Here is a 57,671-nt window from a genome sequence, read left to right on the forward strand (position 1 = left end):
GCAACTAAGGCTGTAAAGCGCAGTTGTAAGTATGATCGCTATATCTATAAGTCAGTGTGCCCTAATCACGATACTGCAATGCTGATAGAGTCCAAAACAAGTGGCTCTATTGAACTGCTTTACAGTCCAATTTGGCGAGTTCTAGATTGCATTGTAAGTGGCAATGAGCTTAATTCCAGTATCGAAGAATTACATCTTGTGGTTCAGCAAGAGTTGTTAAAAAGTAAACGCGACTCCACCAACCGTTACGTTAGAAAATCAATCTCTACGACAAGCCTTGAGAATCTTATGAAAGCTGGTGATTTTCATGGTATATGTGGGTTGCTTATCTTACTTTTTGGAACTGACAGAACGCTTTTAAAGCCATCTCGATTGTCAGTTGAAAAACGTCTTTTTGAAATGCTAGTTAACATTGCAGCTGCTGAATATCCAACTGAGCTAATTTGGAATATCTACCAGTGCTACTTCCCCTATCTACCTCGTAGAGCCACTCGTAAGGAGCTAACTTACGATGAATTTAAGTTCAAAGTTGCTCAAAAGAATAAGCTCTTAACTTTAGCAACAAACAAAGGTCATATCATGTTTGTTGAGGAGCGTTATCGATTCTTAAACCTAATGTTTTCCGGTGACTGCCAGCTCATCAAACGTGAACTCAAATCACCTGGAAACGTACTGGTAAATAAAGGTGAAAAGGTAAGAAATCTGTTCTGGTTAGTAAAAAAACTCAACACGTTGCGCCCTTATGGCGATAGAAGACGTTTCATCTATAACTAAATGTCTAATATTGACTATGGAATGCAGCTATAAAATTGAGGATCTTTTTTGCATTATTTAAAACTAGTCACTGCTTCTGGATTCTTTATCACAAGTTGTTACCTGTAATTAGATATTTTTTAAGTGATCTTGAAAGGTAAAATAATTGTCTTTTTTTGATTTAATTTTCAATCAGTGTTCCAACTACTTTGCTTTGAGTGTTCCAACTAAAACGATTCACTGTTCCAGATAGAGAGGATCTGATGGTTCAACTAACCGGACTATGCAACTGCATATTCCGGTGTTCTAGTGCCAATAATAAAGTGAGTCTGAGCCACTAACTTTATTTACTTGGAACACTTAGGCTGAGTTACTGGAGCAAAGTGAAGGTTATGATTTTTTATGACAGGTTGGTACTTAAGAAGGCTCGTAGATGACTAAGCGTAGCCGTTCCTTTAACCCGTTACATCCGATACGGTTACGCGCTCTAATAGTAGAAGCACCAACTCACGTTGGAAGTATTGGAATTCATCAGGGATATTGAGATTAACAATTTTTGATAAGTGTGCGTTTCCGGTGTACAGGCTAATGCGGTCTATATGAGCTTGCTCAAAAACGTAAATTTTGTCTGCCCATTCAAGCAACTCTTCTGAGCATAAAGTTGATCCTGCTCTGGCTACATACTTTGCACTTAACCCAGCAGAGCGATAGGCGTTTTGCTTATCAAACGCTTGAAATAGTTCTTCAGCGGTTTTGCTACGCTGGATATTAGCCGTACAAAGAAAGTGAGTGTTCATTTCGCATCATGTTCAACGATTTATAGCCCAATTATAACAAAGCCCCGCGAGTTGCGAGGCTTTCATAGCAAAAAACAGTATCATGGAATGCAGGCTACTTATACAGCAATCCGAGCAAGCCTTCATTCCAACAAGACTTATAAGAATCTCCTTTTACATAACGATCAAACTCTTTTTTGCTTACTATCAACTTAGAAGTGCTATTCCCCTTATCTAATTCGATAATAAAAGTGGAAGTAAGACCTGATTGTCTATCTATCTTTTTATCGATAACTTTTCCATCAAAACAAGTTTCTGTCTGAGTACCTATATTTGCGTTAATTACTAATACATACCCTGTTGTCATCAAGCATAGGACTCCACTTTTAAGAGTTTTATCAATAAAAAATGATAACGCTCTAATAACCCCGTGAGTCTTAAACACACGCAATGTGTACGCGATAACTACAATGGCTATTACACTGCCCAAATACTTGAACGTGAACCAAAAAGGGATATTTAATTGATAGCTGTAACTAAGTATTGGAAAGATTCCACCAATACAAAACACGACAGCTAAAAAACTGCCGTATTTTGTTAATATGTCACTAATAGGTAATGATTTTTTCATTTATTGTTTGTCTTTCTCTAGATCTTTCGCGACTTCATTTGCCACGGCTTGTGTTCCGACATTAAGTGTATCAGCAACTACAGTCGCGATTGCAGTACCAGCAACAGAGTTAACTGTTTTTGTCCCTGTGGACGCTAAAATCGCCCCCGCACCTGCTCCAGGAATTAACCCTCCTGCCGCTGAAGTCGCAACTTGAGTCATATTTACTTCCTCTGCTCCTCCAACTATCTGCCCTGCGGCATTTGATGCCCCAGATGTCGCTGCCATTTTCAACGAGCTGCTCCCCATTGTACTTAATGCACTTGAGGCTGAACTAGCTTTAAATGACATATCAGCAGCCTTTCCAAAACCAACTAAGCTAGTTCCTCCAGTAACCCCAGCCAGTAAGCCTATTCCTGCACCTACACCAGCTCCTTTCATAGTGGCATCCCAATCACCACCACTTTGCATATAAGAAGAAACACCACCAGTTATCGCGCCTACCGTAGCTCCGATTGCACCTAATGCAAAATTAAAAAATTCACCGTCTGGGTCTGTATATTTATAAGGATTATTATTTACATACATATAACGGTTGAACGACATAACAGGGTTTTTAGCCGTATAACCAACAGGATCATTCGAATAGAACCGACCTATGACTGGATCATAGTATCGTGCCTGCATATAATTTAGGCCTAACTCTTTATCAAACTTGTGGCCTGTGTAACCAATATCGTCTGGTGCTTCCTCAATTGATTCGCCATATGGGCGATAATGTTGGCGTTCTACTGACGATGTTCGCGGTGTGACATGACCATATTTCGCTATTAGCTGGTTACCGAGATAAATATAGTTTATACCTTCACCTGCTATATTGTTGCTTTCCTCTCGAAATAATAATTTGCCTGATTGACTATATAAACTGTAACTAGTTCCTTTTGTCTCGACCTGCTTTACTCTGCGGTTATGTCCGTCATATAGAAATGAGTTACCTTTTGCTGACACTAATTGATTGGCCAAATTAAACTGCAACGAATAAGCACCGTTATTCATTACGTTGCCACGATTATCATACGCTATTGAACCATACTTGCCGCCGGTTCCCTGCCCTTGCACGTTCAAAAGTCGATTCTTGGTTCTATCATAAGAATACGTTAAGTTTCTATCTTTGCTCTGATACGACTCTATATTGCCAAGTCCATCGTATCTAATCGCGCTGTTTCCTATACTCGCCCCCCCCGAAACCGAAGTAAGTCTATCTAAATCATCATAATTCAGACTTGTCAGGCTAAATCCACTATCAGTGCTATCCAAAATAGAGGTCACGTTTAAGTTGTTATCAAATGCATAGTTTAAGTTAACAATGTCGCCACCACTTTTACTGTGCTTTAATACATCAGGGAGCAAGTTCGATGCATTACGCGTCAAGTTATAAACGACCCCATTACCATACGTGAAGCTTTTCAACATACCTGTTGCGTAATAATTTGCGTTAGTAGCAAACTCAGTCTCTACCGTATTTCCTTGAGCATTAAGTTGAACTGCCTGAGTTGGCTCTCCAAAACCATTTGGACTGTATTGCACCGTTGTGCCATCGGGGTAGGCTAAATAACTTGCATGTTGTAAGGCATTGTAGCCGTGATCAATCTCGAGAGGCAATTGCCCAGTTATTGTCAGTCGTTCGAATTCAAGAAGGTTTTGACTATTATATCCATAGCTATGGCTAACATTGCCCGATACCAATGTAGTAAGGTTACCATTGTTATCAAGTGTATAGGTCACAGAAGGTGTACCACTATTGCTAGGATAATTTATTCTATGTAGGCTGCCAATATTGTCATATTGAAAATCTGTGGCGCCTGTAGGCTTAGAAGTGACACAACTTGTATTGGTAACGCCATCCTTTTTCCATACTAATTGACCGAGTTCATTGTAATGAAACAGGGTATTTCCAAATTCAGGACGAACAATTAAACAAAGTTGATTCTTTACATCGTAATACCGACTCTCTGTTGCCGATACAACTGTATTGTCCTTAGAGCTTTTACCTGATTGTGTGACAGATTCTACAAGGCCAAATAAATTAACCTCTATGCTAGTATCTACTTCCTCGGGTGAATCAATAAATGTTGCAACGTCATAACTGGGTGCACCAAAGGCCTGATAGGTCGTTGTGGTAACGTTTCCAAGTGGGTTTGTTACTTTGATCCTATTGTTGTTCAAGTAATGGAAGTTTTTGCTTCCAAGCCCTGATACACTGACTCGTTGCTTCCTGCCTAAACTATCATATAGAGTGGTCTGTCCTTTCGTTTCAGCACTTGTGTTACTTGCTACTGACGCAAATGTTTGACGACCTTCAAAGTCATACCTGAAATTTTGGTATCTCGTACTCGTAAAGGGGTCTTTGTATGTTGTAAGATCTGTTATTTTAGTTTGTACTAAACGCAGCAATTGATCATATGTTTCTACTGTTTCAACACTAGCCGTGTCTACACAGTTCTTACTGGCATTAAGCTCACAACGTTTAATAGTGCGAGTGTTATTAGCATCATTCCAGCTGAACTTAGTATCAAGCCAGTTCATATCTGCATCATTAGCCAGATCTATAGACGTAATTCGTCCCAAATCATCATAGCCATACTTGGTTATTACATCGTTTAGATCGGTAACCTCTGTCACTAATCCAAAGTCATCAACAACCGCTTTACGACTAATTGTGCCAGAACCATACCTGTTTGGCATCGTTGCCGTCTGAGGCACACCCGCTTTATAATCAGCAAACTCAACGTAGTTTGTGTTGTCATTAGCACCTAGAATAACCTTTCTGAGCAAGCCATTGTTATGATAGGAGGCAAACTTTTCGACGCGGCTACCATGTAAGTGCCTTTCACTAGGAAGCAGCACGCCTCCGGCACTTGTTGGACCAACGTTAGTAAACACCGCATATTTATACTCTTCAGCGACAGTAAACGTTTCTTTATCTTCAGAAACCGCTATTGTTTCAGGTAAATTCAAGCTCCACGTACTGAGATCATGACGAAAACCTCTTTGAATATACTTTTTATTTTCAGGATCAAAATAATATTCTATTAGCGTTGGTTCACCAAAAGCGTCATCATAGCTCAGGATATTGGTGTTATAAATTGTCTCATTTGTGCCATCAAGCAAGGTTACTTTCCGGTTCGACATATGAATGTAGCTAGTATGCGTTGCAGTATTTTCACGGCCCATTCCCGTCCAACCCAAATAGTCACCCAAAATATATTCAGTGTGTACTTTCTTTAAGTCTGCCCCGTCCTTATTTCGATACAATGTAAGTATCTCTTTATTCTCATATGGGTTTTTTGTGTGATTGGCTTCGTTTATTAAGCTTCTTCTATCAAAAAAGTGATAAGACACAGACATATCTGGCGCGGTTACTTTTGTGTACTTAACATCGCCTAGCGCCAAATTTAAGTCAGATGAAAACTGTTCATCAACACCTGGTTTAGCTACGTTTAAAAAGCTACCCGCATTTTGAGAATAGTCATATTTCCATGTGTATATTTCGCTACCAGCGGTAATTTTCTTCTCTTTAAGCGACAATGTCTGAATACAACGTTTGAGCAATGGGTATTTTTGTTCTGGATCTCTATCTGTAGAGTCGTAGAGTTCTTCAATCCCAGTTCGTCCGTGAATTGTATCTTGTAGTTTAAATGCTACGGTTGCCAAATTTGGCGTTGTTACACTTAAACTCAACTCATTTTGATCTTGAATTAAACACTCTTCGCTTCTATCAAGCCTCGTACGCGAAAGTAATTTACGGGCGAAATCAAACTTCCACGATTTACCCTCGGGCAATTTTACTTCTGTAAGCTTGCCATTATCATATACATACTCCCACGTTTTGCTTCCAGCAGTGATAGAATCCAATTGAATTGATATCATATCTTTATATGCAAGCGAAACTTGTCTACCATCATTAGACGTAATTTGGGTTAATTTTTTTGGATAAAAGTAGCTTGGCATTTCGAGGCGCACATCTGTCGTATGTGCTTCGTATGTATATTCAACCCAATTACCAAACTTATCTACCACTTTATCAACATAGTAATGAACTTCGTAAACGAAAGGCCTTTTAATACTATCAGGATCTTTACCACTGCTAAATGTTTCTACGTAGTTACTCTTTTTAAACACAAGTTGGTTAAAATAGTATTTTGTTCCATCGGGTGACTTAGCAACAAACCCTTGATATGAACCCTCTCCGAAGGTATGTCTCGTACTATCACATGTGACTTCCCAATTGGATTGGGTAACATACTTGGTAACAGGCTGCTCTTTCCAATCATACGGGTCAACACCTTTTAGCATCAACTTGGCGTTTTCTCTATTTGGAACGATTAAGTTTAGTCCCGATGTATATGCCTCTGGGGTGTATCTATAACCGCTGTCACTAATCTCGTATGAAATAGCTTTTTCGCAGTTATTATAAATATTATTGCGGTCATCGTCATAAAAGGGCGAGATAAAGCCATCCAAATCAACAATAGTTCGTGCTTCTATTCGCGGTAACTCCAACTGCCAGTCGCCCAGCATATTCTCCGAGGCACCAAAACTTCTCGTAGGAGAAAAACTTCTATGTACTGATACATCTAAGCCACTGTTACCTGGGATGCTGACATCCATGTGCATAAAACTTAGTGAACCATTTGACATCGCCAACTGGTCACCCGCCACATCACTGCCATCAGCAGTAACTTCCGACCCAACATTATATCGTTTCATATACTGTTCCATGGTGGGAACACTATTGATATTTATTCAACACTCATTGCACTAGATGATACTAGTGCTAAATACAATGTTGTATTACGCAACCACATCGTGAATCTCCATACTAGAAATTGTTTTAAAATCCATTCAATAATCAGAACATACTGCTGCTCACCGAAATTAAAGCCTCCTCAAACCATAAAAAGCACAACCTATAGTCGTTGACAACCCAAGTTACAGTGGCTTCCGATGCAAAACACGCAAAGAAACCTAACAGAGTAGAATTTTAGAAGTACCTAAATAATGACCTAGCAATTACAGCCAGCAATTGAATTTATTTATATTTTTCGCCAAAAACGCTATTCCCTTAACCGAGACACCAAAGATGACTCCTATAAGATTTAAGAGAAAGATCACCGTACATTCGTGACTTCAAGCGACGAATTATAAAACGTAAGGTTTAAATGTAAACCTTTTATAGGAACTTGCCAGCATAACTTTTTGTTTGTAAAGGACATTATATCATTCACACTCCACGTATCAAAACATATGTAACTGAAAAGTTAAATAACCGAACTCATCAATTACTTCCATCTGTTGTTAAGGTCGGAAACTACGTTAATGAAGTCTCACTCGACTTCATTTCCCACGCAAAGTATCTGCTCATTATTTCTTAAAAAAACTCTATAATAATCTTCGCATTTATCATTATAATGACCACTTGAAACACTCCAATACAACCAAGCGTAGTTGCAATACCAGCTTTCGCGCCGTATTGCAGGCAGTTTCCAAGCCCTATAAACAAACTTACTGAAATATAAAGAACTTCTTGTCTTAGTAACCATTCAATCAGTTGTTTTTTGCTCATAATTCCACATCTTTTTGAACAACACTTGCTGTTGTGTCAACCGCAATTTTAGCTGTTTTCACATCAGATGATGTTGTCGCTGCCTGTGTGTTACAACTACAGATGCAAACAGGTTTATACATAAACTCTTTCTAAAAATATGCTATCGAAAGGTCGCTATTTCTATTACACTCAAAGTTTGCTTTTTATCATTTAATGTTCATGGACTTAACAACCCTTTTTAGTATTGACCCTCTTCGTTGGCCAGATATCGGTGCCGCTGTTTTAGCTGGTGCTATTATTGGTTTAGAACGCCAGTTACGCGGTAAACCCGTTGGGATCAGAACCTCCTCACTGATAGTGTTAGGCACTTATACCTTTATTATGCTCTCGATGCAGGTGAACAATGAAGTCGCTGACCCTTCACGGATCATCGGTCAGGTTGTCACTGGGATCGGCTTCTTGGGTGCCGGTGTGATGCTGTCAAAAGAAGGAGTTGTGGTGGGTGTTACCTCAGCAGCGGCGATTTGGATGCTGGCAGCTATTGGTATTTCCGTTGCAGTAGCAGGCCCACTCATCGCGATTAAAATGGCGGTGATTGTGGTGGGCATTTTGTACGGTGTAGACTTGTTAGAATCGAGCTTTACCAACCTCACTCGTGGTGTTCATGGCAAGTACACAGGTTGGAAGACCAGAGTGAAAAAAGATGCCAAATAATACGCGATTACAAGAGGCCAATTTAACGCCTGGCTATGTCGCCAAACGTAGCGATGTTAAGGTCTCCACTTTACACTTCTACGAACAAAAAGGCCTAATTCGTAGTTGGCGAAATAGCGGTAATCAACGCCGCTACAAACCCGATGTACTCAGACGAATAGCGGTGATCAAAGCCGCGCAAAAAATGGGGGTGACACTAGAGGAAGTCAAACTAACGCTTAGCACCTTGCCCGATAGCCGAACACCAACAAAAGCAGACTGGGCCAAGCTTTCTAGGGCGTGGCAACAAAAACTAGACGAAAGAATTGCCTACATGCAAAGAGTGAGAAATCAAGTGGAAGGCTGTATTGGCTGCGGATGTTTATCAATGAAAAGTTGCCCTATATATAACCCTGATGATGTGTTGGGCGAGACAGGCAATGGTGCCTTACTGTTAGGCAAAGACTGGTAAGTAGCACATAATTATTTACCAACACGCACTATTATATTCCAAAGCATTCAGGTTTAAGTCAGTGCTAAAGCTTATAATCCCCGCTCTTTTCGTTTTCTATTATGCTTATGACTACAATAAGCACAACTAATATCAACTATGAACACACTGCTAGAATTTCTTAAAAATCGTAACTGGATGCTGTGGGCGCTCATATTAGGCGTGGCAACTGGGCTTATTTTTGGTGAACGGGTGGCATTTTTACAACCGCTAGGCGCAGGCTTTGTTAAGCTGATGCAAATCACTATATTTCCCTATATTGTGGTGAGCCTGATTGTGGGGCTAGGTAAGTTTGACCCTGAACAAGTACGCAGTATTTTACTCAAAGCAGCCACCGTAATGCTCTGCTTATGGGGTGTTGGCCTTTTTGCGATTTGGTGTTTTACCTTTACTCTGCCACAACATGATGCTGGAACGTTTTTCTCCCCAGCACTAATTGCACCGACCAATCATATTGATTTTGCGCAGCAGTATATTCCAGCAAACCCTTTCGCGTCGTTAGCCGAGGGCAATGTACCTGCTATTGTTATTTTTTGTATTGCTTTAGGTATGGCGCTCATCGCGAACAAACGCAAAAACACTGTGCTGGAATTTCTTGATGTCATTGGCCAAGGTTTAACGGTTATCTCGAAAAAAGTAATTGCTATCTTTCCCATTGGTATTTTTGCTATGACAGCCAGCACGGCGGGTACACTCAGTGTCGAAGAGCTGAACAATCTGCAAGTATACTGGGTATTAGTGCTATGCCTTGGTTTGTACTTAATGCTAGTGCTTCTACCAATGCTGGTTGCAGCGCTGACACCTATCAAATACCGCGCCTTAATCTTAGTAATGCGAAACGCTTGGATAACCGCTTTTAGTACTGGCAATGTATTTATCGTGCTCCCAGTGATCACCGAGGGTATAAAAGAGCACTTACGTACCATCAAAAAGAATGATGAACAGGCAGATCATATATCCGAAGTACTGGTGCCCATCGCCTATACTTTTCCGAGCCTTGGCAAACTGACCACTCTCATCTTTGTAATGTTTGCAGGGTGGTTAACAGGCAACCCAATTAGCTTAGCCGATATTCCAAATGTCACCCTTTCTGCCATGTTAAGTTACTTTGCGAATGTTCACTTAGCCATTCCATTTATGCTTGATAGTTTAAAAATACCTGCCGATAGCTATCAACTTTATTTATCGATGTCAGTATTAACCTCCAAGGTCGTATCGCCAACCACAGTGGTTTATATTTTTGCGTTTGTATTTTTAAGTATCTTTTATTGCCGCAAACAATTGCACTTAAAACGATTACGCTCGATATATTATTTGACTTTGTTCAGTGCGCTATTGCCCGCATTTATGTTGGCAAGCTTTACATTAAACAGCTATCTTGCCAAAAACTCACAAGCAGCAGATGAAGTGATAGCCAATATGGTGATCGCAGATAAGGTCCCAGCTCATGTTTTAGGATATGTCCCTAAGGCTTATCAAAGTGGCGAGTTGTCATTAACGAATATTGATGTGATTAAAAAGCGTAATCTGCTTAGGGTTGGTTATCTAATTGATAACGTGCCGTTTAGCTACTTCAATCAGAAAAATGAACTGGTGGGTTTTGACATCAGTTTGGCACACCGTTTAGCATCAGATTTAAACGTAAATGTTGAATTTATTCCATTCAAAAAGCATCAGCTCAACGAGTATCTAAATAAGGGCTTTTTTGATGTAGCCATGTCTGGTCTTGAGATCAACGTGGCTGATCTTACCAAGGTTCGCTTTAGTGATCAGGTGTTACAGTTGCAACTAGCATTACTCGCTAGAGATCATCAACTCGATAGATTTTCAACTTTAAAAGACATCGCTCAGCAAACATTGACCATCGCTCATGTTGAATATGCGCCTTTGTTACATCAGGTTGCCAAAGGCTACCCCAATATAGAGTTCAAACAACTACCCAACCTTAAAGCCTATTTCGCGGGTCCAGATAAATATGATGCTCTGGTGATAAGTGCTGAAGCGGGCTTTGCATGGAGCATGTTTTACCCTGAATTTGGGGTGGTTGTGCCACAAGGTGATATCAGCAAATACCCAACAGGATTTGCAGTTGCCAAGCGTAATTATGACCTTTTGAATTACCTCAACGCATGGTTGGATATCCAACATGCTAATGGTCAAATTGATGCAAACTACCGATACTGGATATTGGGCCAAGGCAGTCAGAAAACCTCGAAACGCTGGTCGCTCATTGATGAATATGCGCCCGAGCTACTGAATTAGCAGCTCATAGCTTAACCAGAATAAGCCCGCTGTTTGCGCAAAGCTCAATAATAAAAGCTTTGCGTTAAACTGCCATTTCTGACACTTATGGCGAAAACTCTTTTGTGCGATGAACATCGTCATATTGCCAGCAAGCCATGATATGGCTAACAGTTTAGCCTCGCTCACACGCCTAGAAGCGCTGATAGCACGTTGTTTGTCGACCCAAAATAGCAATAGAAACAACGCATTGAAAATAACCAAATAAGTCACGATACCCAATGCGTAACGTATATCACTGTGGCTAAAACACACGGTCAATACTGCGATCAACAACCAAGTGCACACCGACAGTCCATAAGACAGCCCCAAACAAGTCAAATTAAAAGAAAACGCAGGCAAAACAAACTCAAGAAGTACCAAGTTGTGCCGATTCTATCTTAAATGATAGCACTCAGATATAGCTAAATAAGGTTATTCCCAGTCACATTCTTTGACCGCATCAAACCACTGCTCATTGAATGATTTTTTCACCGGTATTAAGGGGCGTGTCACCTCAACCTCAAGTTTCGGTGCTAAATATTTATGCACCCAGGCCCTTACCGTGTCACTTTCTAATTCTTCATAGGCCACTTTCAAGGAAAGTTTGAGTTTGTCATCCGGTGAGTTGCCCTGTAGCTGTTCAAAACGCGCCTGCAACCATGATAGTAATGCTTGTTTAGATTGATTGGGAAAAATGGACGTCAATCGAGAGGTTGGGCCAATCAAACGCTGATAATTCATTGTTTGCTCTTTGATCAGAAACACAAACAACAGGTTGATCCCTGCTGAAATCTTGCCGGAACGTTTATCTACTTCCTGATAATCATTTAATGCTTGTCGAAACAAACGCTCTGCTTCATCAACCTTTCCTTCATCCAGCGCCAAAGCGCCCAAATTATTTTCTATCATCGCAAGTACTGGAGTTTGTTGTAACTGCTCAGCCAACGTACGAGAGCGAGCATACAGTGCACGTGCTTTTGAATGATTGCCCTGCTCTCTCGCCACTAAGGCCAAACTATTGGTGAGTGTCAAACGTTGTCGGTCATTTTGCGCATACTTATATGAGCAATCCAAAGACGTCTGCGCATCGTTGTAATACTCCTCTCTGCGCAACCAAATGCCCAATGCACTCAAAATGGTGGTGATGTTACTTCTAAAATGAGGGCTTTTTCGGGCAGTAAATACCGCTTCGAGAGATTCTATCAAACGGGGCATTTGATTGGTGGGCACAGAGGCGCGCATCGCAATAATGTGCCAACGTATAAATAAATGCTCTGGAAGCTCTTCTGGTTTACCCATATTTTCGAGTAGTACGATGGAATGAGCAGGATTAACCATCAGGTAATCTTCGGCTTCATTCATTATACCAACAGGATTCACAACGCGAGCATCAGGCCCAAAGCTGAAGCACAACACCAGAAATAGTAACAGTACTCGCAATACACCCTCACCGCTTTGCTAACCACTAAGTTTAACTCTAGTTGCTAAAAACTAAATATTCAAAGCGTATAACCAAACGGGGTCTATCGTTGCGCTTTTTCCTGTTGGCGAACTTTATTTATCAGCAACAAGATATTTGCTGCCGCCGTCGCATCTTCTAAAGCTCGGTGATGCTGTTTTAGCTCAATGCCCAAGGCATCACATAGTTTTCCCAACGAATACGAACTGTGCCCAGGTAAATATTTCCGAGCCAACTGCACAGTGCAAAGCTTAGGCTTGCTAAATACGGCTCCCAAACGTTGAAATTCTTGTTTTAAAAACCCCATATCAAAGTTCACGTTATGGGCGACAAAAATTGCTTTTTCACACATGGCAGTGACCTGATCAGCGATTTCTGAAAACTCTGGCGCATCGGCTACCATGTTATTGTCTATTCCCGTCAACTGGGTGATGTATTTTGGAATTGAACGCTTAGGATTCACTAAGCTTTGCCACGTTGCAACGATCTCACCTCTTTCAATTCGTACAAGAGCTATTTCTGTAATACGGTCAAACTGACTCTTTCCACCTGTGGTTTCAATATCCACCACCACATACGTCTGATTTGGGTCAAATTGCCAGTGAGTACGCTGTATTTTTACGTCAAAACCACTGTCTGTCAGCCTATTTATCGACACCAGTTGATTGCGTCTAAGCGAATCTCCCGGCGCTTTAATTTCCTCAAATCGCAACGTGTTACTTTCAAGCACCATCAGATCAGGGTATCCGTCCTTTAAATTTTTAAAATCTTGACTCATAGCACGCAACAAAGAGGTTATCGCATCCAAAGGTGCCGCTTCTGCCAATACAAACAACTGTTCTATCAAGTCGTCGTGCCAAACAAACAACGCATTTTGCTGATGAAAATAGCGGGTTATTTGTTTTAATAGCCAACTTTTAAAACACGGAGCCTGATTGATTTGTTCTAATTTATGTTCAATTTCATGTGATAGTACGTGATAAAAACGATTAAATTTAAGCAATTGTGGGTATCGCTCAAACTCGTTCACGGCCATAGATAACTCATGTTCGTATAGCTCCTGCCAGAAAACAATACTAAACAACGCCAGCCATAACTGATTTTCACAATGCCAGCTCTGTGCACCGTGGCGCGCATAGTAAGCTATCACGCCTTGCTCAGTATTGCCTTTATAGGCTTCTTCCAAAGCAATCGAATCGGGACTTTCACGTAGTAAATCTGTCAATATTGAGGTGCGCTTTTGCTGAAATTTTCTCAGCATGAAATCTTTTGCAAACAATAACAAAGACTCATCATTTGGCTCGGCCAGAATGGCCTCTAGTTGCTCGCGACATTGCGCATGAGCACCGAGTGAAAACATCAAGCGAATGCGCTTTTCTTGCGCCTTACTAGTGGTACAACGGGCAAGCAAAGACACTGATAATTGTTGGTCATGTTGTTCTAACAAACATGCGAGTTTATAAAACAGCTTGTCTTGACGGTAACTGGCTTGCTCCTGAAGCTCAAAATCGAAATTGCGATGGAGTAAAGAACAAGATAAGGCCTTTGCGCTGTCTAGGGTTATATCACCAAGTGATTGATAAAGCCGTGCATATTCAAAGGCACACTGCGCTTGCTGGTAATCGCTAAAATAACTTGCTGGATTAACCTCTGAGTGAGTTTTCATCACCCCTAAGTCTCGCATGGAAAACTGCGTCAAGTTTGTTTCTAAGCGATTGAAAAACAAAAATAACAGATAGTCAAATAGTGGCGCGATTTTAACAGACAAATATCCTTTATAAACCATGGATTGTTCAATATGAGTAAACGTAATATGCTGACGTGTGAAGTCTAACCAAACTGCCTTTTTTGCACTCCGTATGGGATAGTTTGCCAACTCTGCGCTCAGACAAATATCTTGTAATTGTGACTTGGTCAACACACTCAGCCACGCTTGATAGTCGTGGGCGGCAACATCACCGATAAACTGGGCGTCACGCAAACCTTTTAGCGCCTGTTCTAAATTATCAATTTCAGCGTAATTAAGAGAATCGAACGCGACAAAATTAGATTTTCTATTTAACAGACGAACCAACAAGCAACGTTCATACTCAGCAAGCTCTTCAATGCGTGCAAGTGTGAGTTTATCTTGCGCTGATAACAAATGACCATTACTTAATGTAATGCACTCTACAAACTCATGGTAGTGATCTAGGTAGTATTTTTCAGGAAGTTGTTTTTGCACGCACACACCAAAACTGTGTTTTTATACAGTATTGCATGTCTCTCGTTTATGAACCAGTACTAGTTTTGTGTGTGTGGTAGCCATTGTAAGAGTTTATCGACTAAAACATCCTGCACTATCGGCTTGGCAATATAGTCATCCATGCCTGCTTCTAGACATTTGGCTTTGTCTCCTACCATAGCATTTGCTGTCATGGCTATAATAGTGATGTGGGCATAATACTCTCCGGCTTCACCACTTCTAATCAATTTGGTTGTTTCATAACCGTCCAACTCTGGCATCTGACAGTCCATGAGCAATAACGTGTAGCGGTCTTCGTCTTGTCGTTGCGCCAGTAGACTCAATACTTCCTTCCCATCAGCAACAACATCGACAATTTTTAAACCTATCTTTTTCAGCATACTGGTAGCAACAATTTGATTTACTTGGTTGTCTTCTGCCAGCAAGATACGAATGGATGCATCCCACTTAATAGCATCATTGGCCGATTGCGGAAGGTTTTTCCCGCCTTTAATGTAGCGCTTCTCAGCCGAGCTGTTGACATGCATGTCCTGTGCACCGTCTTTCAAAATAGTCAGTGCGGTAATGAGATCCGATGTAGTGGCGGGTTTAGGAAAATAGGTCGCGAATCCCAGTTTAGCAAAGTGTCCTACTTCCCAGCGAAAGCCCATTGGCGTCATCATGATAAGTTTCATCGCATCATACGCTTGATGTTCGCGGATCGCTTTGCCAAGCGAAGTACCGTCCATTTCTGGCATTTGCATATCAATAAAAGCAATATCAAAACATGTCGAGTGTGTTTGTGTAAACTTACGGCATTGTTCTAGCGCCTGTTTAGCAGACGACACACTACATACCTGCGCCCCCCAATACTCCAATTGCTTACTCAGCACTGCGCGATTTGTGTCATTATCATCCACAACGAGTATGTGTAGAGCGGCTGTCTTTATGGTAGGCTGAACCAGTTCAGACTCACCGCACTTGCGCATCAGTACATTGAAAGTAAACTGACTACCTTGTTTGGGGTCGCTCTGTACCCGAACAGTTCCTCCCATTAATTCACATAACTTTTTAACTATCGCCAACCCTAACCCAGTACCGCCGTACTTGCGTGTAGTTGACGCATCAACCTGTGTAAAAGACTGAAACAGCTTACCCTGTTCACTTTTTGCAATACCAATACCGGTGTCTTTCACAACACACTCAAATTGCCAGTGCTGCTCATCATGTTCTTTCAAAGTTGCACAGATCACCACTTCCCCCTCATCAGTGAACTTGATGGCATTGCCCACCAAATTAGTGAGAATTTGTCTCAAGCGACCAGGATCGCCTCTAACTAATGATTCATTCACATACGTGGTATCAAGAATCAACTCAAGTCCCTTGCTCTGCGCTTGAATTGCAACCGATTCTGCAAAATCTCCTAACATACTTCGTAAGTCATATTCTAATTCTTCAAGTTCAAGCTTACCGGCATCCACTTTGGAGAAATCAAGTATGTCATTGATCAAAGACAACAAAGAGGTCGCACTGTTTAGTGCAATCGTTGCTCGGTGATTTTGTTCTTCACTTAGCTCACTATTTAGAAGTAAATTAAGCATTCCAAGTACACCATTCATCGGCGTTCTTATCTCATGACTCATTGACGCTAAAAACTCACTTTTAACTAAGCTTGCCTGTTCGGCTGCTATTTTGGCCTCTTGTAATGCTTGTCTTGAGTGAACCCAATCCGTTATATCTTGCTGAATACCCACATACGCTTTCAACTCACCTGTTTTGTCAAACACCGGCGATAACTCCAAGCTATTCCAAAAGACTTCACCATTGCGTTTGTAGTTGATCAGTCTTGCTGAAAACTTCTTTTTGCCCTGCAGTGCCTGACGCATTTTTGCAACAACTTCACGAGATGTTTCTTCACCTTGTAAAAAGCGACAGTTGGTCCCTAATACTCTTTTGTCATAGCCGGTCATTTCACTAAATGCGCGGTTAATAAATACTAAAGGGAGATCGGGCTGAGTGGCATCTGAAATTGATATACCCACGGTACATGACTCTATTGCTTCTGCTAGCATATCGTTGTGCTCTTTTGCTTGTTTTAAAGCACTTTGATATACACGCTGCTCCGTTATATCAGTGAGAGATCCTGCCATTCTGATCGCTCGACCATCCTTGCCCTTGAGTGCCACACCTTTGGCACGAAAAAATCGTACTTCGCCACCATAGGCGCGTATCCTCAGTTCAACATCAAAAGGTTTATTGTATTTAAAGTGGTAACGCAGCTCTTGCTGCATCGTTAGTCTATCTTTTTCGTGGATATGTGATGAAAAAGCCTCTATGTCATTTGGAAAACCTACGGTGTCATCTTTGTCGTAACCAAGCAGCTCTCTAAATCTTGGCGCAAAATATATCTGTTGTTTTTCCAAGTCCCAATCCCAAAGGCCGTCGTGACTACCTTGAATAGCTAACTTATATCTTGATTCATTTGCCTTTGCTTGTTGTTCTGACTTTTCTAAACGACGATACGGGTTCAACAACAACTGACGGCCAAACAACATCAGCAATCCCGCTGAAATTGTCAGGCTTATCGCTATTGCCCAAGCTATATCACGTTGAAATGAAGATACGCTATCGTCTAGCCAACTAGTTTTAATGAGGTATTCATAGGCTATCCCTGTTGCGCCTATCGTGTCCGTATCGATACTGATATAGCTACTACTTGAGTCTGAATTGTTAAAGGTAAACCACTTACCTTGGAGTGAAACGGCTGTATCGTCATTTTTTAAGGTATCAGCCAATAGCGCATTTAAACTGGTACTAAATTGAGCAATCAACACGCCTTCGGTGAATCCATTGTATTGAATGGGTACCGCAATTTTAAAATGCTCTTTGCCATTGATTGTATTTAATAAAATTGCCGTCTTGCTTTCAGAACGCAGCACCTGCTGTAGCCAGTTCGGATTTGAGTTGCTTGATGAGGGAGCCGCATCACTGTTATATACTTCATCACCAAGTACATTCACAATTCTTATACGTTCTTTTTGGCCTAACAGGTGATAAGCAGCAAGAAAATCGGACAATGATGCTTGTGAGTGGTCACTTCCCATTACACCATGAATTATAAGTGGGTGACGAACAAGGTCGCGTAAGATTTGTTCTCTGGTTTCAAGAAATTGCCGCAAATAGTTTTTAGTCAGTTCAGCCTGTGCTCTGCTGGTGTTAGTTTGCAGTTCAGTGACTGAGTTACTGGCACGTTGACCAACAAGGAACACGCTGATCAGCACCGATAGCAGCAAACTCATCGCTAGAAATGCGTAGAATGCGTTATCCGATGACAATCTCAATAATTTAATCACTGGTTGTTTCATTCTCTACTACCTCATTTCTTCCTTTAGGCAGTAATGTAACTCCGCCATCATGAGCATATCTAGCCATGCAAAAATCATCTTTACCTAAAGCCTCATGCGCGTCTTGATTGCTCATAGACCATACAGAAAAAGGCTTTTTATAAGTTTTTATCAAGCCAACAACGGGATCATTCAAGCGTTCTAACGCGGATCGAAGTAATTTTCTATTGCTTGTCATATCATCACTGAGCTTGATCTGCTGCAGTCCTTGCAATAACAGCTTTCCTAGATCGTAGCTATGAATAAAACCTGTCGGAGCAGCGAGTTGTTCGGGGAATTGTAATCGCTCAGGATATAAACGCTGGGCCAAAGTAACCACCTCCTTAGCATATGTATGAGAGCGATAATCCCGCAACGAGAAGCAGCTTTGAATAAAATGTAACACCAAGCCACTGTTGAGCGACTCTTTCACCGCAGGAAAAAATGCTCCCCCCGTGATCCCCCAATGGCTAATAATGGGTAATTTATTCGTGTCTGCAAAGCTCGCCATCGCATTGACAAAATGTTTACCTTCAAGCGCATTGCCAACAAATAAAATACAATCAGCATCACTTTGCACAATATCGCGAATAATAATTCTGGCACTTGCATACTGTGTATTCCAATTAAACCAGGTCACTCCCGCTATCGAATGTGAACCAACCGCTGCGCGCATCGTTTTTTCATTTGATTCCCCCCATGGGGTATTTTCAAGTAAAAGTTGCATATTGCTACAATACAAGTTCTGCTTGGCATGTTCCACCAAGGTGTATCCGGCTTTAGTGTCATCAATGGACAACCTGAATACCCAATTCTCGGCGTTCGGGTAACGTGTGATCGGGCCACCAGCGGCCCATGGAACCAACAGTAACACGCCATTATCATTAATAAACTCGCGAAATTTAATATACGGCGGGGAATGCAACCCACCCAATACAGCTAATGCGTTGGGGTCATTCAAATATTGCCGCATATGTAAGAAACTGCGATTACTGTTACCGCGGTGATCTTTTTCAACCAGTTGTAACTCGTATCCCTGTATTTGATTGTTGACTTGCGCTAAGGCCGTCGCAAAACCCATCTTCATGGCAAGCGCGGAGGCGTTATGGTTAGAGTAGTCTGAGTCATGGTAGATCTTAAGTACGCGAGGTGCTTCTTTGGCAATACTTATGTAAGAAGCAACCATACAACAGACATATATCAACCAATAACAATGTTTCATAGCATACAAAATCAAGCCCTTCACTGGCTTAAAAATAGCCCATATTCGGCAGACTTGTAGTGTTTAAACCCCACAATCAAGGTTTTACTTCAATTGCGAGCAAACAAAGTTATCGTGATACATAAATCGCAGCCACAAAAATCAGTTAAGACATAATGTGTATATTATATTAACATGTGAACATTATGTTTAATTTACCAGCTATATAATGTTTCATTGTCGTCTTTTTTTGCTGCTGTTGGTGTTAAATCACGTACCGCTCTGGGCTAACATATGTCAGCCACAGGGAGACGGGAATGTCACTGGGGATATTTTGACTTGTAAACGCGTGATTCAAACATTGCCGCCGCAGAGCAATAGTGCGTTTAAAGCATCCCTTGAACTGGTTGAACTATATCGCAAAGCGGGCGACCTAAAACTTGCTAACCAAGTGCTAGACACCCTACTTGAGCGAGATTTAAATCATATTCAAAAGCACAGTGTGATTCGACAAAAAGGTATTAATGCCTACCGCCAGCGCAACTATATTCAAGCACTAGAACACTTTCATGATGCTCAACTTATTGCCCAGCAGTTGGATGATCTCAGTCTCAGTGGTCAGTCAGCGAATGATCTTGCCAATGTTTACCAAGCACTTGGGGACTTAGATACCGCGCTGACTTTATTCTTACAAAGTTACCAACTGGCCAAGCAGCTTGACGATACACACCGTCAGGCTATCACACTGAATAATTTGGGAAATGTATCAAGAGATATTAATCAACTAGATGACGCAATACTCTCTTTTCGCCAAGCTCACATTTTACATCAACAAACGGGCGATATAACAAAAGCAAACCATTCATTGTTAAGCCTTGGGGAAGTATTCCTGAAAAAAAGACAGTTTGAAAAAGCGCAGACTCTCATTAATGACCTGATAACTCCCCTAAATGAAAGTGGTGCTCACGCGCAAGTGTCTAGAGCTTATTTGTTATTAGCGGAAATTGCTATTGCTCAAAACGACATGATACAGGCTGCACATTGGCTAAACGCTCAAAAACGTACTCGTCAATTAATTCAAAGCAGTAATATAGACCAGCGCGCTTTGCTAATAGAGGCAAAGCTTAAACAATTGGAAGGAGACCATGACGCGGCGCAAGTGATCTTAAAACAAGGTCTCAACGCGCATAACCAGCAGAATAGTCAATTAACCGAGCTGTTCTATATCGCACTCATACAGTCTCAGCAGCAAACCAAACGCTATCAAGATGCAGTGGACACACTACAAAGTTATAATAATATGCTCAAAAATAGTCGCTCCCAAAGCGAAAGCTTATATCAATTTCGGTTACAAAGAGCCAATGTCTTAAATACAGTCCCATCATCACAAAGCCACTATTGGTTGCTCACATTAATGTGTTTGGCCTTTGTTGGTGGAGTGTTTGCCACCCTAGTGTACATTAAGAGTCGACTTGTACGTTCATCACCCCCTTCAGTGGATGATACTGTAGCACCCAACACCCACAATCAGCACTTGGATGATGATCGCTCTCGGGTGTTAATGGTAGAGATTATGACTCTTGCTTTAAATGTATGGGAGCAAAGCAGCGGTAGATCTAGAATCGAACTGGCAGAACAAAGCAAAGTGTGGAAAGTTAACATTGATGATGGACGTCTAAGAGTGAGAACATTTGAGCGCTACCTAAGTACAAAAACGCTCCCCAAAAAACCGCGTTGGAGAAATATCATCGCTACCGCAAATCACGTCATTCAGCAATGCGATGCAAGTCACCCACAATTGAATGAATTACAAGAAAAACTAAGGGAACTAGAAGAGATAGCCCTAAATCACCCTTAATTATGGCTAAATGCAATAGTTTCGATGAGGTAAAAAAGGGGCCAAAGCCCCTAAGTACGAAGGTTCCGGTAGATGCTATCAGCGACTGGCATCGCACATATAGCAGGCAAGAGTGACGCCCATATTTGCTTCATAGCGTTGGTGATGCAAATCACCTTTAAATTCATAAGGCCCTTCAAAGCGCGTAAATACGGCCATATCTGCATTGATTATATGACTAAAACTGCTCATGTTGTTAAGCAGCGACTGACACATTTTATTACCCATTTCATAAGCGAGTCGCCAATCATCAAACTGACCACAATCAAGCATGGGTGTCACAGAGTTAGTGCTCAATGTCTTACTATTAAACGCGTTGCAGACATTACTCCCTTCACTATTTAAATATTTAAACGTGCCTGCAGATAAGCTCATTTTGCCAAGCAAAATGGTTTGATTTTTGGGGCATATGGCACTTCCACTAAGCGTTAACTCTTTAACTAATTGGGTGTTGTGTGCGCACACAGAACCAACCGTAAACAGTGAACACAATAAAATAAATTGTTTCATGGCTTGTCTCCTTTTTTGCAGCTCCATATTAGACGAAGGATGGTCTTAATTTCTGTCTTCGTCAGTTGCGAAAATACTGCCTTAAAGAAAATGCCTATGCACACAAAGATACGGGGCAAATGGGTAAACTTGGGAAAAAATACATATGATATATATGATTTATAAAGTTTTATTTTTTTGGTGTGCGAGCCAACAATTGCTTCACTCTCGACTATGTCAGTAGCAGTCAGTGATTTACCCAAATTGCCCCTATCTGACCCTGTTACTTCCTTTTCTACTTCCTGAAAGCATTTCATCATCAAACCGCACATTTATTGATTGTGCCCATTATTGATGAAGGAATACGCAAAATGAAACGTACAATTTTAAATGCCAAAATACTGGCAAACTTTTCCTGTGCTGTACTGCTGAGCAGCGCAACTTTTGCATATGCAAGCACACAAGTCACTGCAAACACCGCGCAAACAAAGTTGCTCACGCAAGAGACTGGACAAATGACGCCCACTGCAGTGAGAGAAACAACATGGCGTGTCATATCAAACTGGTCAACTGATTCAACATCTTTACTTGAATTCATTGCTGACAATGATGAAGAATTCGAACTGGACCGCTATATCGACACGCTGATCCGTGATTACCGAGACGGTGAAGTTTTGACTCAACTGCAAACGCTAGATAAGACTGTTTTAGATCTTTGGTCACACGCTATGGCAGAAGCCACACCTGAAGACAACTATCTATTTACTAGGTATTTGGCTCAATACAAACCTGCACTTTTTGAGCAATGGCTTGCGAGTAACCGAGCACTAACATTACCCGACTATCTTCAACAGCAGTCACCTCAACTTTACGCAACCTGGTACAGTGAACATGCGGCACCTAAACGCAAAGGATTATCGATATTGGAATATGATAAGACCCTGCCGAGTGAGGTTTATGCTGAATTGAAAGACTTGCTCAATAAACTTCCGGTCGGCGGCGCACGCTCACAGTGTGCATGCCAGATGATCACCCCACTTACAGGGTCCGGTCACGTTGTGACCAATTACCCCTCTACGCCAAGTAATTGGAGTGACTATTCCAGTGATAACAGTGGCCTTTCAAAACATAAATTGGACTTTAAAACGACTGCTTATGGTGCATTTCATTCTGGGGATGGTGAAAGGTGGTCAAAACACAAAGTGTATGGCTATGACTCAAGTATCAATCATAACTCCAGCGAGTTCTATGTAAAAATGTTGTGTGCCGATACTAACGGCTATGACTGTAATCAAAGTAACTCTTGTTCTGGTAACTTAGAGGTTCGTGGTACTTATGCTGCTCGCTTCCATGTCACTGGTCAAGCAAAGAAAATCTGGTCCAAAGCAACCAACTCGCACTCAGGCGATGGTGCTAAGTTCGCAGTAGACTTACCAGGTGCCGCACCCGAAGTCGTGCTATTTAACAAAGCAGGCGGCGCAGCGATGAGTTACAACACCGGTTGGGATATCAACTCTGTGCTTGGCGCGCTTAAAGCTGCACTTGGGATCACCGCAGCCATAGTGAGCGACAATCCAGGTAGCTTACTTGACGGTCAACTTGCCAGTGATCTCATTACTAACATTGCGGGAATGATCACTCGTTCTGGCAACGAAGCGACCGTAAACAGCACGATGCGAGCGCGTTTTGACTCTTCAGATGTGAGCCCTTTCCTACTGCAACCCAATGAAGTCTACCACTTCACGCTTGATTCAAATGCCAGAGTAAAAGCCAGAGGCTATGGTGGCTACTCAGACAGCCATTTTGAATACGGCAGTTCCGGCGCAATCATGTATGCCGCCAACCAGTTCACGTGTGGCAGCAACGTCACACCTCCAATGCCAACCGGCCTGTGGTTTTATGCTAATCAGTCTGGTCCAGACAGCGTTGCATCACTTCGCAGTGATGTAGAGACATGGCTGTCTATGCAACTTAATAAGCCTGTCAGCGCAGGTCAGTCACAAGGTATTGTGCATTAAATTCGGATAAATGGATGGCGTATTTCGGTTCGCCATCCAACCTTTCGTAAAAACAAAAGGAATAATCATGAAACAGTTAACAATAACCGTATTGGCCCATATTGCCTTACTGGTTTCAGTGGTAACACCTGCAAAAGCACGAAACTTTGATGCAACGACGTTGCCTATCTTATTTTTCGCACAGGGAGACAATTACCAAGCACTCTCTCCTTGGTATTCTTTAAACTATCAAGCACCACTTATTGAGTTACAAACTTGTTCTGACGCTTCTTGCATACAAACTATTAAATTCAATGGCTTAGAAACCATCAATTCGTTTGATGAGCGCCATTACCACCCTAGTTTTGCGGGTCAGGCCGGTAGCGTGAATAAGCAAAATACTTATTCACAACTCAATCTTGGCCATGACACTCAAGGCACGCTATATGCCAGTGGTAACCAAAGGCGGATAACTTTTACACTACAAGTGACGCAGCAACCTGCATCTTTACACTTCGAGTTCAGCGATGACTACAATACAATCGTAAGTGAAGATAGCGCCTCTTTAAATCGCACATCCAAAACATGTACTTCTCAGTGTTCTACCACTTGGCAAGCCTTCAATATTGACAAAGACGGGCGTTATTCCAGCGCCAAGTTCTCACCAATTCAAGCTGGAGGCTGGGAAATTAATAGTAGCGAAGATGCTGTAAAACTAGAGTTGACCACCTTAATAGGTCAATACCGGGCCCCCGACAAAAACCATCATCAAGACGCGTTACTACAATCAAGTTTCAGACTAAACCAAGACAGTATTATCACGATGCATCAAGGTTTGCTTCATGAACAATATTTTTTTCACAATACACAAGTCCATGGACTCGGTGATGATCACTGGCTACTAGGCCAAGATGATTCGCTATTACTTGCCGACCATACAGCGAATGTACAAGCCGCAATGCCATTGGAAAAGCTAGGTTTAGAACAAATTATTAGTAGCCATATCGGCAGCGATGCACTATTAGTACTGGGAGTGACATCCAAATATACTGAGCCACGCCCTATATCGCAAACTATTATCAGCCAATACCCCCAAACACATACAGGCCCGATGGTAGCCACCCAACTGCTGGAATTGGATCACGCGCTTAGTGTAGTTTCTGCTACTACTATTTATCTACCTGAGTCTGAACTCCCCTACGCGACCATAAAATCTGAGCAATGGGGCATTCTTGTCGGTACTGGGGAAGCGGCTGCTAAATCAACCAGCCATAGTTATGTTACCAATCAGTCTGCTACTGCTATGGGCGGGTGTCCTATGATCACAAGCGGCTATGGCTACGGATTACTATGTTGGAAAGCCCTAAACAACCCAACTCTGACATACACGCCTGCAAATAGCACCATGATCCCCGTTACTGTGGTTGATAACACCACTCCCAACCTGATGAATCAGTTAGAAGCTAATCAACATGGCGTCATTTTTAAAGATGGCGGTAATCCCGTAGATCCCGGTGGTACATGGACGCATCCCGATAATATTGCGACCAGTAAAGAAGAGTTAGCACTGGCAATTGCCATGTATCATTACCGCTGGGGCTCACCTGTTGCCGCCAACATTATTTATCCTGCGGGCAACCCTGCTCAACCGGTAATGTTTAGAGAGGTGGAATATCAAGCCGCTAATAGTAGCAACTTGCCACATAACGTGTGCAACCACTTTGCGGCAAGCTCCGGCTACCCAGAATACCAAGCTGCCAATGCCTGTATGACGCAAACTGGATTTGGGTTATTTTCACTAACGAACCTGACTTTCGATCGCTGGCAAGGTGGAAATTATTACCCTAATCTGAGCGTAAGCGCTCAAGATAACAGCTGGTTTCCATGGTTCACTAGTTTCGTCGGTGACCCTCCAGTGACAGACCCTTTCCAAGCACAAGCCAGCATGGAAATGGCCGCGCGCATTAAGCTCAGTAGCGCCAATTATGGTCGCCTAACACAAGATACCTATCTCAATGGTCAACTATTTAGTCAAGGTATGGTCGCGGGATATTATCGAACTCAAATGTGACATACATCAGCAGCTAAATGACGTCCGTCTTTAGAGTGATAGTGAAACACTATCACTCTACTCATCATTATTGTGCTGCTATTTTTTGTAACTGCTTTTGCACTGATTGCCATGTTTGTTCGTCATTAATGATCCGCCCATGCCCAAGCCCCTGAGTGCTCAATAACTGTACATGAGGATATTGCTTTACTACCGTCTGGGTGTTGTCATAAAGCGCGAATCGGTCTTGCACATCATGGATGATCAACATATTGTCGTGTTTTGCTAAATGTAACTCTGGCAGTAGGCTTGCAAAACGCATTTGGTGCTGTTGCTCAACAGAGTGAATCACACTTTTAAACAAAGTCTTAGATATACCCGTGGATAAAATGCGTTGCTCAAAGCCATTGTAAAAATCAAATGGTGGGGCAATCAAAATATGCGAGCGAGGATCGAGAATATTCAGTGCCGCAACACACCCCATTGAATGACTAATCGCGGCATGAACTTCCACATTTAGATGCTTTTTCACCGCATCAATGGCACGAATAAACAGCGGTAAATTTGCCTCTCTTCCTGCGCTCATGCCATGAGCATAATGATCAAATGCCACCGCTTTATAACCAATCGCGGCAACCTTTTCCATCAATGGATAAAACTGACTGGCACTACCAGACCAACCGTGTGTGAATAACACAACAGGACCTTGCCCAATCTCATACACATGTAGCGCTTCGAATTGAGTATTAATTGTATAATCTGACATACCTTGCGGTTTGCTCACTTTTGAGCGATGACGCACAGGCGTCAGTAATAGACGACGCGCAAATTTTTTGCCAACCGTAGGAGCTATACGGGCAACTGTACTAGACAAGGCTTTAATACCGTAATAACTGAGCGGTTTTGCACCTGATTTGTCTGAAAAATAGATTTTACTGCTCATACTGTGCTCCTTGATGGCGCTCAACCAATTGTTTTAATGCTTGGTTAAACCTTGAATGACTCTCATCTTCAAGGCCAACCCAAGCCATATGCTGTGATCCCAAATAAAGAGAATACAGTTCATAAGTGAACTGCTTTGCGTCCGTTTTTTCACTCAGTTGTTGCTGTGTAATCGCATCAGCGACGAGCCGATTTAAATAACTGATCCAGCTTTGTAGTTGTGCTTTGACTGAATCACGCACAGCGCCAGGTTGATCGTCAAACTCCACCGCTGCTGAGATAAAGATGCAAGTACAGGCTTGTTCTTGATACCAACTCTGCCAAAGCTCACAGGTTTTTAGCAATTTAGCTAACGCAGAAAGATTTTCATCTACAGGCTTTATCACCGTTTCCACAAAAATAGCTTTTGCATGTTCTAATACAGCCAATTGCAAATTCTCTTTCGAGTTGAAGTGGGCAAACAGCCCTGATTTAGACATACCAGTGGCAGCAGCCAAGCCACCTATGGTCAAATCATTTAAACTGGTCGCTGTGGCAATATTCAATGCCGTTGCTAGCACCTGCTGCTTAGTTTGCTTACCTTTTCCCATACCACACCAAAATAGAACGAACGTTCGTTTTTATAATACAACAAAACTCTCCTGTTGCAACTATCTGTGCCCAACTTTTTCACTCTGGGTATATTCAGACATCGTGCAGTAGGGTTTCAGGCGCGCAAAAAATGCAATACTTCACAAATAAGTTTACGCATTAAAATACCTATACAGCTGATATTAATAAGATTAACATCCATGTTCACAGTTAAACGTAGCAACTTACTATGAAAAAAATAATCCTTTTTGTGTTACTTCTACCGTTTATGCTGCAGGCCAATGTTGAGTCAACAACACTTGAAATGCATCCTATAACAAAAAATATCTATCAACATATTTCCTATCTCGATGTACCACCGTGGGGACGCGTTGCAGCAAATGGCCTCGTAGCTGTAATTGAACAAGACGCTTATATTATTGATACACCGTGGACTATTGCAGATACAAAACAATTAGTTGCTTGGATAAAAGCACAAGGACTAACTCCCAAAGCGGCTGTGATCAGCCATTTTCACCAAGATGCCAGCAACGGTATTGCGTATTTAAACGAAGTAGGCATCGACACCTATGCAAGTACGCTCACCAATTCTTTGTTGGCCAAACAAAACCTGCCACAGTCAAATATTAGCTATTCAGACCAAAGCCTAACGATAGCCAATGGTACAATTGAAATATTCGCGCCCGGCGCAGGTCACAGTTCAGATAATATTGTGGTCTGGTTTGCACAGCAGAAAATGTTATTTGGCGGTTGCTTTGTTAAGAGTCTTGAGAGTACCAGTTTGGGCAATATTGCAGATGCATCTATCGACAGTTGGTCCATATCAATCAATAACGTACTAAAGAAATATCCAGAGATTAAGCAAGTGGTGCCTGGGCATGGAAAAATTGGCGATGTGAGTTTATTAGCGCATACGGCAAAATTAGTCAGCAAACAAGCGCACCGCACACACTAGCAAGCTATAAAGCGGCAGCCTCTAGACTACCGCTATAACTTAAACGTATATACTAGTAGCCGGTTTCATACCAAGCATTCGCAGTATTGGTTCTTTCCCATGTACCATCTTTGTATAGGATAAGCGCTGAAGCACTATTTTGTGAGTACGCTCTGATGGTTGCGTTACAGCTTGTACCGCCGCTACAGTTTGCCTTTCCTTCCCAACGAACTTCTTGAATCGGCTTAGAGATGTTGCTTAGATAGAACTTACCCGATGTCGAATTGCCAAATGAGTAGTCAAATGCACCACAATTTTTAGTGCCATTTGCAAATGAGTTACCGCCAGATTTAGGGTATACATCACACACTAACGTAGTTGCCAATGCAGAACCTGCAAATAGAGTACCCGCAATTACAGTCATCGCTTTTAATGTTGTTTTCATTTTGTTTCCTTGTATTAAAACTTAGTTATTCTTAATGCAACTTTGTTGCAACATAACGAATAGACAAAGGATGAAAACAATGCAAGTTTTGTAGATAATTTTTTTCATCAAACTTATTCGAGAAAAATAAACTATTCGTCCCCATTATTTCAGCTGATGTCATGATCCCAGTGTTGTTTTTAGCAAGAAAAAAGCAGCCATAATTGACTGCTTTTAGATAGGTATGGTGCACACACCATACAAAGGTACTTGTTACATTTACGGGTTAATCGGGAGAACCTCCGCCCATTTGACTTTGGATATAATTGGGCAAACCAACCAGTTTGATAAGACCTAAATGTTGCTCAAGCCAGTATATATGATCCATTTCGGTATCATCTAACAGCTTTTCAAGCATCTCACGCGTGACATAGTCTTTTTCTTTTTCACACTCAGTAATGATACTTTTTAAACTAGCAGCTACCGTCATCTCCGCAGCCAAGTCGTTTTCTAGCATTTGCTGCACATTATCACCCACATGAATGGGTTTTCTACTAGCCGTATCGGGTGTGCCTTCTAAGAATAGAATACGCTCAATGATGTTTTTTGCATGATCTAGCTCTTCGTCATACTCGTGTGCCAACTTGTGACCCAATTTGCCAATCCCCCAATCTTCATACATTTTTGAATGCGCCAAATATTGGTCCATTGAGGTCAATTCAAGTGTCAGCTGCTGGTTGAGCAAATCAATAATCTTTTTACTACCTTGCATGCTTTTACTCCTCAATCTGCGATTGCAGATAATTTTCAATGCCTGTGTGTTTGATCAGATATTGCTGCGCTTCAATCCAGTCTACATACTCTTCTTCGTACTCTAGAATATCTTCAAGTAGCTCACGGCTCACGTAATCGTGTTCTTGCTCACACAAAGCAATGGCTGACTTTAGCTCTGGAATTTGCTCCATCTCAAAGGCCAGATCACAGCTGAGCATTTCTTCGCAATGCTCACCAATGCGCAGCTTTTCAAGATGTTGTAGATTGGGTAGCCCTTCCAAAAACAAAATACGCTCAATTAAGTCGTCAGCTTGTTTCATGTCTTTGATGGACTTTTTGTAGGCTTTTTCGTTTAACTCCTCTAAGCCCCAGTTTTTATACATGCGGGCATGAAGAAAATACTGGTTGATTGAGGTGAGCTCTAACGTCAGTATTCGATTTAATACATTTAAAACTTGCTTATTACCCTGCATGGGGCCCCCTAAAAAAACAAACACACGCCCCATAAACCTAGTCGAAAACGAACACAACGCAAGACCGATTCGAACTAAATAGAAATTTAATATATTCTTTTAAAATAAATGACTTATAACATTATTGAGAGTGATTCACATTGTGAATTGCAGTTACAATTGCAATGCTTTTTTCGTAGTGATTTAAAGCTAGTAGCAAGCCACACGCGATGCAAGTTTGTGCGTCTCGCGAAGTATACTTCTAGCTTAACTCACAGATGCTTTTTCACTTGGATATTTAATCGCTTAGCTAAACGTACCAGATTGGCCCTGTCTAACTGTAATGCTCTGGCTGTTGCTGACCAGTTGAGGCTATTTGCTTCCAGCGCTTGAACGATCCGTTGACGCTGAAATTCATCTACGGCTTGTTTTAGAGGTTTAATATCGACGCTAATTTGCTCTTTGATCCTCTGCTGTGTATTGACTGAATTTGACACATGGAGTTCGCAATGCTCAGGTTCGATACAAATGATCTCCGTGGGCCACTGCGCCTGCTTGGCCTTGAGCGCACTGCGACTGATCACATGTTCAAGTTCGCGTATGTTACCCGGCCAATCGTAGTTCATCAGCAACTTTGATAATTGACTATGCATGGTAAGTTGTTTAATCCCAAGCTTTTTTCTTACCTGTTCAATAAAAAACCCCGCTAACAAAGAGATGTCTTCACGTCGAGCTCTTAGTGGTGGAACACTAATAGGATAAACACTTAAACGGTGGTATAAATCTGCACGAAACCGACCATCAATCACTTCTTGTTTGAGATCACGATTGGTTGCGGCTATTACTCGCACATTAACCTGTTGTGTTTGATCTGCCCCTACAGGTTGAATTTCTCCACTTTGCAGTACTCTTAGTAACTTGCTTTGAATGCTCAGTGGTAACTCACCTATCTCATCTAGAAAAATTGTCCCCCCATCAGCCAGCATAAATTTGCCTTCTCGATGCTTATCAGCGCCCGTAAACGCCCCCTTGCGATGACCAAAAAACTCACTCTCTGCCAAATTTTCGGGTAACGAGGCGCAATTGACTTGCACAAAAGCCTGTTCCGCTCGTTGTGAGGCCTTATGAATATTGCGCGCAACCAGCTCTTTACCTGTGCCTGTTTCACCTAAAACCAATACCGTGAAATCTGAGCTAGCCACCAGTTGCACATCATTGTTTAGCACATTCATGCACTCGCTTTGCCCCACCATGTCGTGAGTTGCTTGATTTAAGGCGGTCATCAAGGCATTACCGTGCTGTGCCTTTCTAAGTAATTGCTCACCGTAGAGCACACACTTAAGTTGCTCATTTACGATATCATTGATGTGCTGTAAAAATGAGTCACTAAAACCATCAAAACTGCCGATGGTCAAACTATCAAAAGTTAATAACCCGAGTAATTGTTGGTCATCAAACAGCGCCATACCCATACAAGAATGCACAGGCATATCTCCTTCTGTTGCCAACAACAAGCCATCGTAAGGATCTGGTAAGTCGCTATGTTCATCAAACCGAACTGGGCCACGCGCTTTGCTGATTGCCTCAAGCCTTGGATGCGCGCCAAGCTCAAAGCGACGGCCAAACGTATCTCGCGTCAAGCCTGCTAGTGCCACAGGCGTCAACATTCCGTTTTGATTGAGTAACAAGGCCACTGCATCCGCGTTGATACACGCTTTAACCGCTTGGATCAGCGCACTGTAAAAGCCATTCACTGAATGTGATGTGTGTGAAGGCTGAGCACGGGTTAGGGTCATACTCAGGGTGAATAATTGAGAAAGCGTTTGTGGATTCAAGTCAAAAAGACCCATTTAGTTTATTTGGCCACAAATAAAGATATGTCAAATTGACTCAAACCGCAAACACGAAATACTTAAAGCATTGAAATAAAACAACTTTTAGTTTGGCATAGAGTCTGCAATAGCTAAGTACTGTTAATCTCTAGAAGTATTTACTTATGCAAGATGCCACTTTTGTGCTCAAAGCCGCTAATGTCACACTCGTATTGCTGGCGCTGTGTTTTAGTGCCAGCGTGCTGGCCAGCTACCCCTTGGCACCATATTTTGCGTTACCTACGCAGATAGCGCTGCATATCTCAAGTATCATCATCGCAGCACTGTTTAAACTCAGTTATGTTGTGCGCTGTGTTTGCCAGTATCAATTAGGCATGGAGGTGAAGTAATGCGCCCCATCAACTTGATTGAACCTATCGCTGAGTACAAATGGTATCAAATACAACATTGGCCTATATTGATGCTAGCGTTTCGACCGATGTTTTTATGTGCGGCTATTTGGTCTGTGCTAAGTATCGCACTTTGGGCCGCAATGTTAGCTGGCGTTCTTAGTTGGCGCGCCGACACACCCGCAACACTTTGGCATGCCCACGAAATGATCTTTGCCTTTGCTGGCGCTGTGGCCACTGGGTTTTTGCTTACCGCCGCGCAGAACTGGACCAATGTACCAAGTGTTAGTGGCTACAAACTGGGTCTTTTGGTGGTAATTTGGTGCCTTACCCGCGCCATATTTTTTGTTCAGCCAAACCTTGTTTGGTTGGTACTGATGGGGCAACTGGCCTTTTGGCTCGCCGCTATCGCTTGTCTAAGCACCATGTTACTGCGTGCCAAATCTAAGAATAATTATGTATTTATCTTCATTCTTGCAGCACTTTGTACATTCAACTCACTGTTTTTATTATTAATTGAGCAAGGTGACTTTGCACTCGCACGCTCGTTTAGCCAAGTGGCGGTATTGATGTTTATGGCACTGATAGGCGTCATCGGTGGTCGAGTGATCCCATTTTTTACCGCGCGAGGTTTAGCGCTTGATACGCAGGTGCGATCACCGAAACTTGACCGTCTATTGCTTTGGGTGAGCCTCTTTGGCGTAGCTGGGTTTGTACTCAGCGAAGTATTTAAACTTGCGCTTAATCCCGGTTATTTGCTTGGCCTTGCAGCTTTGTTACATATCACCCGCAGTGTACTGTGGTTTGACTACCGAGTATTCACCGTGCCATTACTCTGGTCTTTACACCTTGGTTATGCCCTCAGTGCTACAGGTTTACTACTGCTGGCTGCCAGCTTTTTCAACCCCATTATTGCCTTTACCGATGCGCTGCATTTAATCACGCTTGGCGGTATTGGCTTGCTCATTATCGCCATGATGGCGCGAGTGTCCTTGGGTCACACTGGTCGGCCATTGCAAGTCCAACACGCTATCAGCGTTGCTTTTATCGCGATTGCTTTGGCAGCGATATGCCGCGCATTTTTCCCTAGTTTGATAAACCCACACCAGGCTTGGCTGTACAGCGCTGCGCTGTGGTGTGCTGGTTTTACCTTATTTGTTCGTTACTACTTTACCGTGCTCACGCAAAAGCGTGTCGATGGTCGTCGTGGTTAATTTTTATTTGGAGTTTATATGTTATCTGAACGTACTATTTCGTTGGTTAAAAGCACCGTTCCTTTGTTAAGTGACGCAGGCACAGCTGTGACTGCTCACTTTTATCAGCGCATGTTTTCACACAACCCTGAGCTGAAAAACATTTTTAATATGACCAATCAGCACACGGGTAAGCAACAATTCGCGCTGTTTAATGCCATCGCCGCCTACGCAACGCATATTGATAACCCACAGGTTTTACAAGATGCCATCGGCCGTATTAATCATAAACATGTGAGTTTAAATATTCAGGCCGAGCATTATGACATTGTTGGGCACCACCTTATTGAAACTCTTAAAGAACTCGCACCTGAGCAATTTACACCAGAGATTGAACAAGCATGGCGTGAAGCCTATGGTTTTTTGGCGGATTTGTTTATCACCCAAGAAGAAGGGCTTTATCGCACGGTTGAGCAACAACACGGGGGGTGGCGAAATGGTCGTGAGTTTGTAATTGCCAAACTTGTACAAGAATCAGAAAACGTGAAAAGCTTTTACCTTAAGCCTTGCGATGAGCGTGCTATCAGCCACTACCAAGCAGGTCAGTTTATCGCTGTGAGCGTGACGCCTTCACAAAGTGAGCATACGCAAATTCGCCAATACTCACTGTCACAATCGCCTAAACATGACCATTATCGCATTAGCGTTAAACGTGAGGGGTTAGTCTCAACTTATCTACACCAATTGGCTGTTGGCGATACCTTAACCCTTTACCCACCCGCTGGGGATTTTGTGCTGAAAAACACCACGAATGACAAGGTGTTTGTTAGCGCAGGCGTGGGCATAACTCCCATGATGGCGATGTTAGAGCAAGCACTAACAAATGAAACTGAAGCTCGTCTGTCATTCATTCATGCCTGTGTTGACCCGTCCCAGCACAGTTTTAAACAAGACATTGAGCAGCTTGCAGCGCAGCATTCAAACGTGACCAAAGAAGTCTGGTATGAGCACAGCGAGGGCAGTGATAAAACCGGTCGAATCGAGTTACAACACAGTGCGCTGTCACTCCCCTATGAACATGGCGAGTTTTATCTGTGTGGCCCCAGCGCGTTTATGGCGGCGATTAAGCAGCAGTTGCTGGCGCAGGGCGTCGCGCCAGAGCGAATTTTATATGAGGTGTTTGGGCCACATGAGAGTCTGTAAGCGCTCATCAAGTTAATGGGTGGCGCTTTTGCGCCGCCCTACTTAGGCTGCATCATCGCTATCATCCAGCCCAAGTGCAGCAGCCAAGGTTTTAACGTCTTGGTGCTGTTCAAAAAACGCCACCACAGCCTGAATATGGCTCTGTTTTTCACCTTCAAATTGTTCAAGATAAGTGCGAATTTCAGCAAACTGCCAAGTAAGTTTCGTATCTGTAGGGGTAGCAGTAATAGCGGTAAAAACACTTGCAATGGATACATCATCTAGTAGATATTGAATAAACGCCAAAACGGCTAAATATTGTTTGTTCGTGATATAATGCTGTGCTCGTTCAATACGCTCACGCACCTGTTCAGGCGGCTCATGTAATAGTGCTATTTCGGCTACATTAGCTAGCATATTAGCTAACACGCTGCTTATCTGCTCGTTTTGTGAGTCTTTATACTGAGCAAATAGCAAATCAAAACTCTGAATTGCTGCATCCAGCTTCCCAAGCCGTCCCTGAGTTATTCCTTTGTTTAACATGGCCTTCACGACACATAGTTGAATGTCTTCGTTGTTTGAATTTCCAAAACGGCTGATGAGTGCATCATAAGTGTCGATTGCCTGCTCATGCATTTCGCGCTGACCTTGAGTTATTCCTTTATTAAACATGGCTATAGCAACTTGTTGCAGGACTTCTTTGTTGTCTGAATTTTCAAAACGGGTAATAAGCTGCTCATAAGTGTGGATTTCTTTCTCATGCATTTTAAGCCGTCCCTGAGCGGCTCCTTTATTACACATAGCCTTCACGACACGTAGTTCAATGTCTTTATTGTCTGAATTGTCAAAACGGGTGATGAGTGCATCATAAGTGTCGATTGCCTGCTCATGCATTTCGCGCTGACCTTGAGTTAGTCCTTTGTTTAACATGGCCATAGCAATTTGTTGTAGGACTTCTTCATTGTCTAAATTGTCAAAACCGGTGATTAACTGCTCATAAGTGTCAATTGCCTGCTCATGCATTTCGAGCCGTCCCTGAGCGACTCCTTTGTTTAACATGGCCATAGCAACTTGTTGCAGGATTTCTTCATTGTCTGAATTGTCAAAACGGGTGATGAGTGCATCATAAGTGTCGATTGCCTGCTCATGCATTTCGAGCTGGCCTTGAGTTATTCCTTTATTAAACATGGCCATAGCAACTCGTTGCAGGACTTCTTCGTTGTTTGAATTTTCAAAACGGGTAATAAGCTGCTCATAATCGTCAATAGCTTCCGTTAATAACTTTAGTCCACCCAACGTCACACCTTTATTAAACATGGCGATGGAAACGAGCTTATCAGTATGAGTACGATTTGAAGATTTAAAACGCGAAATTAAAGCATTATAGGTTTCTATCTCATCTTCCAGCTTTTTAAGTTTATGAAGGGTAAATGCTTTATTTAGTAACACTCTGGCAAACAATACATCGTCAACATCTTGATTCTTTGCAGCTGCAATTGCTTTGTTAAATAGCTCTAAGGCTTGTTGGTAGTCTTTCTTACCATAACTTACCGAGGCAAGCTTAAATAACTCCTCGACGGTTGCCTGCTCTTTACTCACTTTTCGAGTACTGCGCTCAATGATGCGCAACGACTCTGGATCTGGCTCTGTTTTCTCTACAATAGATTGCTGCACATTTTCAAAGGCTTCATCTATTTCCTGCTGCTTTTCTTGAAGAAGTCGATGTGCTTCATCAATATATTGCTTAAGTTCTGCAACCGACGAGTCAGCCTCCTTTAAGCGCGCTTCTACCACATTCTTAGCTTTATCTATTATTTGCTCAGTATGTTCTTCAATAAACGCATCCATTTTCTCTTCGGCAACATTCAGCGCTTCTTTTTTACTTTGCTTGTAAACAACAAAACCTATAAGCGCGATAAACAGGGTTAGTACGGTAAACCACCAATCAATCGAATCTTTTAAATCCGACGTTCTGCTATCAAAGCCATTGATGCGGGTGTTATGGTTTTTCTCTTGTTCTGTAAACTGAGTTTGTAGATTGGCCAGTTGCGTTTTTAAACCTTGTTGAGCGCTTTGCAAGGCTTTTACATCACTCCCTTGTATTTGTTGCAACTTGAGTTGTTCATCAAGCCGCCCTAGTTGAATACGCACCTCGACCAGTTGTTCTCGCAGTGCGTCGGTTTGTGCTGAAGTTAAATTTATGGATGTTGATGTAGTGCTTGGTTGCTGCACCACAGGGTTATTTGCCATGCCCTTTTCTGGGAGTGAGAGCAACAACAAAAAAACAAGCAACAAAAAAGTACGCATTGAAGATCCTTATCTAATTGGCTTTATTTCTCAAATAAGTTGATAAAAGCTCAGTAAATTTAACGTAATTATTATCTATGCACCAGATATAACACTCAAATACATATTTTGCCTGTCGTTTATTATTAGCCATTCAAACACCAAACCTCCCGCCTGAGGCTTTAACGCTTCATTATCTTGCATGTAAAGGGCCTTGACAACTGTCATAATTAACAGGTTTAGCTTCCTTCCTAGAATACACCGGTGATGTCTGAAACGGGAGTTTCAGCGTTGTTAGAAGCCCAAGATTGAATCGGTATGAAGCTGATAGGCAAACATATCAGCCTAGATAAAAAGGTTTATTGTTAAATGCTAGCGCGTACCAGACAACCAATGCATCACATTCAGTAAAAACTGCTCGTTTTGCTCAGCTTCTGGAGATACAAACCCCATTTTTTTACCGGTTGGTAAGTAAACTTGCGAGGTAAACATCGCCGCTTCTGCGAACACCGCAACTCGACCTTTGCCCAGTTCTAATACCGCGCCCTGAGACCAGCCGCCGATCGCCTGCTTTTTGGTATCTTGATTGATAGCGAGCGGTTTGTCAGGCACCAGCGCCCACGCACCTTGGGGCAGTTGTAACAAAGACACTGCGTTATCAGGCGCTTTGAACGCGTCGCCACCCAAGGTCCTGACTTGGCTTATTTGTTTTGATGCCACAGGTCCATCGGTGATCTCGTGACGTTTTAGTAATTGGTTATCGGTGTTATAGGTGACTTCCTGTACATGACCATTCACAAACTCAAACCCAAAGGCCTGTGCCAGTGGTTCAATCGCTTTGGGAAAGGGTATATGGTCAGCAATTAGCAGCAAAGCGCCACCTTGCTTCACCCAAAGCTGTAAAGTATCCACTTCTTTTTGCGTAAACGCGCTGTGAAATGGGCCATCCCAGTTACGACTATTATCTTTGTGCAGTGCATTGGCTATGACCAGCACATCAACACCTTTTAAATTGTCAGAGGTAAAGGCTTTTTTACCTTGCTTGAGTGTGTAACCGTCACTCTTTAAGACCTGAGCAAACGGCTTGTAACGTCCCGTTGCGGTATGAAAGTTATAGTGAGCTTGGTCAAGTACCACCACGGGGCTTTGTTCATCATTAAAGGTAACAGTGGTATTTTTGGGATTAAAGTCAGAGTCAGCCTGCTGAGGTAAGCCATCATCGCTGTTACAACCAACTAGGTTAAATATCAATACACCAAACAGTAACTGTTTTAATATCGCCACGATAATGTCCTTTTATTCTTTAAGGGCACTACCATAGCGTATCGCGCTTTTAGCGAAAAACAGTTTTATGTGTATTTTTGTAAGCGCCTTTTTATGTGCGCCTTAGTTAAGCAAATTTTTCCACAAGGTTTTCAGTACCTGCGTCAAGTTAATAGGAATGATCACAAACAGCGCTTTGCCTTTATTAAATTCGGGGTTCACTTGGCAGTAGTATTTGATCTCTGCTTTATCACTATTTTTAAGTGTCTCTAATTCCTGCGGTGAATAATTGCTGGTTCTATTCACTGATACCAAACAACGTAGCGAGTTAGCAACACTCACCTCTCCGCCTGAGTTAAATTTTTCAAATATTCCAGCTGGAGCTGGATGCGCAAAGTGTGGCCAAATTGTGGCTGTTTTCTTGGCAATCGCACGATACATCGCGGGGCTGAGCATGGTATCGGCGTAATAATGCTTGCGCCATGGCCTTTTCAACCAGCAAAGAACACTATGCATGATTGAAAATACAAAAGTGTTACCACCATTACGATAGTAAGGTAAAAACGCCGCAGATGCGCCAATAACGGTGATATCAAGCTCATGACTGAAGGTCAATAAACAGTATCCAACTAGTTTATTATCAGCATAATACAAACGCAGTTTGCGCTCAAAAGGCTCGTCGCTATCAAAATATTTGGCAAGATATTGCTCAGGCGCAATGTTGGCAAAGCTTGCCGCGATGATGTTTGATATATCACTGCGCTGAACCTGAGTTAACCACTGTTTCGTTTGGGTGAGATCCCTTGTTGTCAATGTCATTGTAGTAGGTTATTCCTGACCTAAAAGCGGGTATCAAAAGTTACCCACAACATGGCTTAATTAGCTATTTAAATCAATATTCAAAACAGTACTCTGACTGTGCTGAGGCCTGATATTGTAGTTTACCTGATCAATGGGGAAGGAATGCAACCACTGCTTGCTGGTGCATTTTAGTTACAACAAGAACTTGATAGCCTTAAAAACCGTGAGCAACGGTGTTAAATGGCTGGCTTACGCGCCAGCCAACGTCAACATCCTACATTTTATTTTTTGCTTCTGTAGGCAGCTCACAGAACATCCAACTACCACAACCAAATTGACCTGCTCGACTGTAATAAATACCACCAGCAACCTGTGGTGTCATTTCCTGTTGTAACTTATGTGAGTCGTTCGACAAATTTTTAATTTTCTTCTTATTGAGTTTTAATTTCATGAATTATTCCTTTTGAAAAAAGCCTGAAAAATTGCAGACCCCCCATAATAAGAAGAAACGCTCAAAAATCAGCCCGACATAACTTGCAGTTGGCAAGAGGTGTAATACATGTATGTCGTTATTTAAATCTTAAGCATCATTATGTATTTACTATTCGAGTATGTTAGATTGCTTAAAAATGAATGAGTTGAGCAATAAGAAGGGGCATCTCTGATGAGTAAGGTTGTTTTATCCGACACGCTAAAGAAGATACTGGTGTTTGCATGGGCAACATCTGCCGCTCCCCCACCGGTGAAGCGGTGCTCAAACACAAACTCGCAGAGGCACAGCTGGACATTACCGTCGACTCGGCTGGCACCATCGCCTACCATCAAGGCAACCCTCCCGATAAACGCAGTGTAGCAGCGGGGAAAAAGCGCGGATACGACTTTAGCGGTATGACAGCCAGACAAGTGAAACCTCAAGACTTCACCGATTTTGATTTGATCCTAGCCGCGGATAGGGCCAACCTTGCTGACTTATTGGCACTTTGCCCTCCCCAACATCAACATAAAGTTATGTTATTTCTTAGTTTTATAGATGCGCAATACGACGAAATCCCAGATCCATATTATGGCAGCGGCGATGGTTTTGAAACCGTACTGGACCTCATAGAAAGCGCCTGTGACCAGTTGATTAGTGAACTTAAAAAAAACTCTAAATAAGCGTTGATTTTTCTCGCCACAAGCGGGGTCTTATGGTAAATATATCGCCCCGTTTTTGAGAGCGACCCCTTTGGCAACATCAAGCAATTTATTTGAGCAAATCGCACTAGACCTGCAGGTTCATGGTGTCAGTATTCAAAGTTTAGATTTACAAGAACCCGCCCTTCTAGCGCTTACCGAAAGACTCGACATTTTATCTCAACAAGACTTTCATAGAGCCGGCATTGGTCGCCAAGAAGAGCACATGAAAAATGAGCAAGTTCGCCGCGATAAAATCCACTGGTTAGAGACCAGCGACGCCCACGAATCGCTGTTTTTGAGCTATATGCAGGACTTAAAAGTCTATTTGAATCGTCGCCTATTTTTAGGACTGTTTAGTTATGAATGTCACTTTGCTCACTATGAACCGGGTGCATTTTATAAAAAGCATCTAGACGCATTTAAAGGCGAAGCAAACCGAGTTCTTTCAACCGTATTGTATTTAAATCCAAGCTGGCAAGAGGGTGATGGCGGCGAATTGGTGATATACGACCCACATAATGACGATGAGATATTACAAATTGTGACTCCGAATTATGGCACGTTAGTCACCTTTCTCAGTGATGAGTTTCCACATGAAGTATTGCCTGCCAAAAAAGCACGCTATTCGATTGCGGGCTGGTTTAGAGTGAATACCAGTGTCGGTGGCAACATCGACCCCCCTCAATAATATTAGCACCTAAAAACGCTACACTTTTTTACTTTCACATCTGGTCTAACAAACATATCATGCTCCCAAAGTAAAACGTGCATGGAGCATGATATGAAACGGATACTCTTATGTGTCACCGTAATAACTTTAACTTCTGGCTGCGTATTTATGCCAAAAGAAGTCTCATATTTTGATAACCGGTGCCAAATCTACGCCAAAAAAGCGGTACTAGATAGTGAAAATACAACACGTTTAGCTAGTTGTAGCGGGTCAAAATGTGGAATGTACCTAGTCGGAGCTGGCGTTGTCAGTGCTGCAAGTCTGGTGGTCTCAGGGAGTATAGTACTCATTCAAAACGTGGTACATTGGCAGGAAAAGAATAAAAACTGTAACCCTTTGAGTGAGCAAAAGACTAACGTTCAATCCAAGCAAGATAGCACTACATCCACGCAAGATGGTGAACCCAACGAACTCTCTGAAATAGAACGTCGCTGAGATTTACTTATGCTCATATAGTTGTAAGGTAAACCCATGATCACAGAAATGACAAAACAAGATTTTGCTTTATTTTGGCCAACTTTTGAGTCCATCATAAAAGCGCAACAAACCTATGCGTTTGACCCAGACATGAGCATGAAGCAAGCTTACCAAGTGTGGTGTCAAACACCACTCAAAGCATTCGCGTTCAAAGTCGATGACGAAGTATTAGGCACCTATTACCTCAAAGCCAATGCCATGGGCCCAAGTAGCCATATTTGCAATTGTGGTTATATGGTAAGTGCAGCCGCCCGTGGACAGGGAATAGCGCAAACGCTCTGTGAACACTCACAACAAGTTGCTAAAAATCTTGGCTTTAAAGCCATGCAGTTTAACAGCGTTGTCAGCTCAAATGAGGGAGCTATCAGGCTGTGGAAGAAGTTGGGTTACGAAATCATCGGCACCATTCCCAAAGCCTACAAACACCCACAGTTAGGGTATATTGACAGTCACATCATGCACAAACTGCTGGATTAGCAATCCAGTTACAAACTGACTAGTCATCACTTTGTGGTGTTACTTGATGAGTAATAAGGTAAGAACACCTTAACTTGTAGCCCCGCTACCTCTGTTTGGTGATACACATTGTGCAAACTTAAGTAACCATGATGCGCTTCAACGATTTCTCGACATAAAGCTAAGCCAAGACCACTACCCGCCGCTTTAGTTGAATAAAATGGTACCAAAGCATTCGCCATAACTTGCTCACTCATGCCTTGCCCACCGTCGGTTACACTCACAACAACGCCTTCTCTGTGTGACTCGATGGCTAAGTGTATTTCATCTACACTAGAGCCTGATTCATGAGCATTTTTAAGCAGATTAATCAGCAACTGTTGCAACTGCATGTTGTCTGCATAACAAGGCGTTGATGGATAACTGCTCGGCGCGATAAACTGCCATTGCTGAGCAAGTTCATTGATAAGGCTAGGCCAGTCTATTTGTTCTAACTTTGGCGGCGGCAACTTAGCAAACTTACCATATCCTTGTACGAACGCCGTTAAATGTTTTATGCGTTCTTCAATTGTCGCGAACACCCGTTGTAATCTTGGTTCGTCAAGCCCTTGTGATAGTATTTGTCCGCTGTGTAACATGGATGACATAGGACCAAGCGAGTTATTCAGTTCGTGACTGATAATACGGATCACTTTTTTCCAAACCGCCACTTCCTGACGATTTAGTTCACGCGTTAATTGTTTTAATATAAATAATTTATGCTGTTGATTATTAAGCAAAAACTGACCAGTCGCCAGATGCCAAGTTTGTGCTTCTTCGGCTGTATTGTGTATGTTAAACAAGCCATCTTGACCAAGCTGAATCGCCTGCTGTAGTTCTGTGGGAGCATTTTCAAATGCTTGTGACAAACTCATGCCTTCAATGCGGGTTTTCGATGACAGCAGATTGCGAGCACTTAAGTTGCTAAACACCACCACATTATTACTGTTTATCAATAACAATGCCTGAGGAGAGCTTTCTAACACCTTATCGAGCATTAGCTCCCTTTGATGGATCCATTGCTTTTCTTTACGTAGTTGTTCCGCTGTTTGGTTGTACAAAGTACATAACCAGCCAAGCTGATCTGCACGGTGATAAACCAACTGGTTAGAAAACTCGCCATCTTTGAAATTTTGTAAACCAAGCTCCAGCGCATCCAAACCTTTTTCAATTGACGCACATATCAAGGAAGTAACTAAAGTAGAGAGTATTAAAGCCACCCCCAAAATAAAAACCCCTTGGCTCCAAGGAATTTGCAAAACGATAAAAACCGCCAACAAACTCACTGTGAGAACCAACATCACCGTGAGTTTTATTTTGCCTACCAAAGATAACCATGGTTTTTGTACTTGCATACTAATACTCTATATCGAATTTCTGCAAACGTCGGTAAAGAGCTTGCCGTGTGAGGCCAAAATGGCGGGCTACTTTTGCTATCACCCCGTGATAACTATGCATAGCACGTTCTAGCTCTTCTTTGGAGGGTTCACGCTTGGTTGTCGAGGCACTTCCAGGCGCAGCGTCAACAGCATAATCAAGCACAAAATCTTGCTCATGCAATTCACCTTCACGCTTGAGTACCCCCGCCCGCTTACAGGCATTTTCTAGTTCACGTACGTTTCCTGGCCAACTATAAGCCTGCAAAGCGCACTGCGCAGTATGTGATATAGTTCGCTCAGGTAAAAAGTGATTTACCAAAGGAATGATGTCGTCTGGACGCTGCGCCAATGGCGGCAATTTCAATTCAATCACATTGAGTCGATAGTAGAGATCCTCGCGAAAGCGGCCAGCTTGAATGTCTTGCATTAAATTAGAGTTCGTAGCGGAGATAACACGAACATTGACTTTGCGAGTTTGTACTGAGCCCAAACGTTCAAACTCACCTGTTTGCAATACACGTAACAATTTCATTTGACCCGATAGCGGTAAGTTACCAATCTCATCTAGAAATAAAGTCCCCCCATCGGCAGCTTCAAAACGTCCCATGCGCTGCTTATTCGCACCAGTATACGCACCCGCTTCGGCACCAAACAATTCGGCTTCTATTAAGTCATGAGGCAACGCGCCTGCATTGACCTTAATAAAGGGCTTATTTTTTAATGGTGAGTTGGCAACAATGATCTCTGCAATACGTTCTTTGCCACTGCCATTGGGGCCGGTAATCAGCACTGAAACATCAGATTTTGCTAGCTGTAACGCCATATCAACAATGCGCTCCATGGCAGTGCTGGCGTATACCAATCCCGCTAAATCTGCATCTTGCTTGGATGCGTTACGCTCTTGCTGTTGGCGTTCAAATTTTGCATTGCTTTGCCGCGTTTTACCCAGTTCAATCAGATTGCCAATACTGGTGAGTAACTTTTGATCATCCCAAGGTTTGCCAACGTAATCAGCAGCGCCTGCCTTAACCAACTCAATAGCGGTTTCTAATTCCGTCCATGCGGTAATTAAGATGATGGGTAAATGAGGGTTAATCTCCCTAAGACGATAAAACAGCGTTTTACCTTCTTCACCGGAGGTAGTATCACTGGAGAAGTTCATATCTTGCAAAACCAAGCTAATTTGCTGATACCTAACAACCTGTTCTGCTTCAAAGGGCGTTTGCGCAAGCACTACACTGTAGCCGTGAATTTCCAGCAATAAGGACAATGCTTCCAAAATGGCAACATTGTCGTCAACGATGAGTATCTTTTCCATATTATTATTTATACTTCAATGTGCTACACCAAAGGCAGTGTAGCACAAATGGTTGAAAATCAGTTAGATGGTTCGCGTAGCCACGCTCGGAGAAATATTTGCCGCACGTTGTGCTGGGCCGATGACCGAACACACGCTTATGAGCAACACACCGAGTGCGGTAAAACCAACATATAACAAGGGTAGCTTAGCAATAGAGTAATGCTGCATTAGCTGCTGCCCCAGTAAAATAGCAAGCACGGCGCCCAGTACCAAGCCACCGATACATATCATCACGCTTTCTACCAAGAAGTAGTTAATAATATGCGATTTACGTGCGCCAAGCGCCCGCCGAGTGCCTACCTGTTTAGTGCGTTTATTGATATTGAACATGGTTAAGCCAAAAATACCCAACGCAGTGATCAAAGTCAGTACCACCACCATGACCAATAGCATACGCATAGTCAGCTTATCTGGAGCAACGAAGCCATCTTTTACTTGTTCTAAGCCCTTTATATTCTCGACCACACGTTTACCGTCGAGTTGCAACATAAGCGGTTCGATTTGTTGCATCACTTCTGCACGTCTACCGGGTTCAGTGCGCACCATAAACTGCGTAAGTTTTCGCGCCAAAACAAAGGGTGTAATAACAGAGCGATCTTTTCTTTCTGAGCTTAACCAAGGGCCTTTCATCATATCAGTAATACCGATGATTTTTACTGGGAAATCCCCCCGATAGATTGACTTACCAAGGGCGTCTCCATCTGGAAACAAGCTATCTGCCAATGCTTTAGTGATCAAGGCAATATTTGGATATTGATCATAGTTATCCGTAACCATCACTTCAGATTCATAGAAGTTTCTACCCTCAAGCACCTTTACACCAAAGGTGTTTAAAACATGTTCATCACCTTGAAACACATTGGCTTGTTCACCCTTGCTTTTCTCACCGGTTGGGCGCAAACGAAAAGTGCTAGAAGAGCCGCTGCCACTCAGTGGCACAGAATCAATCATCACTGCATCTACAACGCCTGGTATTTGCCGTAAGGCTTGCTCATCCAGTTCTGCCTGCAGTTTAAAATTGGTATCTTTACCAAAAGACATCACCTCAAAACTAAAAATATCCTGCTCTGCATAACCTGTTGGCTGATCTAAATAGGCGATTTTCTCTTTAATAATAAAAGTCGAGTTACTCACAATTGCGGTTGTAATCGCAATCTGTAGCAGCAACAGGATGGCCCCAACCTTGGAGCGACGCAGGGCATTAAATATTGGCTTAAGTTCTGACATAACAGCGCTCCTTATTGGGTTTTTAAGTAAACGGCAGGAGTTGTTCTACATACCAGCCAAGCTGGATATAACCCCGCTATAATACACGCGACAATCGCAATGGTGGGGGCGGCAAGCAGCATGTTTAAATCCATATTAGCAATCGCATTGTACGACCCATTACTGGCTCTCACTCCCCACAAACCTAACTGTGCAATCACAATCCCCAATAGCCCGCCAAACAAACCAAGCAAAGACACTTCGACTAGATGCTGATAAAACACCTGCCATTTAGATGCACCTAACGCTCTGCGCACGCCAACCTCTGGCGCTCGACGTAAGAACTTAGCCAGCAACAGCGACAGAATATTCGCGACACAGACCGCTAAGAACATAAAACTCAGCGTTACCATGATCTTATTATCTTCTTTTACCACGCCTCGATACTCCATCAACTCCATTACGTTGAAAACATTGGCGGTTAATTTTTCGCGGTTAAAACGGCCTAAACTTTGTTGCTGAATCATGTAATTCATTAAAAACTGCTCAAAATCGGCTTTTTCTTGCGCATTCTCAAGCTCAACCCAAAACTGTAGCCACAGACTCTCGGACACCAGTAGGTCCGAAAATGTTCTGTCACTTTCATTCTTCCAACCATTGGTGTTACCCCAAGTGATGATTTCATTGGCTGGCCCCATTGTAATTGGAATAAAAATACCCTCCGATGGTTGGAATGACCCATTGTTGAGATCATAGAATTTCACTGACATATCCCAATCTTCAATAATACCAACGACTTGTACTCTCATGTCATCCAAATAGAGGGATTGCCCTACTGAGTTTTCACCATTAAAAAGCTTATCGTTGATACGCTTAGAAATAACCACGACGGGCGCAATGTCATCCTGCTGTTGTTGTGTCCAAGCGCCGCCATACAAAAACTGCAAATCAAACATCTGAAAAATATCTTTTGTAGTCAAACGAGTTGGTTCTTTGAATGGCTTTATCTGATCATTGTCCAGATGTACCGAAAATCCTGACTTATACATCGCGGTGCGTTCATAGGGCAACGGGGCATTGAGCAAATTCATCGCATCCTGATATGTGACCTGAAAAGGTACATCATCTTTTGACCAATAGGTATTACCATCATTCATTGTTTGCAATTGCACATGGTGTAGCTGCTTGCTTTTACTAGGAATTGGGTCTTTCGACATCATGTAGTACACGGACAGACTCGTCATTGTAACACCTATTCCAATTGCGATGGCCAGCACCATAAGTACACTCACCATGGGTGTGCGCTTAAAGCTACGCCAACTTAAATCTAAGTAATGAAACAACATCGTTACGCTCCCACTGCTGCGGCTGGATTACCTTGGTAAAGAGTAAAATCTGCCAATTGTCCATCCACCACTTGAATATTACGCGGTGCTCTGCGGGCAAGTTCTGGGTCGTGAGTAACCATCACAATCGTTGCGCCTTCACGGTTGATTTGCTCAAGTAATTCCATTACCTGACGCGCCATGAGGCTATCAAGGTTCCCCGTCGGCTCATCGGCCAATAAAAATCTTGGCTCCCCTGCTAAGGCTCGAGCAATTGCAACACGCTGTTGCTGACCACCTGATAGTTGCTGTGGTAAATGTTTCGCGCGACTGGCCAAACCCACTTGCTCTAAACGCTGCTCAACACGACGTTTACGCTCAGCAGCCTTGATGCCTCTGTAACGCAGCGGTACTTCAATATTTTCAAATAGATTCAAATCAGGAATTAAATTAAAACCCTGAAATATATAACCAATTTTCTGATTTCTAAGATCCGCACGTTGATTATCATTCAAGCGACCAACATCAACGCCGTCCAACAGGTACTGGCCAGAAGAAAATGGCTCTAGCATACCTGCGATGTTTAAAAAGGTGGTTTTTCCTGAACCAGAAGGCCCTGTAACGGCAATAAACTCACCTTCATTAACTTGCAGATCAAAATCTCGCAATGCATGTGTTTGTACCATATCAGTTTGATATATTTTGTTTATTTTATTCATTGTTAACATGACGTTGTTCCTTTCAATATATTTGGGCTAACATGCATTGCTTAGCGCAACATAACACGTTCAGCGTGTTTAAATGGTGTGTAACTAGAAATAACAATTTGATCGTTTTCTTTAAGGCCGCTCAGCACTTCCACCTCTGAAATGCTCATTGCGCCAGTTGCAATATCTATTCTTTGTGCCTGACCGTCAGAAACTAGGTATGCAACCGAGCCGCCTTCTTGCATAAAGGCACCACGCTTAACCATCAAAACATCAGACTTATTTTCCAAGAGAATGCGTGCCGATATGCGCTGATTTTGCCTGATCCCACTTAGGCCTTGCTGAGAGAATCTGACCCGAGTTGTCACTTCTCTTTGATTTACTTCTGGTGATATAGCGCTGAGTTCCCCAATCACCTCGTAACTGCCGATTTTGAGCATTACCTGCATACCAAGCCCTAACTCATTGGCGTAACTTTCACTGACCTGTAGCTCGGCTTCAAATGCGCTTAAATCAACCAAGGTCATCACAGCTTGATTCTTTGCGACCAAGGCTTGAGGCTCAACTAACATATTTCCCACAATACCCGAGACACTGGCTTCAATATCGAGGTTGTGTACTTTGCGCTGTAGTTCATCAACGACCAATTGCTGACGCGACACCGTGCTTTGTGCCGATTTTAGCTCAAACGCCAGTGTGTCTTTCGCAAGCGCAACTTCTTTTTGCGCATGTTTAAAATTCAACTTTGCACGCGCCAAATCATCGACCGCTTTTTCTAGGTCTATTTGGCTTATTAAGCGTTTCTCGATTGATAACTGTGCTCGACGATTCTCTCGCAAGGCTGCATTGAGCTCGACTTGTGCCAAGTCCAGCGTTTTATTGAGACTCAACGTTTGCCTTCTTGCTTCAAGCTTTTTACGCTCCAACTCACCATATAAACGCTGTAACTCTGAATTCTGCTGCTGCAAGGCATTTTGCAGCTCAGGGCTATCAACCGTTGCCACAGGTTGGCCCTTGGTAACTTTGTCTCCCGCTTTAACAAGTAGCGTGATCACACCTTGTTCGGTCGCGTAAATACGCGGTGCATTCGCGGCCACAATCCGCCCAGTGGTCGCTATGTCCCTAACAAAGTCGCCACGTTCTACTTTGGCAATTTTTAATTCGTCTTTTTGCACTGACAAGTCTGCACTTGAAGGCCCTCTCATCAGAGCGGCTGACGCTGCGACGGCTACCATCATGCCTACTGCCGCCAAAACGGGTTTGCCAAAACGTTTATTTTTTTTAACTACCTGATCCTGTCCACTGGTATCTTTAATCATAATTCGCCTCAATGACTGAGTTTTACTTCAAATAGGGTAATCAACCAAGCACCCAACAGAACGATACTCGGAGACAGTAAGAAAAATACATATAGCAACATACCTAACCCTTATTAACTGTACTGTTACTCACTATTCGATTTACATGCCAACTATTTATATAAATAAAAACAGTCACTTAAATTAATAATTATCAAAGAAAAGTGTCCACGGACACAAAAAGTGTCCGCTGCGGACAGGTCATGCGCCCGCATTAGAGGTATTGAAAACAGTTACGCTCCACTTACTACGAACAGGGGGAGATTGCTCAACCATGTAAGCTTTGTTAAAGTTGCGATCCGTTTTTTGATGTGAACAATACGAACTATGAAAATAAAAACTTTTTTATTTCCTTTGTTACTACTAAGCAGTGCCGCTCAAGCTCTTCCTGAGCAAATCATTTTGTTTCGTCATGCAGAAAAAGCCACAGGAGATAACCCAGAGCTAACGGCAAAAGGTCAGCAACGAGCTCAACACCTAGTGTCAATGTTCAGTGACCAAGCCATAAAACATGCGTTTAGTACCGATTATCGCCGAACGCAACAAACCATTGCGCCACTGGCAAAACATTTTGGACTAGATGTAAAGAGCTATGACCCGCAAAATCTAGAGTCTTTTTCAAGCAAAGTTTTAGAATTAGAGGGACGTGTAGCAATCGTAGGTCACAGTAACACCACACCTCAGCTAGTAGAGCTGCTTAGCCGTGAGCAAGTCAGTATTGCTGAAGATGAATTTAATAAAGTATTTATCATCACATATGGTAAGTTTGGCAAAGTCAGTTTATCTACTCTCAGCTCAGATAACGAGGATAAATAAGCAACATCAGTTGCCGCAACCCTTGGCTCATAAGCATGGTATCTTGACCTGCAAATCCTAGTCTCACATGGGTGATATCTGTAGCGCTCGGTAGCAACGAGCGCTCACTGTCAGGAAAATAAAACTCGTCTTGCGTTTGTAGATAAATGCCGTGCTTGCGAGCAGAGGCTTTTACGCCATGCACGTTGGTACCACATTCTACCCACATCGCCATACCACCGTCTGGATAAACAAAGCTTAAAGGCAAACCCATCTGTTGATAACGTCTTAGTTCCTGCGCCATTGCTTCACTTCTTGACTTGTACAATTTGGTCATACGCTTTAGGTGCCGCTCAAACTGGCCCGTTTGCATCCAATAGGCTACTCCAAGTTGGGTCAGCACGTCATTTTTATGATTAATTAACTGCTTGTGAGCGCGGATTTGCTCAAGTATCTGTGTACGGGCACAGATATAACCCACTCGTGCCCCTGCAAACATTATTTTAGAGAACGTTGATATGTAAATGACTATTCCAGCAGGGTCATCTGATGCCATCGGTTGCAAAGGTTGGCATCGATAGTGAAACTCATGATCATAATCATCTTCAATGATCACGACACCATATTGATAGCAAAGCTGATATATTTGTAAGCGCCTAGTGGGTGACAAAGTCACAGTCGTTGGATACTGATGTAAAGGAGTGAGATACAATAACTTGATACGGTAGCGTTGCAACTGTGCCTCTAAGTCCGCAACACACAACCCTTGTTCATCTTGGTGAATATCTATAATACGTGCGCCGCAGGCCGAGAACGCTTTTCTAGCTGGCGGATAACCAAGGCTCTCACAAGCAACATAATCTCCCGGCGATATAAATACTCTCGCACTAAGAAACAAAGCTTCTTGTGAACCATTACAGACCACCAAATCTTCTGCCTGTAGATTCCGCGCCCTTTGTAAATATGCTTGGATCTGAAACTTTAATTCGCTTTCACCGCCCACCGCACCATAATGCAGCTTTTTGGCATCTATCCTTTGGCACACATTACTTAACGCTCGTTTAAATTCAACAAACGGAAACTGCTCAATATCGGGCAAGCCACCCGCAAAATTGTATTTGTACTGAGCAAGTTCAGCAGTTACTGGGTCGCTCATTGGCTGAGCAAACGTCAGCGGTTTAGGGATATATTGTGGTTGCTTTTCTTGCTCCACACTGGAATCTATTGGCAAAGTGCGCGTAACAAAATAGCCTGACTTTTCCCTTGCTTCCAGCCATCCCTCAGCAACGAGCAACTGCAATGCGTTCATGACGGTATGGCGATTAAGCTGATAAGCCGATGCCATGGTTCGCGCTGAGCTGAGCTTAGCCCCAGTCATTAATTCACCCGCTTTGATGGCATTTCTCAACGCTCCAGCAAGTTGCAAGTAAATAGCTTCTTTGTCGTGCTGAGCGGTAAAAGCAATTGGGTGCATTTTAGAGTCAATTCTAACGGATTAGTGTAAACAGCATAACCGCCAATCTGGTCTAGGTAAATAATAAAATCTGGTTGTTTAAGTTAAACCAAAAATCAGATTAAAGTAGCCATATCAAGACCGACAACAGGAATGAAGCATGTTTGAAAAATGCAGTTTAAACACACAGAAAGTAACATTGCAGCCGTTAGCGCAGCAGCATTTAGATGGCCTTTTTGAAGCCGGCCAAGACCCTCGACTGTGGCGCTGGATTTTAACCAACTATTGTAAAACACCAGAAATACTAAGCGAATGGTTCTTACAAACCGCTCAATTTGATACGCAGCAACAACTCGTTATGGCAATCATCAATCAAGCGGACCAGAAAGTAGTTGGGACAACCCGTCTGTTTAGGTTAGATACCTATAATCTGAGCGCTGAAATTGGTCACACGTTTATTGGAGTGCCTTGGCAGCGCAGTCATGTCAATACACACAGTAAATATTTACTGCTCAAATATGCCTTTGAAACACTCAACTTGGTTCGTGTCACCTTCAGTACACATGAAAATAATCAGCAATCCCGCAATGCCATTGCAAGGCTTGGCGCTCGCTTTGAAGGCATTCATTTCAAGGATAGATTACTCGCTGATGGTAACTTTCGTAACAGCGCACGTTTTAGCATTATTGATGAGCAATGGCCCGGCGTTAAAGCCAAATTAGAGGAGTGGTTATAATGTACCCTGCTCGATATTTCCAAGAACAGGGTATTGAACGTGTTTTATCCTTGGTACACCAATCACCTTTGGCTTCTATCCTGTTTAGCCACCCCCAAACTAAGCTAAACGATGTGGTCTATAGTCCTTTAATTTTTGATGCTTCCAAGCACCTTTTTATTGGTCATGTGGCAAAAAACAACCCTTTGGTACAACAAAATAATAGCAAGGTAAAATTGCTGTTTAATGGGCCCAATGATTACATTTCGCCTAGTCACCGCGCAGATCTAGTAGTCCCAACATGGCTCTACGCTAATGTACAAATCGAAGGACGCTTGGAATTGGTAACAGAGCACGAATTGAAGCTCAAAATGATGACGCAAATCACCAACCATTTTGAACGTGAGAGCCGTAAACCTTGGCTTGTTTCATCGCTTGAAACAACCAAGCTGAATGCTCTATTTGACCATATTGTGTTTTTTACCATCTCATTAGATCAGTGGTGCGGCAGCTTTAAACTAAGCCAGAATAAGCCACCAAAAGTGAAAGCCCAAATAATGCAAAGCCTGAAAACTAGAGGGAACAAGGCTTTATCTGAGCTTGTTGGAAGTTACATTGATAATGACATTACAGATGGTAACGTACCAAACTAGTGTGTAGTTACCACTAGCTTAGTTGCTTACGTATAACATCTGCCGCCTGAGGCAAGCTGACCAAGCGTCCGTTTGCTTCACTTTCACTAATGCCCTGAATCGCTTCAAAATCATCTAAAAAAAGCGCTTGGTCATAGTTCTTTGTGGTTTTATTTTTAACGTAAACCATAACAAAGCATCGCGTTGACAGCTTATCCAAAGCCCTAAAAAAGTTAATATCATCGCTGGATAACTTGGGTTTAACTGATCGCCCTTTTAGCTCATAAAACATATGTTTAACGTATATTCTACGTCCATTTAAGCAATATTGAGTCACGTTTTTTACGGCAAACTCTTCCACATTTTGCGTTTGAATATCCTTTTCTACAGACACAAAAGCCTTATCACCAAATACGCTGCGCCAAATACGCTCTAATAACGTTTTTCCGTTTGTATTTCTATTTGTATGTAATTGTGCCAACGCGTGTCTAACGCTTAAATTATCCATAAATATGTACATACATCTTCTCCCTGTCGTTTATTTGGTACGTACCAACCATAACGTATTTGAAATAACACACCTTCTTTCACAATCCTGTGAACTAAACCGTGTCTCTATGTATGTAAATTTGGCATAGAGCAATATTAATATGTTAATAAATAGAATAAAAAAACAATAAAACAGGAATAAAAGTAAAAAAACAGTGAATATCGTTCTAAAAACATACAGCGCATCTGAGCGTTACTCACGCCAGACCCATGTAGAAATAAAGCATAAGGAAAACGCAGGCAGCCTATAGATAAAAAACAGCAGCAACTTAAAAAAGTTGCTGCTGTTGAGAGCAGTGTAAGTCAAAGTTTAATTAAGTTCGTCATCAACCCAAAACTTGGTACCTTTCAACACCGCTTGTAGAGCAAGCCCAGTCTCTGTTAGCGAATAAACAGTTACATCATCAACCACAACTTCGGCAGCAACCGCTCCTCCTTGATGCTTATGTTTGGCCGCTGCATCCGCATTACCACCGAATGCCCAACCGTGTTCAATAAAGCGAGCCAATGCCGATTGGCTGTGAAACACCATTACAATACTGAAATCTTTTGCACCAATCCCTAACCCCAACCCAGCTTCTGCCATGTTCATGTAAGTTCTAGCACCAGTTTGCCTATTCACGGCTACGCCGTAGCCACCACCAAAGCTGGCAAATATGACGTTAACATTGGCATTATCAAACACCGCATACCCTGCTGAACTTGCAATTTGCTGCTGAACATCAGGTTTTTGAGCATACAGTTGACTCAACACATTACTACGCATACTTTCAACCGCCGCGCGCTTTTCTGCGACAGATTTACCGCCAGACGTGGCACAACCCGCTAGCAAAAACACAGTCCCCATCAATATCGCAACTAGATAGTTTCTCATATGGACTCCTCTTAAAAAGAAAATAACGACAAAATATGGTGAATAAAAGCCTAGTACACAGAAGCTGGCTTATACATGAATTAGCGTGCATAGATATAAATTAACGCAAAGCAAGCAAAAAAAGGCCGCTAAACGCGGCCAATATCATGGGTAATCATGAAGGGATAAGTGTGAAAACAAGGCCAGTTTACATAGCCCATTAGTAAAATAAAACCACATTATTACGCACAATATCATCGTAAAAATCGAACAATAACAACCCGAACAGCCGCTCACAAAATAAAACTTTTAAACCTTTTTCTAGGCTTTATCGACATATACCCTGACATCATGCAAACAGGAATATTATCATGTTAAAGACTTTGAACTTTATCACCATTATCAGCATAACAGCCGCTTTCGCATCGTATGCTCACGTACAATCGCAAATACAGCAAGTTGAAAATCAGCAAGCTAACAGTAAAGATGGATATCGCGTACTCGTATCTCAACACTGTCAACAAATACTTGAAGCTCCTTTGAATGCTGAACAAGTAGACAGCTACCTGACCATGAAAAAACACTCCGAGAAAATGCGTGAATTGGAGCAACCAGTGAGTAAAATTAGCGCTCAGATGAGTGAGTTGGGCGATCAAATTCAAGCGATTACCCAACAAGCCTATGTGGTTACAGATGACAAACTAAGCATAGATAAAACACTACTGGCGCAGCAACAATCCGTGTCAGCTGAACTGGAACAGTTAGCCGCTGAGAACAAAGGAAAATTTACCGCTCTTGAGACGCAAGGGAAGCACCTCCATCAAGCTGCCCAACGCTTTGAAGCATTGATAACACCGACTATCGGCGATATTGAATACTCTCATGTACAAATTCTAGCGCCAGGGGAGCGCCCTAAAAACAACTGTTTGACGCGCAACTAATTTCACTTGCTCCGTAGACTCCCAAGTCAGAAGCCGGTCTGTTCGCCAGACCGGTTGCCAATCAGCCAAATTCACAGTGTTTTTTCTTGTTCTGAATGCAAAGCCAGCCGTGTGGTTTGCAGTGTATCTGCTACACTCTGCACCTGATCCTGAAACTTCGCATATAAAGCACCTTGCAACGGAGTTTGAACCACATTTTTCAGTGATAATGGGTTAATAGGTTTGCCATGTTTGTGTACTTCATAGTGAAGGTGTCGCGCCTGTGATAGCCCCGTATTACCCAAGTATCCTATCACTTGGCCCTGAGTCACTCGATCTCCGGGCTTTAACCCATCCGCAAATCTGTGTAAGTGGGCATACAGTGTGTGGTATCCCTGCCCATGTTGAATAAGTACGCGATTGCCAAATCCGCCGCCCCAGTTGGCTTTTTCAACTATTCCATTGCCTGCGGCAAATATTGGCGTGCCAAGTGGTGCCCCAAAATCTAGCCCTGCATGAAGACGTGTGTAACCTAATATAGGGTGTTTCCTGCGTCCAAAGTCCGATGATAATCGCGCACCATTTAATGGTGTTTTCAGCAAAAAACCTCGCGCTGGTCGGCCATTTTTGAAGTAAAAACCATCCACTGCGTGCTTATCTTCAAAGTGATAGATTTCAACTGGCTCACCGTTAGTGAACAAACGGGCATAACGCAGCTGAGTTGGCAGGCTCTGCTGTGATTGCAATTCATCTGGAAAGAGTGCTATTTGCTCATCAAACAGTAAGTTCACACTATCTCCTTTGTGGATCTGTCTTTGAAAATCAATCAAGTGTGAAAATGCTAAAATCATTTGGTTGATAATATCCAGTGGTACGTCACTACTTTGAGCACCATCAAATATGCTGTTTGACACCTCAAAAGCACGCACAGTGGGTACTGTTCGAACCTGCAGCGCATAAAGGCGTTTGGTCCAGCCTTCATTGACACGTTCGATGCGCACGCGTTCAGCAAAAGTTGTGGCGAGAGTTAAAGACAACAACGCGGTGCCAGTGTGCTCTACTTTAATTTTTTGACCAACCTGAATGTGATCTAAATCCAGTTGTGGTTGAGCCAGTTTTCGCACTTGCCATGCATCATTTGCGCTAAAACCAAACGGCTTAAGTACGCCGATAAAGGACTGTCCTTGTGAAACGGTCACTATCGTGGTTTTCACCAGCTCACTTTGTTCTTGAATCTCTAGCTCAACAGTTTGCAATACTTCTGCGGTACGCTCTGCAACACCGAGTGTCGGTGCTTTTTTCGCAAGGTCATGTCGTGAGCCATCACTCTCAGTGCAAGCACTAAGGACCGCACTCATAACAATAATATAAGTAAATAATTTCATAAATTTAGTTTAATTCCACAACGGTCAATGGGTCGATACGTTCACCATTATGCAAAATTTCAAGATGTAAATGCGGCCCTGTCACTTTACCCGTCTCCCCCAAGGTTCCTATGTGCATTCCTGCATGCACCCACTCACCTTCTGTAACCAAAACCTGATCCAAATGTGCGTATACGCTTTGATACCCGTTACTATGCTGGATCAACACAACCTTCCCATAATTCGCTGGCAATGTGTGCCCATCTGCCACCAATACTTTGCCTGTTGCTAGAGAAGAAATTGGTTGTCCTTTAGGCGCGACGAGATCAACACCATTGTGTGGGCGGTTCTGCCTAAACGCGCTGATATGTGCAAAGTATGAACTGATGAAGTAATCGTTTAGAGGCGCTTGCCAGTTTGGATGTTGCACAATAAACAGTGACTTTAAATGGCTCACAATCGCTACAGAAGTCAACGCACATAGAAGTAGAGCAATCAATACTCGACGCGAGTGGCACTCGGTTGGCCTCATGATCTCAGTCAAACGTAATTTATAATCCGCTAATGACAGTGCTCTTGAAGCAAAAGCGACACTCGAATGCTCTTCAAAGCTGGCACTATTAAACCTAAGTGATGTAAGCATGGCTTGTGCATAGACTTTAGGATTGATCCCATATCTGGATAGTGTTGACTTGTCACACCTCGCTTCGATTGCTTTAGCTAATTCGACTTCCATTTTTAACAAAGCAGGATTAAACCAGAAAATACAAGACAAGATATGCCAGCAGGCTAAAAGCTGATGGTCACGATAGTCCAGATGAACAAGTTCATGATTAAGCAAAGCGTTTTTTTGCGGCTCAGGTAGCGTCATAAAGTATTTTGGCAAGGCCAGCTTACTCTTGAATATGCCAGTTACAAATGGAGAGCAATTAATCGGCAACATAAACGTATCAAGGTTTTTTCTATCAATTGATACTTTTTCGCCCGTTGCCAATAAGCGCAAAACACTATTTCTGTTACGCCAAAAGCGATACAAACGTTGCAAAGTAACACTCACATAAATGCACAGTAAAATTACGAGCAAAGTGCTTGGATCAGCTTTATAGGCCTTGTTTGTCACCAACTCGGTATGCAATTGCAATAATTCGGCTTGCTCGGATACATCAAATAAAACGTCAGG

General features: G+C 42.5%; 50 protein-coding genes (2 of these 50 cut by a window edge). 19 read left to right on the forward strand and 31 right to left on the reverse strand.

Going from position 1 to position 57,671, the window contains the following annotated elements; all coding sequences use genetic code 11:
• A protein-coding gene (locus C2M32_RS18600) for a hypothetical protein (RefSeq protein WP_105169798.1) crosses the window boundary here: on the forward strand, positions 1-774 show its 3' portion. It extends 135 nt beyond the left edge of the window; the window shows 774 of its 909 coding nt (coding positions 136-909); its start codon lies beyond the left edge, outside the window; it ends in the stop codon at positions 772-774.
• A gap of 434 nt (positions 775-1,208) precedes the next feature.
• On the opposite strand, the gene C2M32_RS18605 is transcribed toward C2M32_RS18600, so the two are convergent.
• From C2M32_RS18605 to C2M32_RS18620, 4 genes are all read right to left on the reverse strand, one after another.
• Positions 1,209-1,550, reverse strand: a complete 342-nt coding sequence (locus C2M32_RS18605; protein WP_105169799.1) for a phosphotyrosine protein phosphatase — start codon at positions 1,548-1,550, stop codon at positions 1,209-1,211.
• A gap of 94 nt (positions 1,551-1,644) precedes the next feature.
• Positions 1,645-2,160: a hypothetical protein gene (locus C2M32_RS18610; RefSeq protein ID WP_105169800.1), complete on the reverse strand. Its 516-nt coding sequence runs from the start codon at positions 2,158-2,160 to the stop codon at positions 1,645-1,647.
• The gene (locus tag C2M32_RS20930; protein ID WP_158678279.1) at positions 2,161-6,909 is read right to left on the reverse strand and encodes an RHS repeat-associated core domain-containing protein; all 4,749 of its coding nucleotides are present in this window, start codon (positions 6,907-6,909) and stop codon (positions 2,161-2,163) included.
• Between the two features lie 661 nt (positions 6,910-7,570).
• Positions 7,571-7,765 (reverse strand): hypothetical protein, encoded by a 195-nt coding sequence (locus C2M32_RS18620; protein WP_105169802.1) that lies wholly within the window; start codon positions 7,763-7,765, stop codon positions 7,571-7,573.
• Between the two features lie 201 nt (positions 7,766-7,966).
• Between C2M32_RS18620 and C2M32_RS18625 the strand changes: the two genes are divergently transcribed.
• From C2M32_RS18625 to C2M32_RS18635, 3 genes are all read left to right on the forward strand, one after another.
• Positions 7,967-8,461: an MgtC/SapB family protein gene (locus tag C2M32_RS18625; RefSeq protein ID WP_105169803.1), complete on the forward strand. Its 495-nt coding sequence runs from the start codon at positions 7,967-7,969 to the stop codon at positions 8,459-8,461.
• A complete protein-coding gene (gene soxR, locus C2M32_RS18630; protein WP_105169804.1) occupies positions 8,451-8,912 on the forward strand; it encodes a redox-sensitive transcriptional activator SoxR in 462 nt (153 codons plus the stop codon). Before C2M32_RS18625 ends, soxR begins: the two co-directional genes overlap by 11 nt.
• Before the next feature lie 138 nt (positions 8,913-9,050).
• Positions 9,051-11,213, forward strand: coding sequence for a cation:dicarboxylate symporter family transporter (locus C2M32_RS18635; RefSeq protein WP_105169805.1), 2,163 nt, complete (start codon positions 9,051-9,053; stop codon positions 11,211-11,213).
• Here C2M32_RS18635 and C2M32_RS18640 read toward each other — a convergent pair.
• From C2M32_RS18640 to C2M32_RS18660, 5 genes are all read right to left on the reverse strand, one after another.
• The gene (locus C2M32_RS18640) at positions 11,202-11,540 is read right to left on the reverse strand and encodes a DUF1294 domain-containing protein (RefSeq protein WP_158678280.1); all 339 of its coding nucleotides are present in this window, start codon (positions 11,538-11,540) and stop codon (positions 11,202-11,204) included. The two genes, C2M32_RS18635 and C2M32_RS18640, sit on opposite strands and share 12 nt — an antisense overlap.
• Positions 11,541-11,666: 126 nt before the next feature.
• Complete coding sequence (locus tag C2M32_RS18645) at positions 11,667-12,674, reverse strand: tetratricopeptide repeat protein (RefSeq protein WP_234401350.1); 1,008 nt, start codon at positions 12,672-12,674, stop codon at positions 11,667-11,669.
• 83 nt (positions 12,675-12,757) lie between these two features.
• Positions 12,758-14,917, reverse strand: a complete 2,160-nt coding sequence (locus tag C2M32_RS18650) for an exonuclease domain-containing protein (RefSeq protein WP_105169807.1) — start codon at positions 14,915-14,917, stop codon at positions 12,758-12,760.
• Positions 14,918-14,976: 59 nt separating this feature from the next.
• The gene (locus C2M32_RS18655) at positions 14,977-18,282 is read right to left on the reverse strand and encodes a PAS domain-containing hybrid sensor histidine kinase/response regulator (RefSeq protein ID WP_105169808.1); all 3,306 of its coding nucleotides are present in this window, start codon (positions 18,280-18,282) and stop codon (positions 14,977-14,979) included.
• Positions 18,263-19,486, reverse strand: coding sequence for an ABC transporter substrate-binding protein (locus tag C2M32_RS18660; protein ID WP_234401351.1), 1,224 nt, complete (start codon positions 19,484-19,486; stop codon positions 18,263-18,265). The genes C2M32_RS18655 and C2M32_RS18660 overlap by 20 nt, the downstream gene beginning before the upstream one ends.
• Positions 19,487-19,835: 349 nt before the next feature.
• On the opposite strand from C2M32_RS18660, the gene C2M32_RS18665 reads away from it, so the two are divergent.
• A complete protein-coding gene (locus C2M32_RS18665; protein WP_234401352.1) occupies positions 19,836-21,359 on the forward strand; it encodes a tetratricopeptide repeat protein in 1,524 nt (507 codons plus the stop codon).
• Positions 21,360-21,437: 78 nt separating this feature from the next.
• On the opposite strand, the gene C2M32_RS18670 is transcribed toward C2M32_RS18665, so the two are convergent.
• Positions 21,438-21,908, reverse strand: coding sequence for a hypothetical protein (locus C2M32_RS18670; RefSeq protein WP_105169811.1), 471 nt, complete (start codon positions 21,906-21,908; stop codon positions 21,438-21,440).
• 350 nt (positions 21,909-22,258) lie between these two features.
• Between C2M32_RS18670 and C2M32_RS18680 the strand changes: the two genes are divergently transcribed.
• Positions 22,259-23,905: a hypothetical protein gene (locus tag C2M32_RS18680; protein WP_234401353.1), complete on the forward strand. Its 1,647-nt coding sequence runs from the start codon at positions 22,259-22,261 to the stop codon at positions 23,903-23,905.
• A 67-nt stretch (positions 23,906-23,972) separates the two neighbouring features.
• A complete protein-coding gene (locus tag C2M32_RS18685; protein WP_105169813.1) occupies positions 23,973-25,955 on the forward strand; it encodes a hypothetical protein in 1,983 nt (660 codons plus the stop codon).
• A 67-nt stretch (positions 25,956-26,022) separates the two neighbouring features.
• Here the strand turns inward: C2M32_RS18685 and C2M32_RS18690 are convergent, their stop codons facing one another.
• Together C2M32_RS18690 and C2M32_RS18695 are read right to left on the reverse strand one after the other, a co-directional pair.
• Positions 26,023-26,877 carry an alpha/beta fold hydrolase gene (locus C2M32_RS18690; RefSeq protein WP_105169814.1) on the reverse strand — a complete coding sequence of 285 codons (855 nt, stop codon included), beginning with the start codon at positions 26,875-26,877 and terminating at the stop codon, positions 26,023-26,025.
• Positions 26,867-27,466: a TetR/AcrR family transcriptional regulator gene (locus C2M32_RS18695; RefSeq protein ID WP_105169815.1), complete on the reverse strand. Its 600-nt coding sequence runs from the start codon at positions 27,464-27,466 to the stop codon at positions 26,867-26,869. Before C2M32_RS18695 ends, C2M32_RS18690 begins: the two co-directional genes overlap by 11 nt.
• A gap of 230 nt (positions 27,467-27,696) precedes the next feature.
• On the opposite strand from C2M32_RS18695, the gene bla reads away from it, so the two are divergent.
• Entirely contained in the window at positions 27,697-28,422 is a 726-nt protein-coding gene (gene bla, locus C2M32_RS18700) for a subclass B1 metallo-beta-lactamase (RefSeq protein WP_105169816.1), read from the forward strand.
• A gap of 52 nt (positions 28,423-28,474) precedes the next feature.
• On the opposite strand, the gene C2M32_RS18705 is transcribed toward bla, so the two are convergent.
• The 4 genes from C2M32_RS18705 to norR form a co-directional block, all read right to left on the reverse strand.
• On the reverse strand, positions 28,475-28,846 hold the full coding sequence (locus tag C2M32_RS18705) for a hypothetical protein (protein WP_105169817.1): 372 nt from the start codon (positions 28,844-28,846) through the stop codon (positions 28,475-28,477).
• 265 nt (positions 28,847-29,111) lie between these two features.
• Entirely contained in the window at positions 29,112-29,597 is a 486-nt protein-coding gene (gene bfr, locus C2M32_RS18710) for a bacterioferritin (protein ID WP_105169818.1), read from the reverse strand.
• A 4-nt stretch (positions 29,598-29,601) separates the two neighbouring features.
• Positions 29,602-30,072, reverse strand: a complete 471-nt coding sequence (gene bfr, locus C2M32_RS18715; RefSeq protein ID WP_105169819.1) for a bacterioferritin — start codon at positions 30,070-30,072, stop codon at positions 29,602-29,604.
• A gap of 251 nt (positions 30,073-30,323) precedes the next feature.
• Complete coding sequence (gene norR, locus C2M32_RS18720) at positions 30,324-31,901, reverse strand: nitric oxide reductase transcriptional regulator NorR (RefSeq protein WP_105169820.1); 1,578 nt, start codon at positions 31,899-31,901, stop codon at positions 30,324-30,326.
• Between the two features lie 146 nt (positions 31,902-32,047).
• Between norR and C2M32_RS18725 the strand changes: the two genes are divergently transcribed.
• From C2M32_RS18725 to hmpA, 3 genes are read left to right on the forward strand one after another with little or no spacing between them, the layout of a single operon-like run.
• Entirely contained in the window at positions 32,048-32,272 is a 225-nt protein-coding gene (locus tag C2M32_RS18725; RefSeq protein ID WP_105169821.1) for a hypothetical protein, read from the forward strand.
• Complete coding sequence (locus tag C2M32_RS18730) at positions 32,272-33,486, forward strand: NnrS family protein (RefSeq protein WP_105169822.1); 1,215 nt, start codon at positions 32,272-32,274, stop codon at positions 33,484-33,486. The genes C2M32_RS18725 and C2M32_RS18730 overlap by 1 nt, the downstream gene beginning before the upstream one ends.
• Before the next feature lie 18 nt (positions 33,487-33,504).
• Positions 33,505-34,668, forward strand: coding sequence for an NO-inducible flavohemoprotein (gene hmpA / locus C2M32_RS18735; protein WP_105169823.1), 1,164 nt, complete (start codon positions 33,505-33,507; stop codon positions 34,666-34,668).
• Positions 34,669-34,710: 42 nt separating this feature from the next.
• On the opposite strand, the gene C2M32_RS18740 is transcribed toward hmpA, so the two are convergent.
• The 4 genes from C2M32_RS18740 to C2M32_RS20590 all read right to left on the reverse strand — a co-directional run bounded on the left by C2M32_RS18740 (position 34,711) and on the right by C2M32_RS20590 (position 39,448).
• Positions 34,711-36,954 carry a tetratricopeptide repeat protein gene (locus C2M32_RS18740; RefSeq protein WP_105169824.1) on the reverse strand — a complete coding sequence of 748 codons (2,244 nt, stop codon included), beginning with the start codon at positions 36,952-36,954 and terminating at the stop codon, positions 34,711-34,713.
• A 351-nt stretch (positions 36,955-37,305) separates the two neighbouring features.
• The gene (locus C2M32_RS18745; protein WP_234401354.1) at positions 37,306-38,217 is read right to left on the reverse strand and encodes a DUF4350 domain-containing protein; all 912 of its coding nucleotides are present in this window, start codon (positions 38,215-38,217) and stop codon (positions 37,306-37,308) included.
• Between the two features lie 102 nt (positions 38,218-38,319).
• Positions 38,320-39,015, reverse strand: a complete 696-nt coding sequence (locus tag C2M32_RS18750) for a hypothetical protein (RefSeq protein WP_105169826.1) — start codon at positions 39,013-39,015, stop codon at positions 38,320-38,322.
• A 256-nt stretch (positions 39,016-39,271) separates the two neighbouring features.
• Entirely contained in the window at positions 39,272-39,448 is a 177-nt protein-coding gene (locus C2M32_RS20590; protein WP_158678281.1) for a hypothetical protein, read from the reverse strand.
• Between the two features lie 263 nt (positions 39,449-39,711).
• Here C2M32_RS20590 and C2M32_RS18755 point away from each other — a divergent pair, with 263 nt between their 5' ends.
• The 4 genes from C2M32_RS18755 (at position 39,712) to C2M32_RS18770 (ending at position 41,857) form a co-directional block, all read left to right on the forward strand.
• On the forward strand, positions 39,712-40,152 hold the full coding sequence (locus C2M32_RS18755; RefSeq protein ID WP_105169827.1) for a low molecular weight protein-tyrosine-phosphatase: 441 nt from the start codon (positions 39,712-39,714) through the stop codon (positions 40,150-40,152).
• Between the two features lie 55 nt (positions 40,153-40,207).
• Positions 40,208-40,861 carry a 2OG-Fe(II) oxygenase gene (locus C2M32_RS18760; RefSeq protein WP_234401355.1) on the forward strand — a complete coding sequence of 218 codons (654 nt, stop codon included), beginning with the start codon at positions 40,208-40,210 and terminating at the stop codon, positions 40,859-40,861.
• 93 nt (positions 40,862-40,954) lie between these two features.
• Positions 40,955-41,338: a hypothetical protein gene (locus C2M32_RS18765; protein ID WP_105169829.1), complete on the forward strand. Its 384-nt coding sequence runs from the start codon at positions 40,955-40,957 to the stop codon at positions 41,336-41,338.
• 36 nt (positions 41,339-41,374) lie between these two features.
• Positions 41,375-41,857 carry a GNAT family N-acetyltransferase gene (locus C2M32_RS18770; RefSeq protein ID WP_105169830.1) on the forward strand — a complete coding sequence of 161 codons (483 nt, stop codon included), beginning with the start codon at positions 41,375-41,377 and terminating at the stop codon, positions 41,855-41,857.
• Positions 41,858-41,883: 26 nt separating this feature from the next.
• On the opposite strand, the gene C2M32_RS18775 is transcribed toward C2M32_RS18770, so the two are convergent.
• The 6 genes from C2M32_RS18775 to C2M32_RS18800 form a co-directional block, all read right to left on the reverse strand.
• Positions 41,884-43,230, reverse strand: coding sequence for a sensor histidine kinase (locus tag C2M32_RS18775; RefSeq protein WP_105169831.1), 1,347 nt, complete (start codon positions 43,228-43,230; stop codon positions 41,884-41,886).
• Between the two features lies 1 nt (position 43,231).
• Positions 43,232-44,572 carry a sigma-54-dependent transcriptional regulator gene (locus C2M32_RS18780; RefSeq protein ID WP_105169832.1) on the reverse strand — a complete coding sequence of 447 codons (1,341 nt, stop codon included), beginning with the start codon at positions 44,570-44,572 and terminating at the stop codon, positions 43,232-43,234.
• A gap of 63 nt (positions 44,573-44,635) precedes the next feature.
• Positions 44,636-45,841, reverse strand: a complete 1,206-nt coding sequence (locus C2M32_RS18785) for an ABC transporter permease (protein ID WP_105169833.1) — start codon at positions 45,839-45,841, stop codon at positions 44,636-44,638.
• A gap of 11 nt (positions 45,842-45,852) precedes the next feature.
• Entirely contained in the window at positions 45,853-47,166 is a 1,314-nt protein-coding gene (locus C2M32_RS18790) for an ABC transporter permease (protein WP_105169834.1), read from the reverse strand.
• 2 nt (positions 47,167-47,168) lie between these two features.
• On the reverse strand, positions 47,169-47,873 hold the full coding sequence (locus C2M32_RS18795) for an ABC transporter ATP-binding protein (protein ID WP_105169835.1): 705 nt from the start codon (positions 47,871-47,873) through the stop codon (positions 47,169-47,171).
• A 41-nt stretch (positions 47,874-47,914) separates the two neighbouring features.
• Positions 47,915-49,171, reverse strand: a complete 1,257-nt coding sequence (locus tag C2M32_RS18800; protein WP_105169836.1) for an efflux RND transporter periplasmic adaptor subunit — start codon at positions 49,169-49,171, stop codon at positions 47,915-47,917.
• A gap of 366 nt (positions 49,172-49,537) precedes the next feature.
• Here C2M32_RS18800 and C2M32_RS18805 point away from each other — a divergent pair, with 366 nt between their 5' ends.
• Positions 49,538-50,026, forward strand: a complete 489-nt coding sequence (locus C2M32_RS18805; RefSeq protein WP_105169837.1) for a SixA phosphatase family protein — start codon at positions 49,538-49,540, stop codon at positions 50,024-50,026.
• Here C2M32_RS18805 and pdxR read toward each other — a convergent pair.
• Complete coding sequence (gene pdxR, locus C2M32_RS18810) at positions 50,001-51,479, reverse strand: MocR-like pyridoxine biosynthesis transcription factor PdxR (RefSeq protein WP_105169838.1); 1,479 nt, start codon at positions 51,477-51,479, stop codon at positions 50,001-50,003. The two genes, C2M32_RS18805 and pdxR, sit on opposite strands and share 26 nt — an antisense overlap.
• Before the next feature lie 139 nt (positions 51,480-51,618).
• Between pdxR and C2M32_RS18815 the strand changes: the two genes are divergently transcribed.
• Together C2M32_RS18815 and C2M32_RS18820 are read left to right on the forward strand one after the other, a co-directional pair.
• On the forward strand, positions 51,619-52,194 hold the full coding sequence (locus tag C2M32_RS18815) for a GNAT family N-acetyltransferase (RefSeq protein WP_105169839.1): 576 nt from the start codon (positions 51,619-51,621) through the stop codon (positions 52,192-52,194).
• Positions 52,194-52,826, forward strand: a complete 633-nt coding sequence (locus C2M32_RS18820) for an FMN-binding negative transcriptional regulator (protein ID WP_105169840.1) — start codon at positions 52,194-52,196, stop codon at positions 52,824-52,826. Before C2M32_RS18815 ends, C2M32_RS18820 begins: the two co-directional genes overlap by 1 nt.
• 13 nt (positions 52,827-52,839) lie before the next feature.
• On the opposite strand, the gene C2M32_RS18825 is transcribed toward C2M32_RS18820, so the two are convergent.
• Together C2M32_RS18825 and C2M32_RS18830 are read right to left on the reverse strand one after the other, a co-directional pair.
• A complete protein-coding gene (locus C2M32_RS18825; RefSeq protein ID WP_105169841.1) occupies positions 52,840-53,325 on the reverse strand; it encodes a hypothetical protein in 486 nt (161 codons plus the stop codon).
• Between the two features lie 339 nt (positions 53,326-53,664).
• Positions 53,665-54,228 (reverse strand): YSC84-related protein, encoded by a 564-nt coding sequence (locus tag C2M32_RS18830; protein WP_105169842.1) that lies wholly within the window; start codon positions 54,226-54,228, stop codon positions 53,665-53,667.
• 350 nt (positions 54,229-54,578) lie between these two features.
• Here C2M32_RS18830 and C2M32_RS18835 point away from each other — a divergent pair, with 350 nt between their 5' ends.
• Positions 54,579-55,148, forward strand: coding sequence for a hypothetical protein (locus C2M32_RS18835; RefSeq protein ID WP_105169843.1), 570 nt, complete (start codon positions 54,579-54,581; stop codon positions 55,146-55,148).
• Between the two features lie 71 nt (positions 55,149-55,219).
• On the opposite strand, the gene C2M32_RS18840 is transcribed toward C2M32_RS18835, so the two are convergent.
• Both C2M32_RS18840 and C2M32_RS18845 read right to left on the reverse strand, forming a co-directional pair.
• Positions 55,220-56,512 carry a M23 family metallopeptidase gene (locus C2M32_RS18840; protein ID WP_105169844.1) on the reverse strand — a complete coding sequence of 431 codons (1,293 nt, stop codon included), beginning with the start codon at positions 56,510-56,512 and terminating at the stop codon, positions 55,220-55,222.
• A 4-nt stretch (positions 56,513-56,516) separates the two neighbouring features.
• On the reverse strand, positions 56,517-57,671 hold the 3' portion of the coding sequence (locus tag C2M32_RS18845) for a M23/M56 family metallopeptidase (RefSeq protein WP_105169845.1). It continues 192 nt past the right edge of the window; the window shows 1,155 of its 1,347 coding nt (coding positions 193-1,347); the start codon falls outside the window, past its right edge; its stop codon occupies positions 56,517-56,519.

The organism is Pseudoalteromonas sp. T1lg23B, assembly GCF_002964665.1.
Classification (GTDB): domain Bacteria; phylum Pseudomonadota; class Gammaproteobacteria; order Enterobacterales; family Alteromonadaceae; genus Pseudoalteromonas.

What these genes read in the sequence shown, in the direction of transcription:
- C2M32_RS18655 (WP_105169808.1), bottom strand. Translation starts at nt 18,282, where the DNA reads ATGAAACAACCAGTGATTAAATTATTGAGATTGTCATCGGATAACGCA.
- C2M32_RS18635 (WP_105169805.1), top strand. Translation starts at nt 9,051, where the DNA reads ATGAACACACTGCTAGAATTTCTTAAAAATCGTAACTGGATGCTGTGG.
- C2M32_RS18625 (WP_105169803.1), top strand. Translation starts at nt 7,967, where the DNA reads ATGGACTTAACAACCCTTTTTAGTATTGACCCTCTTCGTTGGCCAGAT.
- C2M32_RS18790 (WP_105169834.1), bottom strand. Translation starts at nt 47,166, where the DNA reads ATGTTGTTTCATTACTTAGATTTAAGTTGGCGTAGCTTTAAGCGCACA.
- hmpA (WP_105169823.1), top strand. Translation starts at nt 33,505, where the DNA reads ATGTTATCTGAACGTACTATTTCGTTGGTTAAAAGCACCGTTCCTTTG.
- C2M32_RS18830 (WP_105169842.1), bottom strand. Translation starts at nt 54,228, where the DNA reads ATGAGAAACTATCTAGTTGCGATATTGATGGGGACTGTGTTTTTGCTA.
- C2M32_RS18610 (WP_105169800.1), bottom strand. Translation starts at nt 2,160, where the DNA reads ATGAAAAAATCATTACCTATTAGTGACATATTAACAAAATACGGCAGT.
- C2M32_RS18670 (WP_105169811.1), bottom strand. Translation starts at nt 21,908, where the DNA reads ATGAAACAATTTATTTTATTGTGTTCACTGTTTACGGTTGGTTCTGTG.
- C2M32_RS18690 (WP_105169814.1), bottom strand. Translation starts at nt 26,877, where the DNA reads ATGAGCAGTAAAATCTATTTTTCAGACAAATCAGGTGCAAAACCGCTC.
- C2M32_RS18660 (WP_234401351.1), bottom strand. Translation starts at nt 19,486, where the DNA reads ATGGTTGCTTCTTACATAAGTATTGCCAAAGAAGCACCTCGCGTACTT.
- C2M32_RS18775 (WP_105169831.1), bottom strand. Translation starts at nt 43,230, where the DNA reads ATGCAAGTACAAAAACCATGGTTATCTTTGGTAGGCAAAATAAAACTC.
- C2M32_RS18785 (WP_105169833.1), bottom strand. Translation starts at nt 45,841, where the DNA reads ATGTCAGAACTTAAGCCAATATTTAATGCCCTGCGTCGCTCCAAGGTT.
- C2M32_RS20930 (WP_158678279.1), bottom strand. Translation starts at nt 6,909, where the DNA reads ATGAAACGATATAATGTTGGGTCGGAAGTTACTGCTGATGGCAGTGAT.
- norR (WP_105169820.1), bottom strand. Translation starts at nt 31,901, where the DNA reads ATGGGTCTTTTTGACTTGAATCCACAAACGCTTTCTCAATTATTCACC.
- C2M32_RS20590 (WP_158678281.1), bottom strand. Translation starts at nt 39,448, where the DNA reads ATGAAATTAAAACTCAATAAGAAGAAAATTAAAAATTTGTCGAACGAC.
- C2M32_RS18820 (WP_105169840.1), top strand. Translation starts at nt 52,194, where the DNA reads ATGTACCCTGCTCGATATTTCCAAGAACAGGGTATTGAACGTGTTTTA.
- C2M32_RS18825 (WP_105169841.1), bottom strand. Translation starts at nt 53,325, where the DNA reads ATGTACATATTTATGGATAATTTAAGCGTTAGACACGCGTTGGCACAA.
- C2M32_RS18725 (WP_105169821.1), top strand. Translation starts at nt 32,048, where the DNA reads ATGCAAGATGCCACTTTTGTGCTCAAAGCCGCTAATGTCACACTCGTA.
- C2M32_RS18835 (WP_105169843.1), top strand. Translation starts at nt 54,579, where the DNA reads ATGTTAAAGACTTTGAACTTTATCACCATTATCAGCATAACAGCCGCT.
- C2M32_RS18795 (WP_105169835.1), bottom strand. Translation starts at nt 47,873, where the DNA reads ATGTTAACAATGAATAAAATAAACAAAATATATCAAACTGATATGGTA.
- C2M32_RS18755 (WP_105169827.1), top strand. Translation starts at nt 39,712, where the DNA reads ATGGGCAACATCTGCCGCTCCCCCACCGGTGAAGCGGTGCTCAAACAC.
- C2M32_RS18840 (WP_105169844.1), bottom strand. Translation starts at nt 56,512, where the DNA reads ATGAAATTATTTACTTATATTATTGTTATGAGTGCGGTCCTTAGTGCT.
- C2M32_RS18620 (WP_105169802.1), bottom strand. Translation starts at nt 7,765, where the DNA reads ATGAGCAAAAAACAACTGATTGAATGGTTACTAAGACAAGAAGTTCTT.
- C2M32_RS18730 (WP_105169822.1), top strand. Translation starts at nt 32,272, where the DNA reads ATGCGCCCCATCAACTTGATTGAACCTATCGCTGAGTACAAATGGTAT.
- C2M32_RS18765 (WP_105169829.1), top strand. Translation starts at nt 40,955, where the DNA reads ATGAAACGGATACTCTTATGTGTCACCGTAATAACTTTAACTTCTGGC.
- soxR (WP_105169804.1), top strand. Translation starts at nt 8,451, where the DNA reads ATGCCAAATAATACGCGATTACAAGAGGCCAATTTAACGCCTGGCTAT.
- C2M32_RS18750 (WP_105169826.1), bottom strand. Translation starts at nt 39,015, where the DNA reads ATGACATTGACAACAAGGGATCTCACCCAAACGAAACAGTGGTTAACT.
- C2M32_RS18770 (WP_105169830.1), top strand. Translation starts at nt 41,375, where the DNA reads ATGATCACAGAAATGACAAAACAAGATTTTGCTTTATTTTGGCCAACT.
- bla (WP_105169816.1), top strand. Translation starts at nt 27,697, where the DNA reads ATGAAAAAAATAATCCTTTTTGTGTTACTTCTACCGTTTATGCTGCAG.
- C2M32_RS18695 (WP_105169815.1), bottom strand. Translation starts at nt 27,466, where the DNA reads ATGGGAAAAGGTAAGCAAACTAAGCAGCAGGTGCTAGCAACGGCATTG.
- C2M32_RS18815 (WP_105169839.1), top strand. Translation starts at nt 51,619, where the DNA reads ATGTTTGAAAAATGCAGTTTAAACACACAGAAAGTAACATTGCAGCCG.
- C2M32_RS18740 (WP_105169824.1), bottom strand. Translation starts at nt 36,954, where the DNA reads ATGCGTACTTTTTTGTTGCTTGTTTTTTTGTTGTTGCTCTCACTCCCA.
- C2M32_RS18605 (WP_105169799.1), bottom strand. Translation starts at nt 1,550, where the DNA reads ATGAACACTCACTTTCTTTGTACGGCTAATATCCAGCGTAGCAAAACC.
- C2M32_RS18705 (WP_105169817.1), bottom strand. Translation starts at nt 28,846, where the DNA reads ATGAAAACAACATTAAAAGCGATGACTGTAATTGCGGGTACTCTATTT.
- C2M32_RS18805 (WP_105169837.1), top strand. Translation starts at nt 49,538, where the DNA reads ATGAAAATAAAAACTTTTTTATTTCCTTTGTTACTACTAAGCAGTGCC.
- C2M32_RS18780 (WP_105169832.1), bottom strand. Translation starts at nt 44,572, where the DNA reads ATGGAAAAGATACTCATCGTTGACGACAATGTTGCCATTTTGGAAGCA.
- C2M32_RS18680 (WP_234401353.1), top strand. Translation starts at nt 22,259, where the DNA reads ATGAAACGTACAATTTTAAATGCCAAAATACTGGCAAACTTTTCCTGT.
- C2M32_RS18800 (WP_105169836.1), bottom strand. Translation starts at nt 49,171, where the DNA reads ATGATTAAAGATACCAGTGGACAGGATCAGGTAGTTAAAAAAAATAAA.
- C2M32_RS18685 (WP_105169813.1), top strand. Translation starts at nt 23,973, where the DNA reads ATGAAACAGTTAACAATAACCGTATTGGCCCATATTGCCTTACTGGTT.
- bfr (WP_105169818.1), bottom strand. Translation starts at nt 29,597, where the DNA reads ATGCAAGGTAGTAAAAAGATTATTGATTTGCTCAACCAGCAGCTGACA.
- pdxR (WP_105169838.1), bottom strand. Translation starts at nt 51,479, where the DNA reads ATGCACCCAATTGCTTTTACCGCTCAGCACGACAAAGAAGCTATTTAC.
- bfr (WP_105169819.1), bottom strand. Translation starts at nt 30,072, where the DNA reads ATGCAGGGTAATAAGCAAGTTTTAAATGTATTAAATCGAATACTGACG.